Source organism: Plantactinospora sonchi (assembly GCF_036422035.1).
GTDB classification, from domain to species: Bacteria; Actinomycetota; Actinomycetes; order Mycobacteriales; family Micromonosporaceae; genus Plantactinospora; species Plantactinospora sonchi.
In genome coordinates this window covers 1-57,671 of sequence record NZ_JAZGQK010000005.1, presented here as the reverse complement: position 1 = coordinate 57,671, position 57,671 = coordinate 1, and the positions used below count along the sequence as shown (strand labels likewise).

At 71.9% G+C, this 57,671-nt stretch carries 49 protein-coding genes and 1 pseudogene; 31 read left to right on the top strand and 19 right to left on the bottom strand.

The genetic code is table 11. The annotated features are described in order from the left end of the window. Window positions 1-184 precede the first annotated feature (184 nt). The 4 genes from V1633_RS06285 to V1633_RS06270 all read left to right on the top strand — a co-directional run bounded on the left by V1633_RS06285 (window position 185) and on the right by V1633_RS06270 (window position 3,318). On the top strand, window positions 185-901 hold the full coding sequence (locus V1633_RS06285) for an SDR family oxidoreductase (protein WP_331213229.1): 717 nt from the start codon (window positions 185-187) through the stop codon (window positions 899-901). Window positions 902-920: 19 nt separating this feature from the next. Further along, on the top strand, window positions 921-1,100 hold the full coding sequence (locus tag V1633_RS06280) for a response regulator transcription factor (RefSeq protein ID WP_331213228.1): 180 nt from the start codon (window positions 921-923) through the stop codon (window positions 1,098-1,100). 407 nt (window positions 1,101-1,507) lie between these two features. After that, window positions 1,508-2,779 carry a chymotrypsin family serine protease gene (locus V1633_RS06275; RefSeq protein ID WP_331213227.1) on the top strand — a complete coding sequence of 424 codons (1,272 nt, stop codon included), beginning with the start codon at window positions 1,508-1,510 and terminating at the stop codon, window positions 2,777-2,779. An 86-nt stretch (window positions 2,780-2,865) separates the two neighbouring features. Further along, the gene (locus V1633_RS06270) at window positions 2,866-3,318 is read left to right on the top strand and encodes a hypothetical protein (RefSeq protein ID WP_331213226.1); all 453 of its coding nucleotides are present in this window, start codon (window positions 2,866-2,868) and stop codon (window positions 3,316-3,318) included. 88 nt (window positions 3,319-3,406) lie between these two features. Here V1633_RS06270 and V1633_RS06265 read toward each other — a convergent pair whose 3' ends face one another. Both V1633_RS06265 and V1633_RS06260 read right to left on the bottom strand, forming a co-directional pair. Next, the gene (locus V1633_RS06265; protein ID WP_331213225.1) at window positions 3,407-4,300 is read right to left on the bottom strand and encodes a hypothetical protein; all 894 of its coding nucleotides are present in this window, start codon (window positions 4,298-4,300) and stop codon (window positions 3,407-3,409) included. Beyond that, window positions 4,300-4,851 (bottom strand): SigE family RNA polymerase sigma factor, encoded by a 552-nt coding sequence (locus V1633_RS06260; protein WP_331213224.1) that lies wholly within the window; start codon window positions 4,849-4,851, stop codon window positions 4,300-4,302. The genes V1633_RS06265 and V1633_RS06260 overlap by 1 nt, the downstream gene beginning before the upstream one ends. A gap of 166 nt (window positions 4,852-5,017) precedes the next feature. On the opposite strand from V1633_RS06260, the gene V1633_RS06255 reads away from it, so the two are divergent. Further along, a complete protein-coding gene (locus V1633_RS06255; RefSeq protein ID WP_331213223.1) occupies window positions 5,018-5,263 on the top strand; it encodes a hypothetical protein in 246 nt (81 codons plus the stop codon). 122 nt (window positions 5,264-5,385) lie between these two features. Beyond that, complete coding sequence (locus V1633_RS06250) at window positions 5,386-6,114, top strand: hypothetical protein (protein ID WP_331213222.1); 729 nt, start codon at window positions 5,386-5,388, stop codon at window positions 6,112-6,114. Window positions 6,115-6,246: 132 nt separating this feature from the next. On the opposite strand, the gene V1633_RS06245 is transcribed toward V1633_RS06250, so the two are convergent. Further along, a complete protein-coding gene (locus V1633_RS06245; RefSeq protein ID WP_331213221.1) occupies window positions 6,247-6,705 on the bottom strand; it encodes a cellulose binding domain-containing protein in 459 nt (152 codons plus the stop codon). A 203-nt stretch (window positions 6,706-6,908) separates the two neighbouring features. On the opposite strand from V1633_RS06245, the gene V1633_RS06240 reads away from it, so the two are divergent. Further along, the gene (locus V1633_RS06240) at window positions 6,909-8,099 is read left to right on the top strand and encodes a DUF4241 domain-containing protein (RefSeq protein WP_331213220.1); all 1,191 of its coding nucleotides are present in this window, start codon (window positions 6,909-6,911) and stop codon (window positions 8,097-8,099) included. Window positions 8,100-8,142: 43 nt separating this feature from the next. Here V1633_RS06240 and V1633_RS06235 read toward each other — a convergent pair whose 3' ends face one another. After that, window positions 8,143-8,688, bottom strand: a complete 546-nt coding sequence (locus V1633_RS06235; RefSeq protein WP_331213219.1) for a PadR family transcriptional regulator — start codon at window positions 8,686-8,688, stop codon at window positions 8,143-8,145. Window positions 8,689-8,750: 62 nt separating this feature from the next. Here V1633_RS06235 and V1633_RS06230 point away from each other — a divergent pair, with 62 nt between their 5' ends. Together V1633_RS06230 and cpt are read left to right on the top strand one after the other, a co-directional pair. Beyond that, window positions 8,751-9,893: a serine hydrolase domain-containing protein gene (locus V1633_RS06230; protein WP_331213218.1), complete on the top strand. Its 1,143-nt coding sequence runs from the start codon at window positions 8,751-8,753 to the stop codon at window positions 9,891-9,893. A gap of 318 nt (window positions 9,894-10,211) precedes the next feature. After that, window positions 10,212-10,745, top strand: a complete 534-nt coding sequence (gene cpt, locus V1633_RS06225; protein WP_331213217.1) for a chloramphenicol phosphotransferase CPT — start codon at window positions 10,212-10,214, stop codon at window positions 10,743-10,745. Window positions 10,746-10,784: 39 nt separating this feature from the next. Here the strand turns inward: cpt and V1633_RS06220 are convergent, their stop codons facing one another. The 3 genes from V1633_RS06220 to V1633_RS06210 form a co-directional block, all read right to left on the bottom strand. Continuing rightward, entirely contained in the window at window positions 10,785-11,489 is a 705-nt protein-coding gene (locus V1633_RS06220; protein ID WP_331213216.1) for a hypothetical protein, read from the bottom strand. 157 nt (window positions 11,490-11,646) lie between these two features. Continuing rightward, window positions 11,647-12,963, bottom strand: coding sequence for a PH domain-containing protein (locus tag V1633_RS06215; protein WP_331213215.1), 1,317 nt, complete (start codon window positions 12,961-12,963; stop codon window positions 11,647-11,649). Beyond that, complete coding sequence (locus V1633_RS06210) at window positions 12,963-13,307, bottom strand: PadR family transcriptional regulator (protein WP_331213214.1); 345 nt, start codon at window positions 13,305-13,307, stop codon at window positions 12,963-12,965. Before V1633_RS06210 ends, V1633_RS06215 begins: the two co-directional genes overlap by 1 nt. Before the next feature lie 298 nt (window positions 13,308-13,605). On the opposite strand from V1633_RS06210, the gene V1633_RS06205 reads away from it, so the two are divergent. The 8 genes from V1633_RS06205 (at window position 13,606) to V1633_RS06170 (ending at window position 22,435) form a co-directional block, all read left to right on the top strand. Beyond that, window positions 13,606-14,649, top strand: a complete 1,044-nt coding sequence (locus tag V1633_RS06205; protein ID WP_331213213.1) for an endonuclease/exonuclease/phosphatase family protein — start codon at window positions 13,606-13,608, stop codon at window positions 14,647-14,649. A gap of 178 nt (window positions 14,650-14,827) precedes the next feature. Beyond that, window positions 14,828-15,151, top strand: a complete 324-nt coding sequence (locus tag V1633_RS06200; RefSeq protein ID WP_331213212.1) for a DMT family transporter — start codon at window positions 14,828-14,830, stop codon at window positions 15,149-15,151. Then, on the top strand, window positions 15,148-15,744 hold the full coding sequence (locus V1633_RS06195; RefSeq protein WP_331213211.1) for a TetR/AcrR family transcriptional regulator: 597 nt from the start codon (window positions 15,148-15,150) through the stop codon (window positions 15,742-15,744). Before V1633_RS06200 ends, V1633_RS06195 begins: the two co-directional genes overlap by 4 nt. Window positions 15,745-15,915: 171 nt before the next feature. After that, window positions 15,916-16,380 carry a WXG100 family type VII secretion target gene (locus V1633_RS06190; RefSeq protein WP_331213210.1) on the top strand — a complete coding sequence of 155 codons (465 nt, stop codon included), beginning with the start codon at window positions 15,916-15,918 and terminating at the stop codon, window positions 16,378-16,380. Then, window positions 16,381-17,493: a hypothetical protein gene (locus V1633_RS06185; RefSeq protein ID WP_331213209.1), complete on the top strand. Its 1,113-nt coding sequence runs from the start codon at window positions 16,381-16,383 to the stop codon at window positions 17,491-17,493. Further along, window positions 17,480-18,862, top strand: coding sequence for a lipase family protein (locus V1633_RS06180; RefSeq protein ID WP_331213208.1), 1,383 nt, complete (start codon window positions 17,480-17,482; stop codon window positions 18,860-18,862). Before V1633_RS06185 ends, V1633_RS06180 begins: the two co-directional genes overlap by 14 nt. Before the next feature lie 8 nt (window positions 18,863-18,870). Further along, entirely contained in the window at window positions 18,871-19,332 is a 462-nt protein-coding gene (locus V1633_RS06175; protein ID WP_331213207.1) for a hypothetical protein, read from the top strand. A 226-nt stretch (window positions 19,333-19,558) separates the two neighbouring features. After that, window positions 19,559-22,435 carry an ATP-binding protein gene (locus tag V1633_RS06170; RefSeq protein WP_331213206.1) on the top strand — a complete coding sequence of 959 codons (2,877 nt, stop codon included), beginning with the start codon at window positions 19,559-19,561 and terminating at the stop codon, window positions 22,433-22,435. Window positions 22,436-22,465: 30 nt separating this feature from the next. On the opposite strand, the gene V1633_RS06165 is transcribed toward V1633_RS06170, so the two are convergent. Next, complete coding sequence (locus V1633_RS06165) at window positions 22,466-26,029, bottom strand: phosphatidylinositol-specific phospholipase C domain-containing protein (RefSeq protein ID WP_331213205.1); 3,564 nt, start codon at window positions 26,027-26,029, stop codon at window positions 22,466-22,468. Window positions 26,030-26,358: 329 nt separating this feature from the next. On the opposite strand from V1633_RS06165, the gene V1633_RS06160 reads away from it, so the two are divergent. Further along, a complete protein-coding gene (locus V1633_RS06160; protein ID WP_331213204.1) occupies window positions 26,359-27,078 on the top strand; it encodes a hypothetical protein in 720 nt (239 codons plus the stop codon). Window positions 27,079-27,152: 74 nt separating this feature from the next. Here V1633_RS06160 and V1633_RS06155 read toward each other — a convergent pair whose 3' ends face one another. Then, window positions 27,153-28,676, bottom strand: a complete 1,524-nt coding sequence (locus V1633_RS06155; protein WP_331213203.1) for a putative bifunctional diguanylate cyclase/phosphodiesterase — start codon at window positions 28,674-28,676, stop codon at window positions 27,153-27,155. Between the two features lie 241 nt (window positions 28,677-28,917). Here V1633_RS06155 and V1633_RS06150 point away from each other — a divergent pair, with 241 nt between their 5' ends. Next, window positions 28,918-29,352, top strand: a complete 435-nt coding sequence (locus tag V1633_RS06150; protein ID WP_331213202.1) for a hypothetical protein — start codon at window positions 28,918-28,920, stop codon at window positions 29,350-29,352. 117 nt (window positions 29,353-29,469) lie between these two features. Here V1633_RS06150 and V1633_RS06145 read toward each other — a convergent pair. Both V1633_RS06145 and V1633_RS06140 read right to left on the bottom strand, forming a co-directional pair. Further along, window positions 29,470-30,141: pseudogene (locus V1633_RS06145) on the bottom strand (substrate-binding domain-containing protein); the annotation flags it as partial. 420 nt (window positions 30,142-30,561) lie between these two features. Beyond that, window positions 30,562-30,843, bottom strand: coding sequence for a hypothetical protein (locus V1633_RS06140; protein ID WP_331213201.1), 282 nt, complete (start codon window positions 30,841-30,843; stop codon window positions 30,562-30,564). A 256-nt stretch (window positions 30,844-31,099) separates the two neighbouring features. On the opposite strand from V1633_RS06140, the gene V1633_RS06135 reads away from it, so the two are divergent. From V1633_RS06135 to V1633_RS06110, 6 genes are all read left to right on the top strand, one after another. Then, a complete protein-coding gene (locus tag V1633_RS06135) occupies window positions 31,100-32,077 on the top strand; it encodes a hypothetical protein (RefSeq protein ID WP_331213200.1) in 978 nt (325 codons plus the stop codon). After that, on the top strand, window positions 32,074-32,637 hold the full coding sequence (locus V1633_RS06130; protein WP_331213199.1) for an ABA4-like family protein: 564 nt from the start codon (window positions 32,074-32,076) through the stop codon (window positions 32,635-32,637). Before V1633_RS06135 ends, V1633_RS06130 begins: the two co-directional genes overlap by 4 nt. Window positions 32,638-32,642: 5 nt before the next feature. After that, entirely contained in the window at window positions 32,643-33,824 is a 1,182-nt protein-coding gene (locus V1633_RS06125) for a sensor histidine kinase (RefSeq protein WP_331213198.1), read from the top strand. Next, window positions 33,821-34,474: a response regulator transcription factor gene (locus V1633_RS06120; protein WP_331213197.1), complete on the top strand. Its 654-nt coding sequence runs from the start codon at window positions 33,821-33,823 to the stop codon at window positions 34,472-34,474. The genes V1633_RS06125 and V1633_RS06120 overlap by 4 nt, the downstream gene beginning before the upstream one ends. A 141-nt stretch (window positions 34,475-34,615) precedes the next feature. After that, window positions 34,616-35,443 carry an SDR family oxidoreductase gene (locus tag V1633_RS06115; RefSeq protein WP_331213254.1) on the top strand — a complete coding sequence of 276 codons (828 nt, stop codon included), beginning with the start codon at window positions 34,616-34,618 and terminating at the stop codon, window positions 35,441-35,443. 99 nt (window positions 35,444-35,542) lie between these two features. Then, window positions 35,543-36,595 carry an SEC-C metal-binding domain-containing protein gene (locus V1633_RS06110; RefSeq protein WP_331213196.1) on the top strand — a complete coding sequence of 351 codons (1,053 nt, stop codon included), beginning with the start codon at window positions 35,543-35,545 and terminating at the stop codon, window positions 36,593-36,595. A 27-nt stretch (window positions 36,596-36,622) separates the two neighbouring features. Here V1633_RS06110 and V1633_RS06105 read toward each other — a convergent pair whose 3' ends face one another. The 6 genes from V1633_RS06105 to V1633_RS06080 all read right to left on the bottom strand — a co-directional run bounded on the left by V1633_RS06105 (window position 36,623) and on the right by V1633_RS06080 (window position 45,909). Further along, the gene (locus tag V1633_RS06105) at window positions 36,623-37,807 is read right to left on the bottom strand and encodes a hypothetical protein (RefSeq protein WP_331213195.1); all 1,185 of its coding nucleotides are present in this window, start codon (window positions 37,805-37,807) and stop codon (window positions 36,623-36,625) included. Then, window positions 37,804-40,812: an AAA domain-containing protein gene (locus tag V1633_RS06100; protein WP_331213194.1), complete on the bottom strand. Its 3,009-nt coding sequence runs from the start codon at window positions 40,810-40,812 to the stop codon at window positions 37,804-37,806. The genes V1633_RS06105 and V1633_RS06100 overlap by 4 nt, the downstream gene beginning before the upstream one ends. Next, the gene (locus tag V1633_RS06095) at window positions 40,809-42,296 is read right to left on the bottom strand and encodes a protein kinase family protein (protein ID WP_331213193.1); all 1,488 of its coding nucleotides are present in this window, start codon (window positions 42,294-42,296) and stop codon (window positions 40,809-40,811) included. The genes V1633_RS06100 and V1633_RS06095 overlap by 4 nt, the downstream gene beginning before the upstream one ends. Window positions 42,297-42,435: 139 nt before the next feature. After that, entirely contained in the window at window positions 42,436-42,981 is a 546-nt protein-coding gene (locus tag V1633_RS06090; RefSeq protein WP_331213192.1) for a hypothetical protein, read from the bottom strand. Between the two features lie 139 nt (window positions 42,982-43,120). After that, window positions 43,121-44,455 (bottom strand): GNAT family N-acetyltransferase, encoded by a 1,335-nt coding sequence (locus V1633_RS06085; RefSeq protein WP_331213191.1) that lies wholly within the window; start codon window positions 44,453-44,455, stop codon window positions 43,121-43,123. 80 nt (window positions 44,456-44,535) lie between these two features. After that, the gene (locus tag V1633_RS06080) at window positions 44,536-45,909 is read right to left on the bottom strand and encodes an MFS transporter (RefSeq protein ID WP_331213190.1); all 1,374 of its coding nucleotides are present in this window, start codon (window positions 45,907-45,909) and stop codon (window positions 44,536-44,538) included. Between the two features lie 214 nt (window positions 45,910-46,123). Here V1633_RS06080 and V1633_RS06075 point away from each other — a divergent pair, with 214 nt between their 5' ends. After that, window positions 46,124-46,630, top strand: coding sequence for a TetR/AcrR family transcriptional regulator (locus V1633_RS06075; RefSeq protein ID WP_331213189.1), 507 nt, complete (start codon window positions 46,124-46,126; stop codon window positions 46,628-46,630). Here V1633_RS06075 and V1633_RS06070 read toward each other — a convergent pair whose 3' ends face one another. Both V1633_RS06070 and eno read right to left on the bottom strand, forming a co-directional pair. Further along, window positions 46,631-47,749, bottom strand: a complete 1,119-nt coding sequence (locus tag V1633_RS06070) for a nucleotide disphospho-sugar-binding domain-containing protein (protein WP_331213188.1) — start codon at window positions 47,747-47,749, stop codon at window positions 46,631-46,633. A gap of 221 nt (window positions 47,750-47,970) precedes the next feature. After that, entirely contained in the window at window positions 47,971-49,278 is a 1,308-nt protein-coding gene (eno, locus tag V1633_RS06065) for a phosphopyruvate hydratase (protein WP_331213187.1), read from the bottom strand. Window positions 49,279-49,428: 150 nt separating this feature from the next. Here eno and V1633_RS06060 point away from each other — a divergent pair, with 150 nt between their 5' ends. From V1633_RS06060 to V1633_RS06040, 5 genes are all read left to right on the top strand, one after another. After that, window positions 49,429-49,851 (top strand): MarR family winged helix-turn-helix transcriptional regulator, encoded by a 423-nt coding sequence (locus V1633_RS06060; RefSeq protein ID WP_331213186.1) that lies wholly within the window; start codon window positions 49,429-49,431, stop codon window positions 49,849-49,851. Window positions 49,852-50,080: 229 nt separating this feature from the next. Further along, the gene (locus V1633_RS06055) at window positions 50,081-53,176 is read left to right on the top strand and encodes a discoidin domain-containing protein (RefSeq protein WP_331213185.1); all 3,096 of its coding nucleotides are present in this window, start codon (window positions 50,081-50,083) and stop codon (window positions 53,174-53,176) included. Window positions 53,177-53,474: 298 nt separating this feature from the next. Next, complete coding sequence (locus V1633_RS06050) at window positions 53,475-54,842, top strand: hypothetical protein (RefSeq protein ID WP_331213184.1); 1,368 nt, start codon at window positions 53,475-53,477, stop codon at window positions 54,840-54,842. A gap of 130 nt (window positions 54,843-54,972) precedes the next feature. Next, entirely contained in the window at window positions 54,973-56,223 is a 1,251-nt protein-coding gene (locus V1633_RS06045; protein WP_331213183.1) for an AAA family ATPase, read from the top strand. A gap of 83 nt (window positions 56,224-56,306) precedes the next feature. Then, the gene (locus V1633_RS06040) at window positions 56,307-57,566 is read left to right on the top strand and encodes a vWA domain-containing protein (protein ID WP_331213182.1); all 1,260 of its coding nucleotides are present in this window, start codon (window positions 56,307-56,309) and stop codon (window positions 57,564-57,566) included. The last annotated feature ends 105 nt before the right edge of the window (window positions 57,567-57,671 follow it).

Here is a 57,671-nt window from a genome sequence, read left to right as displayed (position 1 = left end):
GCCGGCGACGCCCTCGGTCGCCCGGCCGGTGGTACGCCCACCCCGACGCCATCCCCGACTGGTTCACGCCACATGTGCGCCAGCTTCGATCTACTCCGGCAGCGCATCCTGCACGCCCAAGCGGTGCCAACGCTGGTAGAGCCGCGCTTGACCTCAACCCAGGTTCAACTGCTCTGATCCCCTGGTGAACTTCGACGGACTACGTGTTGCTGTCACCGGCGCCGGGCGTGACTCCGGGCGCCTGTTGGCCATGGCCTTCGCCGAACGCGGCGCGCACGTGTTCGTCTCGGCCCGGGACGGGGCGGCGGCCGAACGCACCGTGGAACGGATCAGGCAGAGCGGGCGAGGCAGCGCCGAAGCGCTCGTCTGCGACCTGGCAAGTCCTGACTCGGTACGCGGATTCGCGGCGGCGCTGGCCGACCGGACGGACCACCTCGACGTCCTGGTCAACAACGGCGCCGGCTATCTTCCCGGTGAAGACCTCGGCGATGTCGAGGACGACGACATCATCGCCACGATCGGCGGCGCCGCGACCGGCACGGTACTGCTGACCAAACACGTGCTACCGCTGCTGCGGGCCTCGGCACGACCCGACGTCGTCAACATGATCTCCGCCTGCGGTGAGGTCGGCCACCACCGCTCGAACGCCCACCCTGCGTTCTACGCCGCCAAGCACGCGCAGGCCGGGTTCGCCGAGATCATGTCCCACCGTCTGCGGGCCGAAGGAATCCGGGTGATCTCCCTCTTCCCGCCGGACTTCGTGCAACACGGCCCACGGGAGGCAAACGGCGATCTCACCGCGCAGTCCGTCGTCGACTGCGTGCTGTTCGCGGTCGGTCAGCCACGGGACTGCTTCATCCGCGAGTTCCGCTTCGAGCAGGTCGTGGCACCCGGTCTCTGAACCCCGCGTCGGCGGGGGCATGTCCAACCACGAGATCGCCCGGTCGTTGTCCCTCGCCGAAGGCGCCGTAAAGGCGTACGTCAGCGCCATCCTGCTGAAGCTGGGCCTGAACAACCGCGTCCAGGCGGCGATCCTGGCCTATGAGGCCGGGCTGGTCGACGACGGCTGTGGTGGGGCCAGTCCCGGCCGTCTCCGCTGAAGCGCGGTTCATCCGTCACAGCCAGAGAAGGCGCCGCCGCCGTCCGCCGGCGTGAGCGGGCAGGCCCGCCGCGGCGGGCAGTCTCGACCCATGCGGATTCCCGCAAAGACACAATGGCGTCCCAAGAGCGACACATAAAAGTACCTGGTTCCAGGGGTCACCTGTAAGGTCCGAACAAGGAAATGATCAATACACTCAAGAGTTTGGATGCCATTTACGCTGGCCACGGCACCAGAGCGCCACCCAAGTGAAGTAGATCACATTTCTCGGCAATATACCAACCAAGTAGCATCCCTAACAGAAAACCCGGCCACCTGATTGACCGGCAGGGATGTCATGGACTCGAAGCGAATCATCTGGTCGACCGCAGATAGGGCTGGGTTTCCGCCGCACCAATCGAGCAATCCATGACTGATCTGCCATCACTTCTCTGGGGGAGGTTGGCGGTGTTACCAACGATGGGCAGGCGCACAGTTGCCGCACTCGGGGCATCGATCGTGGTCGGCGCCGTACTCGTCGCGCCGCAGCCGGCTTCGGCAGATCCCGAAGGTCGGCGAGTCTCGGAAAGGGGCCTCGACTTCGCGAAGACGACAGCAACACACGCCGTCGCCGACGCGGTCGCCACACTGGGCCGCACAAGCTACCGTGACGTCTTCAGCGGGGTCCGGGTCGACGAGGCGACCGGCAAGGTCACGCTCTATGCCACCGATGCGAAGCGGGCCAGCACCATGGTCGCGAGCGGGCTCGCCAAGGTGTCGGCCGCCGACCGGGCGGCCACCGACATTCAGGTGGTGAGCAGCCGATACTCGCGGGTCGAGATGGAGGAGGCCGCCAAACGGATCTGGGCGGCGGAGAAACACCAGGCGGCCACCGGAATCGAGGTCCACTCGATCGTCCTACCGGGGGACGGGCGTGGTCTGGAGGTACGGACAAACGCACCGGAGAAAGCCGGAGTCCTTTCCAGGACGTTGGCGGATGGAAGCGCTCTGGCCGCTGCCGACATCACCTACGTGGCTGGTAGCCCGGTCCGGCGCGTCAGCCGGGAAAACCCGGCCCCGCCCTACCCGGGTGGCATCCCGATCAGGTACGACTGGGGCCTGTCGGGATGGGACTGCAGCGCGGCCTTTGGCGTGCGCAACTCGTCCGGCACCGAGTATCTGATGACCGCCGAGCACTGCTACGACGTCGGTGACGGCATCGAAGATATGGATGGTGGCGGCGTTGGCACCGTACGAACCGAGAACAACCAGTACGACGCGGCGCTGATCCAGACGGACAGCCAGTCCGGTGTCTGGGTCAACGACGACTACATGTTCAACGTCCGGTCGCAACAGTTCTCCTACAATGGCGAGTACGTCTGCCAGAGTGGTTACACCAGTTACCCCAACCGATGCCAGATCCAGGTGACCAACGACTACATCCAATATGACTTCGATGACGGCAAGGGAACCCGCGTCGGTGTCGAAGGACGGCAGTGTGCCGGTTGCCCCTCAGTAGCCCACGGTGACAGCGGCGGACCGGTCTGGTCGATCAGGTCGTCCGACGGATACGTGGCCGCCCGAGGAATCGTCAGCGGCGGACACACTCCGGTCGAGCAGGACGTCTCCTACGAGTACATCCTCTTCACCGAGGTGCCGTTCGCAGTCTCGGCGCTTGGTGTGTCCATCCAGACCTCGTAGCCTCGTTGCGGGGGCGGCGTGGTGGACGTCTGGCCACCACGCCGCCGATCCGCGAAAGACCGACCGCCGGAAAGGGAGTGCCGAGCGTGAACGTCAAGATGATCACCCTCGCGACGGTGTGCCTGGCAGCCGCGCTGGCCGCCCTGTCGGTGCTGCTCTTTCCCTGGGCGGAGTACGGCAACATCGACGTACCTCTGCGCCGGCTACCGAACTGGGGCGTACATCTGGGCGGCGCCCTGATCTTCTACGCGGCTCTGACGTGGCTGCTGGTCACGCCGTCGAACCGGCGCGGGCCGCAACTCGTCGTGACCGCGGGTGCCGCCGTGGTCGCGTGGGCGACCACGGCGATCGTGGCACTCGGCTACGACAACGCGTCGGCGATCTTTCCTGGCGCGGTCCCGATGGTCGTTCCCCACCTGGGTCTCGGTCCTTTCGTCGCGGCGCTGGCGGTGCTGGTCGGCCTCGTCTCGGCCGGCACATCCGCGATTCGACGCCGCCAGATGGTCGGGGCCGCCGGGAGTTCTCCCCCGGCCCGATAGAGGCGAGGTGCCGCTCCGGGCGGGCACCGTCCTCTTTCGGCAGGCGACCACGACGATCCAGCCGACCACCGCAACCCTGGTGACGCTGCTACCTCGGGGCGTCCGGGGACGGGCAGGTCGGTATCGGGGCGGTGGATGGGCTGGCCTGATCGTCCGGCGGGCCGGAACCGTCTCTCGTATGCACGCTGCCGCCGACGCCCAGGCCACCGGTAATGCTGTGCTGTGGCTGCCCGACAGCGTCGTACGCGGTGAGTGTCACCTGTTCCGGGCCCTCGTAGAACTCCGGAACCGTGTGCCGCTCCGGCGGCAGCGGGGTGGCCCGGCGCTGGACCCAGAAGAGAGTCCAGCCGGTGGCGGCGTTCCGGGAGGTCTCGGCCGCCGTCGCGGCCCCCTCGGAGGCGACCGTGATGCGGTGCGCCGTCCTGGTGTAGAACCCGACGTCGAGGACGGTGTTCGGCCCGAGTTCAAGTTGACTGCTGAAGAACTGACGGGGCGGATCGTCGGCCCGCTTCCCTGCCAGGTCCCCGCTAGGGTCGCGCACCTCCAGCGTCGTGTCCCACACCTCGACCGTGCCGGCCTGCTGATCGCGGAAAGCCACGACGAAGCCGGGCTCGTCGACGGTCCCGGTGAAGCCAATGAGGACGTCGTATCGGATGTTCCCGTTCGGTGCGTCGAAAACGGCACCGGTTTCGACCAGTGGCCCGAGGGCGTCCGCCTCGCCGATCGGATCATTCGGCGGGCTCGGACAGGGTGACGTCCAGGACGGCGGCCCGGCGACCTCAGAAGCCGGGCCCGCTCCGCTGACCGCCGTGACGGTGGAGACGGCACCGGCCACGACGGCGACAACGGCCGCGGCGACCACCGTCCGCCGTCGCGTCCGTATCCGGTGGGCGCGGCGACGGATCAGGTCCGGCGGAATGTGTACGGCGAGGTCCGTGGTTTCGGCGTCGAGCGCGTGGCGCAGGTCGTGGATGTCTCGCATCAGGACTCCCGGGGTCGCGTCGGGGCACCCACCCGCAACGGTAGGTCGGATGACCTCGACGATTCGACGAGATCAGGAGAAACCCGCAGCTTGGCGAGCGCGCGGGCGTTGGTGCTCTTCACCGTGCCGAGCGAGACGCCCAGCTCGACGGCGGTGTCCTGCTCGGTGAGGTCGAGGAAGTAGCGCAACACCACCACGGCCCGTTCCCGGCGGGTGAGTTGCCGCAGCGCACGCAACACACTGTCCTGCTGCGCGAGCCGGCCACCGTGGTCCATGGCGTCGGAAACGTCCGGCACCTGGCCGGTGAGCGTTTCGCGTCGGCGCCGCAGCCGACGCCACCAGTCGGTGTGCAGATTGATCATGGTGCGGCGGGCGTACCCGAAGCCGTCTCCGGGCCGTATTCGGTGCCAGGACAGGTAGACCCGGGCGAGCACCTCGGCGACCAGATCCTCCGCACGGGTGCGGTCCCCGCCGGTGAGCAGGCACCCTACCCGGTAGAGCCGGTGGGAGCAGGCGCGGACGAAGTCGTCAAAACTTTCCGGTTCCGGCATTGGCCAACCCTTCGTTGGTGTCTCTCCACGTACGAACCGGAGATCTGGAAAGGTTGCGTCGACGGCTCGGCGCCTCGGGTCGGCGGCGGTCTGTCCCAGCGGCCGGTACCCGTACGCGTTCGGGTCGTCCTCCACCGGACCGGTGTGCCGGGCGTAACCTCGGCTCATGGATGCCCTCCTGCCGGTCCTGGTGCTCGCCGCCACGCTGGTCGCGATCCTGGCCGGGCTCACCTGGCTGGGAATCCGGGTACGACGCCGGGGCGCGGGCGGCGACGTCATGGGGCCGTTCGAGGAGATCTGGCATCCGGCGGCCCACCGGTACCGTGCGGAGATCCGGGTGCACGAGGAACGGATGGTGCCGACGCCGTCGCCCGGTGACCTGGACAGTCGGCAGCGTGGCATCCGCCGCTGACAAAAGTCGCCGCCGGGTTCGAGACCTGTCGGATAGCATCCGCGTGATTTCCGGCGGAGAGGAAGCCCGTGCAGACAGGTGCTCTGAGGTCAACGGCGTCGGGCCTCGTCCTCGTCACCGCGATGAGCCTCTCGGTCGCGGGCTGCGGCATCGGCGGGATACCTCTCGCCAGGTCGACGCAGCCCGAGGCGACCTCCACGCCGATGGCGAGCCAGTTCAGCCCGGTGGAGAAGTTGGCGGACGCGGCGGCGAAGACGAACCAGGGCCCCGTCACCGTCGTCATGCGGGCCCCTGGGATCAGGACCGAAGCCAGGATGGATCCCGACGGTAGGAAAGCCAGGACGACCATCGCCATGGAGGACGCGACGGGCGGCCCCCTCAGGGTCGAGGTGATCCAGATCGACTCCGACCTGTATCTGCGGCTGCCCGACGTACCCGGTCCGTCGATCTGGATGCACAGCGACGTCGCGAACCTTCCACCGGGCAGCACGCTTCGCATGCTGGGCGGGAGCGACCACAGCCGCGCCGCCGACCTCGCCAACTGCGTTGTCAGTGCGGAACGGAAGGGCGGGCACGATTTCACGGGCCTGCTGGACCTCACCCGTTCACGCAACATCACTCGTGAGCTGCTCACCGAGCTCGGCCCGAAGGCCAGGGCCATTCCGTTCAGCGCCCGCACGAGTACCGACGGCAGCCTGTACGAATTCACCATCGACATAGCGAGCGTGCTGCCGGCCTACGACGAGATCAGGTACGCCTACAGCAGGATGGACGGAGTGGACGTCGAGCGTCCGGACGCCTCCCAGGTTACCGAGCTACCCGGATCCATGACCGACCGCTTCGACGTGTGACCAGCCCGGCCTCCCACCGTCGCCGTGCGCCACGCTGCCGTACGGCTTATCCCGCGGCCGTGGCGTCGACTGGGTATCGACCGTTCGAAGACGTTTCCAGCCCGACGTAGGTTGCCACGACGGACGTCGAATTCAGACCAGCTGGCAGGAGTACGCGTTCGGCGTCGCCGTCGTGACGCCGGCCGGGTTCGCCGGCCGACCGATCACCTGGAAGGTTACCGACTGACCAGGGTTGATCACCGCGATCGAGGTCGCCGGGGTGAAGGCGTACGCGCTGTTCGGGGTGATGTGTGCGTTCACCGCCTGGTCGACCACCGATCCGCTCGGCCACGACGCCGGTACCCACCACATGCCGTTGAGCGTGACGGTGCCGGTGTTGGTCACCCGGAACTCGCCGGTGAAGCGGGCGGGCTGACTGCCGGACGCCGGCTGGACCTGGAGCACCTGGTAGGAGGCGGAGCAGCTTTCGGCGGCCGCCCGCGCCGGCAGGGCCGGAGCCAACGCGGCCAGGCTTCCGGTCAGGGCGGCGGCAACCGTCGCGACACGACGCGAGCGGACAGATCGGACGGTACGGACCGACGAGACAGGCATGGTTCCTCCTTCAGGTCGCTCATCCCCAATGAGCGGACGGTCGGGAACGGACATCGGGCGTCGAAACGTTTCCCGCCGTCGGCAGAAACGACGCCCACGTCAGACAGTCAACCATGGATGTCGATGTCTTGGAGTCCTCCTCAGCCCGCCCGGACGAGGAGTCGTACCACCGACGTCGGCGGGGGCGCCTATGATCGCCGGCCATGACCCTGATGCTCGCGGCGGTGTACGCCGACGGCTGGGACGATGCGGTCGTCAACCCCCTGACCCGTACGGCGGCCGAGGCGCGGGACGCCGCAGGTGAGCCGTACAGCGTCGTGCTGCTCCGCGACGGTCGACGGCACGCCGTCATCGACATCTCCTGGGTGGACGGGTACTGCCACGTCTCCCGTTACGACGAGGCCGACCGGCAGATCTCCCGCCATGAACTGCGCCGCACCCCGGACGGGGACCTGTTCCTCCGCCGGGCGCGGACCTGGGTCGGCCCGCCGGACGTCGGCGTACACGAGTTTCCGCACGTCGCGGCCCGGCACAGCACCACCTACCGGCTCGCCGGCGGACGCACCGACATCGACGAGCCGCAGGGCGACCGTGGCTCCCGGAGCGACACCAGCTCCGCCGAGTTCCCGCCCCGGCTGCCGGTTCCGGCCTTCGGCCGGTGGCGGGACCTGCTCGCCCTCGTCGGCGACGGCGACTGCGAGATCGTCGAAGCGGACGGACACTCTCTGCCGGTACGCAGCGCCACCGTCCCGCCGTGGCAGCCGCCCCGACCGCTGACGCCGGACGATGTCGAGGAGTTGTTCCGCGCCGGCACCGAGCGGCCGATCGACGACCGGCGGATGCGGCTCTCCACCCACTCCGCCGGGACCCTGCGCCTGCCGTCCGGCCGGCTGGTCGCGACCGATCCGGGCTGGCTCAAGTACGACAACGTGCCGTTCACCGTCACCGTGCCGCCCGGCGACTATCCGGTGACGATCAGCCTCGCCACCTTCGTCGACGAACCCGACCACCGTCGGGTCGCCGCCGCCCGGCTCGACATCACCGACCGTCCGGTGGTCGGCTGGGAGCTGGCGCTGCGCGACGGCCAGGAACCGCTCGACCTGGGAGCCGGAGAGTTCTTCGGCTTCGGGGTGGACGCCGGCTTGGCCTGCTTCGCCGATGCCGGGACGTACGACCGGATCCCGGACCTGAAGTCCCACCTCGACGCCATGATCGAGCCCCGGTACCGGGTCATCGGCGACGGCGAACTGGTGGCCTGGTCCAGTGGCTGGGGTGACGGGGCCTACCCGACCTGGATCGGCCGGGACGCGGACGGCGACGTCGTCTGCTTCGTCGCCGACATGCTGCTGTTCTACGAAGGCGAGGACGAAGAGGGCGAGGACGAAGAGGACTAGGACGGCTAGGACGACCGGGTCGACGGGTGGGAAGCCGCGTGGGTCAGTGTGAGTCGCTCGGCGGCGCGTGCCGGTCGATGTGGTCGCGGAACCAGTCGAGCGTGAAGCGGTGTGCCGCGATGCCGTAGTCGAGCGTCGCGTGCTGGTGGGTGGCGAGGTCCCGGTGCTTCTTGGGGATGTCCAGGGTCTTGAGGTGCTTGTCGAGGGCCGAGAGCCGGGCGAGGTCGGCCTCGATGCGCGCCGTGATGCGGCGCAGCACCGGTACGCGGTCGACCGGCTCCAGCAGACCGAGGAAGTAGAGCCTGGACAGCGCGGCGGTCTCCAGATCGGGTCCGGTCAGCTCCGCTGTCATCCACGCGTGGAACTCCTGCCGACCAGCGTCGGTGACCCGGTACACCGTCCGCCCCCGGCCGCCGGCTTCGACGCTGGCGACCTCGATGAACCCCCGTGCGAGCAGGGTGTTCAGCGCCCGCTTGATGCTGCCGGAGCTGGCGCTGTAGAAGAGCGCGACGCCGGCCTCGAAGCCCTTGATGAGGTCGTAGAAGCTCTGCGGGGCGATCAGAAGCAGACCGAGGATGACATGGGCCACCGGCCGAGTCTAGACTTCATGTCTCGTAGACATGTCTCATAGACAGGTTGGGGTTATCTCACGTGAGGCCACCGCTCGCCACGACCCCCGCGCACGACAACGACGTCCCCGCCGCGGTCGACGCGCGGCTGACGGGCCTGCTGGAGAAGCTCGTCGCAGGACGCGGCGTGCACCACGTCAACCTCGCCGTCACGAGCGGCACCGGCCAACAGCGCTGGTCCGCCGCCTCCGGCCGGGCCGGTGCCGACGACCACCCGGTACGTCCCGACACCCCGTTCTTCATCGCGAGCGTCACCAAACGTTTCATCATCACGCTGGTGCTACAGGCGCACGAGCGTGGCGAACTCGAACTGGCCGCACCGATCAGCAGCTATCTGCCGGCGGAAACGATCACCGGACTCCACGTCCTCAGGGGAATCGACCGGACCTCCGCGATCACGGTGCGCCACCTCGCGAGTCACACCTCCGGGCTGCCCGACCAGTTCGAGAAGCGCCACGCGGGCCCCAGCCTGTACGAGCGCCTCGCCGCCGGTCAGGATCTGGCCTGGACCTTCGAGGACACCATCCGGACCACGCGCGAGCAGCAGCGCCCGCACTTCGCGCCACAGGACCTCGCCGCCGCCCGGCAGAAGGCCCGCTACTCCGACACCGGCTTCCAGCTGCTCATCCGCGTCCTGGAGACGGTGACCGGGCGCTCGTTCGCCGAGCTGCTGACCGAACGGATCCTCGGTCCACTCGGCCTGACCCACACCTGGCTCCCCGGACATCGCCCGCCGGATCCGGCTACCCCGACGCCCTCGCCGCTCTACGCGAAACAGCGTCGCGTGGAGCTGACCTCGATGGTCGAGTCCTGCAACGACCTGTTCAGCACCACCGGCGATCTCCTCACCTTTCAGCGAGCGCTGCTCGGCGGCGAACTCGTCGACGACGCCCGCTCGCTGGAGCTGCTCACCGAGCGACGCAACCGGCTACGCAACATCCCCATCCTGCGGTACGGACTGGGCACCATGTTCTTCACAGTCGGTCGGCTGATGTCATCGGGGCGCACCCCGGTCACGCTCGTCGGCCACTCGGGTGCCACCGGGACCTGGCTCTTCCACTGTCCCGAACTCGACCTGCACCTGGCTGGCACCGTCGACCAGACCAGGGGGCAGGCGATCCCCTTCCGGCTCATGGCGAGATTACTGAGCATCTGGCGAACGTGACGGCGAAGAACGCTCCCGGGTCGACAACGGGGCGACCTGCTGTGGACCGAACTGTTCCCGGCCAGGAGCTCCGGCACGTGGTCCTCGCTGAACCGGCCGGGTACCAGAGGGTGGTCCGGTGGGGCGTCGGCACCAGCGGAGCCACGACTCCCGAGGGGCGCTCGCCGCGCTCGGCATCCCCACCGCCGGACGCGACCTCCGGCTCCGGATCAACTACCGGAGTACGTCAGCGCGGTCCGGCAGCGGGTCGTGTTCGCGTCGAGGGGACGTCCGCCGGCAATGCGTCTTCGCAGGTCCCTGGGGCTTTACAGTGACCTGGTGGCAGTTCAGGTGATCATGCTGAATGGCGGCTCAAGCTCGGGCAAGTCGGGGATCGCCCGCTGCCTGCAGGCGATCCTGCCGGACCCGTGGCTCGTGCTCGGGATCGACACCCTGATCAGGGTCATCCCTCCGGCCATGCGGACGACACGCGAGGGAGTGGTGGTCGACCCGGATGGTGTGGTCCAGGTCGGCCCGCAGTTCGAGGCGGCCGAGGCGGCCTGGAGGGCGGGCATCGCGGCGATGGCCCGGGCCGGTGCCCGGGTCATCAGCGACGACGTCTTCCTGACCGGGGCGGTGTACCAGCAGCGGTGGCGGCAGGCTCTCGCCGGACTCGACGTTCTCTGGGTCGGCGTCAGGTGTGCGAGCGAGGTCGCCGTGGGCCGCGAGATCGCCCGGGGAGATCGACCCCGCGGGATGGCCACGTCCGAGGCGGAGACGGTCCACCGGGGCGTCGTCTACGACCTGGAACTGGACACCACACACTCCGAGTCCCTGGACTGTGCACGGGTGGTCGCCGCACGCCTCGGGTGATGCGGGCGGTCCGACCAGCCTGCCCGGCGGGTCGACGGATCAGACGTCCCGGGCCGGCTGACCGAGCCGGCAGGCGGCCAGTGCCACCCGTACGGGCTGGCGGCCGTTGAAATGGAAGCGGACGAGTTCGGCGGCCGTCACCTCGACGGTTCCCAGGGACAGCTGCCGCCGCGCCGCCACCCACTCGACCAGGGCGGTCGGGTCAGCTACCGGCCCGGCGAAGTGCACCAGCGTCGCGTACCAGATGTTCCGATTGAAGTCAGCCTCGAACCAGTCGTCGTCACCCAACTCGTCGCCGAGCCGCGACGCGAACTCGTCGGCCGTGGGGTCGACCGGATACGCGCAGGTCATCACCCCGGAAGGGGTGAGCGTCAGGCCGCGCAGCGCGAACCCGATCGGCGGAAGGTCCCGGGCTGCGCGCGCCAGGGCGGCTCCGGACCGGGCGACCAGGGGATCACCCGCCGGCAGCGGCGACCGGTGTGCCTCGATCGCCCGCACGGTGAGGTGCACCGCCTCCGGGGCTCCGGTCGGCCAGTGGGCGGGGCCGGCGACCCGGAGGGCCTCGTCGGCGATCGCGGCCATCCGGGCCTCGCTCGCGCCGTCCGGGCGCAGCACCACGGAGAGTCCCCAGCGCCCACCGTTGACCGGCGGCGAGTCCCGGTGGTGGCTGCCGGCCAACACGGCCGCGCGCCCGCGCTCGAACAGACTGTCGAAGGTCGCCGTCCACCGCGATTCGTCGGTCACGGCCGCTGAGACGGCTCTCCTGGTTGATCTCACCAAACGCACGGTACCGGCCGGCCGCCGCGCGGCCCACCAGCAGGAACCGCTCGACAGGTGACAAGACCCCGAGCGGCTCGCCGCCGACGAGACCGCGGAGCGATTCACTGCCCCCGGGGACAGGTCAGCTCGTCGGCGGGACCGGGCCGTCGGGGGGATGGGCGCGCGGTGGCCGCCGGTCGAGCCACGGCCGCCGGACGGTACGCCGCCCCCTCGCGGCCTCCTGGGCTGCCGCGCCTGATCGACGCCGCACCGGTACCGGGCGGCGGGACGGGCGCGAACCGGCACCGGCGTCGTCCGTGACCGGCGGCCCGGGCTGCTGTGGCAGCGCCGTGGCGAGCGTCCGTACGGCGGTGACCAGGAGTTGCACGTTCTCGGTGAGTGTGTCGAGGTGCCGGGCGAGGCGGTCCTCGGTGGCACCGTCGCTCCGCACCGGCTGACGCGGCGCCGGAATCCGTACCTCGGCACCGGTGGGCGCCGGCCGCTCGGCGGCGCCGGCCACCCAGTCCAGTTCGGCGAGCAGTCCCTCGTCGATCAACGGCCCCTCGGTGACCGGGAGGCCGTCCGGGCGCGGCGAATCCGCCCAGTCCTCGTAGGCGTCCCTCCCGAGCCGGGCCTCGACCGCCTGCGGCTCGTACATCTCCTCGACGATCCGCAGGTAGAGCTCGTTCGGGTGGGGCAGGTCGCGGATCCGTCGCAGCGGCTTGCGCCAGCCGTCCGTCTGGTTCTCGAAGGTGCCGTAGTTCAGCAGTCGGCCGAGCGGCGACTGGACGTACCGCAGGTCGGTGACGCGCAGCAGCGGCAGCATCTCGACCTTGCGGCGGAGCACGCCGCGCATCGACATCAGCCGCTTGTTGGTCAACGTCAGCCGGTCGAAGTACCAGCGTGGGAACTGCCACAGGAGCAGCAGCACGGTGATCACGACGACCCAGACGGTCAGGTCGTCGACGTACTGGGGTTTGATCCGCACCCGGACGGCCCAGACGCCGAGCACCCCGTACGTGAGCACGATGCCGGCGGACTTGACGAGACTGATCCAGTGTCGCCGCCACTCGCCCCGGTAGCGTTCCGTGGGGAAGAGGTACTGCGCCACCATCGCCGTCGGCTCGTCCTCCAACGGCAGGACCCGACGCGGGCCGATGGGCAGCTCGGACACCGGGTCCCCGGCGGCCGTCGTCTCCGGCCGGATCAGGCGCCGGAGCCGGAACAGCAGCGCCGAGGAGACGAAGCCGAGCCCGGTGACGAGCTTGGAGAGCTTTCCCGGACGTACGTTGATCAGCGCCTTGAGTTCCTCCGCGCGGATCTCCGCCTGTGCCGTCCCGTTGTACTGGAGCCGGGCGGACCAGCCCACGAAGAGTCGAGCCAGCCAGGGTGAGAGTTCGGTGGTTTCGTTGACGACAAGACCGAGAACAACGCCGAGGAAGATCTCGATCCCGGTCATCAGCGCTCCGCCAGGCGCCGGGTCATCAGGCCGAACCGGGGCCGCAGCCGCGACGCCGTCGGACGGGACTGGGCACGTACCCGGGAACGCGCAGCCTCCACCCGGTCGGCGACGATCCGGTAGTAGCGTTTCCGGGGCCGGTCCTCGCCGGGTGCCAGGGTTTCCCACCTGGACTCGACCCAGCCCCACTCCTCGAGCCGGTCGAGCGAGCGGTAGACGGCGGGGCCGGAACGCCCCACCGCCTTCATGATCAGCCAGCCGTGTACGTCGATGTTCCGTTCGAAGCCGTCCAGCAGAACGTCCAGCACGCTCAGTGTCGTGCGGTCGATCTGCGGCCCGTCCACTCCGCCATCGTACGGCCGGCCGTCCAGTCTGGAACAGGGTGCGTACCTGCCCGAATAGACAGACCGACATGCCGTCGGGGGGGCCGGCGGGGTACGAACGACACGGCCCGCCGACCGATCCGGATAGTGCGCCGGCTCGTCTCCCCCGGGTGTCATTTTCCTGGCTAAACAACCGCCGATTCCAGGCTACGGTCATCGTTGCTCAGCGGGTCGGCGCGGTGTTCGCGCAGGTCGAGGAGCACCGCCGGAGCCAACGTGTGCCACCGGCTCCGGCCTGGAACCGCCGCGAGGAGAAGCCATGACCCGACGTTTCCGCACCCTGCTCGCCGCCGTGGCGGTGGTCGCCACCGCACTCGGTCCGGCGACGCCGGTACAGGCGGACAATCCACGGCGTCTGACGGTCGCGACGTACAACGTCTACCAGGGCGCGGACCTGACCGTCCTGTTCACCGCCCCGACCCTGCCGGAACTCGTCGAACGGGCCGGGCTCGCCTACCAGCAGGTGGTCGCCACCGACTTCCCGGCCCGGGCCCGGGCCATCGCGCGGCTGCTCGCGAAGACCCGTCCGGACGTGCTCGGCCTGCAGGAGGTGGCACTGTGGAAGAAGGGCCCACTCGACGGCCCGCTCCAGGTCAGCTACGACTTCCTGGACATCCTGCTCCGGGAGCTACGGGCGGTCGGACTCCGCTACCGCACCGCCGCGACCGTCACCATGTTCACCGGAACCCTGCCGATCAGTGCCACCGAGCAGGCGAGCTTCTCCGACCGGAACGCGCTCCTGGTACGGGACGGACTCCAGGTGAGCAGCCCGCAGTCACACCTGTACGACGCGAAGGTCGTGGTCGACACCCCGGCCGGCATCACCTTCAACATTCCGAGCGGCTGGATCGCCGTGGACGTCGGCGTCGACCGACGCGACCGGGTACGGCTGGTCACCACGCACCTGGACCCGTCGGCGGCGGCCGTCCGCGACGCCCAGGGCCGGGAGCTGTACGCCGCGCTGGCCGGTTCGCCGTACCCGGTCGTCGTCGCCGGTGACGTCAACTCGCCGCCCACCAACACGACCGGCCCGTACGGAAAATTCGTCACCGGTGGCTACCGCGACGCCTGGCGGGCGGTGCACGGCGCGCGGGACGGGTTCACCGCCACCCAGGATCCCGATCTCAGGAACCTGCCGTCCCTGTTGGACCAACGTGTCGACCACGTTTTTCACCGGCCGGGGCGGCTGGTGGCGGTCTCCGCCCAACTGGTCGGGGAAGCGGTGCGGGACCGTACCCCGACCGGCCTGTGGCCGTCCGACCACGCCGGTCTGGTGGTGACGCTCCGGAGGGTCGGCTGGTGACGGGTGGGACGGCGGCGAGGGCGGCGTCGGCGACCGCCGCGACGTCGTCGGAGGCCATCGGCCGCATCGGGGCCGAGCTGAGCCGGATCGTGTCGCCGTCAGCGCTGCCCAGGGCGCTCTCCAGGCATCCTCCGGTACCTTGGTACTTGTACATCTGTACAAGATGAGGAGGACGGCGATGGCGTACCTGTTCCTGGCGGTGGCCATCGGTGCCGAGGTCTTCGCCACCAGCATGATCAAGAGCACCGACGGCTTCAGCCGGCTCTGGCCGACCGTCGTCTGCCTCACCGGGTACGCGGTGTCCTTCGCCGCATTGTCCCAGGCGGTCAAGGCTGTTCCGGTGGGCGTCGCCTACGCCATCTGGTCCGGCCTCGGCACCGCCGCGATCGTCGCCATCGGCGCCGCCTTCCTCAACGAGCCGATCACCCCGATCAAGATCGTCGGAATCAGCCTCATCGTCGTCGGAGTGGTGACCCTCAACCTCGGTGGAGCGACCCATTGACCGGCGACCCCACCCCGGCCGCACGCCGCCGGTCCGGTGGTGGCCGGACCCAACGCACCCGTGACCCGCGGGCCCGCCGCGAAGCACTGGCCCGCGCGGTACTGGAGGTCGTCGCCGAGGTCGGCATCGGCCGGACCACCCACCGCGCCGTCGCCGCCCGGGCGGACCTGCCGCTCGGCGCGACCACCTACTACTTCCCCACCCTCGACGACTTGATCGCCGCCGGGCTGCGCCTCGCCACCGACCTGCTCGACGCCGAGCTGCGGTCCTGGTCCGACCGACTCGCCGCCGCACCGGACCCGGCCGCCGCGCTGGTCCAGCTCGTCGGGTCCTACCTGGCCGACCGACGACGGGCCCGGATCGAGTACGAGCTCTACCTCGCCGCCGCCCGCGACGTCGCCCTCCGACCGCTCGCCGAGACGTGGCTGCACGGATTCCGCGAGCTGTCCGAGAGGTACGTCGACGGCGCGGACCCCCGGGCGGTCGGCGCGCTGCTCGACGGCGCGATGCTGCAGGCGCTGGTGACCGGCACTGACCTCGACACTCCCGGCCTGACCGCCGCCATCCGCCGCCTCACCACCCCTCCCGGCTGAGTCGCGCGACGCGAACCGCCCACCGACCTGCTCCAACAACCAGGGTTGCGGCTGGCGGAGCGGGTGGGGCACGCTGTGCCGGGCCACGTCGACAGAAGTCGATCATCTGTCCGTGGTGGCGTACCGGAGACCGGGCCGGCCCGGTCGATGCGCTGAGGGACAGGATGTCGGGTGTACGGGGATCCGGACGAGTTGGACCGGCTGGCCGGCCGGCTGAGGCGGCAGGCCGCGCAGGTACGGCAGATGGCCGCCGACCACGAACGCGAGGGCCGCAACGCCCGCTGGGTGTCGCTGGCCGCGCAGAGCTACCGCGACCGGCTCGGCCAGGACCGGGCCCGGGCCGACCTGGCGGCCGACGAATTGGACGGTGTCGCTGACGCGCTGGTGGCACACGCCCGGGAGGTACGGGACCGGATCGCGCTGATCGCCCGAATCGAGGACCAGGTCACCGGCTGGTTCAGTACCACGGTGCAGCGCCTGCGGGAGGTGGCTCCCCTGGCGGGTGGTCCGTTGTTGACGGTCGCGACCGAACTGCCCTGGGCCGGTTGGCCGTTCCAGCCGGGTCGACTGCCCGCCTCCGGTGACCGGCAGTGGCTGGAGGTCGGCGAGTTCATGCGCGGCAAGGGGATCCTCTGAATGGCCGCCGACGACGACGCCGACCGGGTCGGCCCGGCTGCCGACGACGACACCGGGGCAGGTGACGCCGGGACCGGAACGGGATCGGGTGCCAGGGCTGGCGCGGGGGCGGCTTCGCGTCGCCTGGTGCTCTCCGCCGCCGAGTGGGCGGTGCTGGTCGATCGCACCGGGCTGCGCCCACCACCCGGGTTCGGTACCGGTGACCCGCCGCCCGTCCGGTTACGGGCGGCGGCGTACGCGCTGGCCGGCTGTGGTGTGGTGACGGTGGCCGGCGACGACCCGTTGACCTGCGAGCCGGTCGATCCGGTCGCGGTCAACCTGGCGACCTTCGCCGGTGCCCGGGCGCTGGTCCGGGTTGAGGTGTCGGTCGACGGCCGCTCCTCCCGGGCCGTGTACGCGGTCGCCGGGCCGGTCGGCGCCAGCCTGTTCGCCCTCGCCGACGGCGGTGTCGAGCTGTCGATGTTCGGGGCGGTGGCCCTCGGCGCGGAACTGGTCCGCGCGGTCCCGACCGTCGGGGACCTCCTACCGCAGGCGTCGGCGCTGCTCGGCCCGGCCCTCGGCGGCACCCGTCAACCGCTGACCGGCCGACTGCCGCTCGCCGCACTGGCCGAGTACGCCCCCGCCGCCGAGCTCGCCGGAACGATCGGGCAGCAGGAGGTGATGGTGGCGCTGCGGCTCAGCCCGGCACAGGCGTGGCTCGCCGAGCAGGTGAACGCCCGGACGAGCGGGGTGCTCCGGGCCCTGGTGACCGGCCCGGTCGCCACCGTCCCGGCGAACGGAGAGCCGAACGCCGGTCCGGGAGGCGGCAGGCCGCACGTCGGTCGGGAAGGCGCAGGGCCGGACACCCGGCCGGGGAACGGACAGCCGAACATCGGTCCGGGAGGCGGCAGGCCGGACGCGGGGTCCGGGAACGGGCCGGCGGGTGCCGGCGGGCTCGGGGTCGGACAGGTGGTGTGGCTGGCCACCGACGACGGCTGGCTCGGGATACGACCGGCCCCGGACGGGTCCGGGCGGCGGCTCGTCGAGCTGGGTCCGGTGCACCGGGCGGAGATCGGTGCGTGGCTGGCGCCGTACCTGGCGGCGATCCTGGAGAGCGGCGATGGTGGATCCTGAGTTCCAGATCAGCGGCGGCGCCGGCGGCGTCGGTGCCCGGTACGACGACATCGGCCGGCTGGCCCGGCAGAGCGAGGATCTCTCCGGAGAGTTGGCGGAGATCAGCGCCCGGGGGCACGGTGTCCTGGTCGACCCGGACCTGCTCGCCTCGGCGCTGCTCAACCCCGACGGGTTCGCCATGGTCGAGGCGAGGCTGCTCCGGGCGCTGGACGGGCCGGACGGGCTGACCGCGTTGTCGCTCGGGTTCGGCCAGCGGGCGGTGGCGCTCCGCGCCGTGGTCGCTGCCTACCAGGCGGTGGACGAGGAACGGGCGCGGACCGTCGACACCCTGCGGTGGATGGCCGGCTACCTGGTCGGCGAGACGATTCCGTTGACCCTCGGGGTGGGTGCCGTGCTCGTCGCACCCACCGCCCTCGGCCTGACCCTGTTCGGCGACGACGTCGACTGGGAACGGCTGCTGACCGACCATCCGGGGGTCGTCGACAACCTGGTCGGGATCGGGCCGGGGCTGCTCAGCAGCCTGCCGGGCGCGCCGCTGGTCAGTGACGTACCGGGGGCGGCGGGCCTGATCGCCGAGTTCTACGACGACGGCGGCTTCCGGGTCGAGGCGGTCGGCGGCGAGGAGGGCAACGTCGACACCACGCACGAGTCGATGACCACGCCACCACGCGGCTTCGCGGACCTGATCAACGGCTTGGACTACCGCAACGACAAGGCCGGCATCGGCCAGCCGGACCAGATCGACGTACGGGTGGTCACGAACCCGGACGGCGGCACGGCGTACATCGTGGACATTCCCGGGACCAAGGCGCTGAACCCGCCGTGGAGTCCGGACAGTCCGTACCTCAACGACATGGGCACCAACGTGACGGTGCTCGGGGGAGACACCACTTCACGGCAGCGGGCGATCGCGGAGGCGTTGCGGATGGCCGGTGCCGGTGCCGACGATCCGGTGATGCTGGTCGGGCACAGCCAGGGTGGCATGGTCGCCGCCCAGGCGGCCCACGACAGCGGCACGGCGGGTTTCCCGTTCAACGTCACCCACGTGGTCACCGCCGGCTCGCCGATCGGGCACAGCGAGGTGCCGCCGTGTGTGCAGGTACTGGCGTTGGAGAATCGGCACGACATCGTGCCCCGGCTCGACGCCACCGACAATCCGGACGAGGCACACCGGACCACCGTCGTCTTCGAGTCCCAGCAGGGGTCGATCGCCGAGAACCACGGCACCCGGTCGGCGTACCTGCCGGCGGCGTCGGGGCTGGACCGCAGCACCGACCCGTCGGTCCGGGCGTACCGTGACAGTGCCGGGATGTTCCTGAACGGGGAGAGCGTGCAGGCGAGGGTCTACAACCTGCACCGGACGTTCTGAGGGATCCGATGCTGACGAGGGCACGGGCGTGCGGGCCGGCGGGACGACCGGTCCGGCGGGTGGTCGCCGTGCTGACCGCGGTGACCGTGCTGACCGCGACCGCCGGCTGTTTCCGGTTCGGCGACTCGGCGGAGGAACGCGCCCGGTCCGAGACGATCACGACGGAGATCCAGCGGGAGCTGGCCGGGCGGCCCGAGGTGGCCGAGGTGGAGATCGGCTACCAGAACAACCTCAACGTTCCCGGGCAGGCGCGGGTGACACTCACCGTCACCCGGGGCAGCGACCCGGAACCGGTCGTCGAGGAGGCGGTACGCCTGCTCTGGTCGAGCGGGCTGCACCCGCTGAACGTCATCGCCATCGGCGCCCGGGAGGCCGACAGCGACCGGCCCGGCATCGACCGGACGATCCGCCCGGACGACGAGGACCGGGCCGCCCTCGAAGCGAGGTACGGCCCCCGGCCACCGGCCTGAGCAGCCGGCACCGGTCCGAGGTCCGTCGGGTCCGACGGCTGATCCGGGCCGTGTCGGCGCTGGTGGGCGGGCTGTCCGAACCTCGGATGGGGTAGCCGGCCCCATCGGTCGGTGCGACCGCCGTACCTCGCCTCGGTGCGAGAGCCGGGCGGGCCTGGGAATCCTCCTTCCCGCTCCACGATCGCAAGATGGACGCATTTCACTGCTATACCTGAGGATCGTGTCGATGCCCATCGAACCCTCGACCTTCCCGGTCGGCCGCGAGGACGAGATCGCGCTGCTGCGGGACGCGACGATCCGGCTGCGCGCCGGCGCCGGCCGGGTGGTCTGGGTGGAGGGCGAACCGGGCATCGGCAAGTCCACCCTGGTCACCGCCGGCGCCGACATCGGCCGTGCGCTGGGCTGTCAGGTGTCGCACGGCACGGCGGACCAGCTCGCCCACCCGCTGCCGCTCGGGGTGCTCTTCGACTGTCTGGCGATCCGGCGGCATTCCGCCGACCCCCGCCGCGCCGAGATCACCACGTTCGTCAACGCCCGCCGTCCCGCGCTCGACCTGGACGACGATGCCACCTACGGCGCCGCCACCGAGATGGCGGTCGCCCTGGTCGACGAACTCTGCACGACCTCGCCGACGATGCTGGTCATCGACGACGTGCAGTGGGCCGACGAGGCCACCCTCGACGCCTGCCGGCGGCTCGCCTCGGCCGCGGTCCACCTGCCGCTGCTGCTGGTGATGTCGTGCCGTCCCGGGACCCGGCGCCCGGCCGTGGCGCGGTTGCGGACCACCGCACGTGGCCGGGACGCGACCCGGATCACCCTCGGCCCACTGGACCAGGCGGCGGTCCGGAAGCTGCTCACCGAGCTGGTCGGCGCGCCGCCCGGCGAGTGCCTGCGGGAACTGGCCGACCAGACCATGGGCAACCCGCTCTACCTGCGGGAACTGGTCGAGGCGCTGCTCCGCGAGGACCTGGTCGAGGTGGGCGAGGAGGCCGAGGTACGCCAACCGGGGTCGGGCAGCGTACCGAGATCGCTGACCGCGGCGCTGGACAGTCGGTTGAGTTTCGTGCCGACCGGAACCATCAACGTGCTGCGGGCGGCGGCCCTGCTCGGCGGCGAGTTCGCGGTCACCGAACTCGCGGTGCTGCTGGGCCGTCCGGCGATCGACTTCTCCGCCGACCTGCAGGAGGCGGTGGCCGCCGGGATCCTCGTCGACACCGGACAGCGGATGCGGTTCCGGCACCCGCTGATCCGGCAGGCGCTGCACGACGGTATGCCGACGGCGCTGCGTACCGCCCTGCATCTCGACGTGGCACGGGCGTTGGAGGCGGCCAGCGTCGAGCCGCAGCGGGTGGCGCAACACCTGCTGGCCGCCGGTGTGGTCGGCGACCGGTGGGCGCGACGCTGGCTCACCGAGGTCGCCCCGGTGCTGGCGGTCCGGGCTCCCGGCCTCGCCGCCGAACTGCTCCGCCGCGAACTCGACCACGACCTGCCCGACGACCGGGACCGCGCGGCGCTCGGCCTGACCCTGGCCCGGGTGCTGCCCGCCACGGGCGAACCCGGAGACGCGGTGGTCCGGGCCCGGCAGGCCCTCGCCGTCTGCGTCGACCCGGCCGACCGGGGACACCTGCACTGGGTGCTGGCCCGTGCGTTGTTCAGCAACGGGCAGAACAACGCGGCCGCCGACACGCTGCACCGGGCACTCGGCGCCCCAGACCTGCCGGACGCCTGGCGGGCCCGGCTGCTCGCCTCGCTGGCGATGTACCAGCGGGCCGGCGACGGCGACCTGGACGCGGCGGACGCCACCGCCCGCCGGGCATTGGAGATCAGCGAGGCGGCGGGCGACGTTCTCGCCGGGGCGTACGCGTTGACCGACCTCTGGCTCCACCACTCCGTACGTCGACAGCACCGGCGCGCCCTGGACTGCGCCGACCGGGCGCTGGAGACCCTCGGCACCGCCCCCGACCACCTTGATCTTCGGGCGTACGCGCTGCACGGCCGGATCTTCTCGTTGCAGAACCTGAGCCGCTGGGCGGATGCGGAATCCGCACTGCACGAGGTGCGGGAGTTCCTCCGCCGGGCCGGCCGCGCCGACGACACCACCTCCGGGGTGACCGCCGCGGTGCTGATGTTCTGGCTGGGCCGGTGGGACGACGCGCTGGCCGAACTCAACGCGGTCGACCAGAACACCTCCGCGTCGACGTACCGGGGGTTGCGGGAGGACGGCCCGGGATGGCTGTGGCACGGGGTGGCCGCCCTGATCAACGCCCGCCGGGACGAACGGGTCCGGGCCGGCGCCCACCTGCGGGCCGGCGCCGACCGGCCGGTGGTCACCGTCGCCGACCGGGAGAACACCGACTTCCTGCAGGTGGCCCGGGCACTCGCCGCGGAGCAGGACGGCGACCGACGGCGGGCGCTCGACCACCTCGGCGGCTTCCTCGAACGCCGGCCCGGCGAGATGACGTTGACCCACCAGTGGCTGCCCGGGCTGGTCCGGCTCGCCCTCGCGCTCGACGACCGGGCGGCGGGCCGGGCCGCCGTACACGCGTGTCTGGCCGAGGCGACGGCCGAGCAGGAGCCGGCGCGGGCCGGCGCGGCCGCCGACTGGTGCCGGGGCCTGTACGACGGCGACCCGACGCCGCTGCGTGCCGCGGTGGCGCACTACCGCGACACCGGCGTACCGGTGGAACTCGCCGGTGCGCTGGAGGACCTCGCGGTGGTCCTCGCCGAGCACGACGATCCGGCCGGTGCCCGCGCGACCGGGACCGAGGCGATCGAGCTGTACCGGAGTTTCGGCGCGGCCTGGGACGTCCGCCGGGCCGGGGCGCGGCTGCGCCAGCTCGGCATCCGACACGGTGTCCGGGGTGCGCGGGCCAAACGGACCGCGCACGGCTGGGACGCCCTGACCCCGACCGAACACCGGATCGCGTTGCTGGTCGCGGCCGGCCGGTCGACCCCGGACATCGCGCAGAGCATGTTCCTGACCAGGCGTACCGCCCAGACCCACATCTCCCGGATCCTGGCGAAGCTGGGCCTGCGCAGCCGGGTGGAGATCGCCCACGCGGCGTTCAGCCAGCATCCGACGGAGATCCCCGCCGACCGGTGAGACCGGCCGGCGGGGTGGGGTCCGCCGGGCTCAGCTGGCCGGGCCGACGAGCTTCCAGGGTTCCTCGTCGGGGGTGGCCCCGGTACCGGGCACGTTGCCCTGGGTCCACCACTTCGCCCGCCAGACCTTGCCGTCGTACTTCACGGTGACGTTCTCGACCGACTGTTCGGCGGGGTTGTAGACCCTGCCCCGGTCCCAGGCCGGTGCCGAACAGCCGCCGGCCGCCGGGGTCACCTTCGCGGCCCCCCGGTTCTGTTCCGCCACCGAGGCGTACGTGGTGGCGCTGAGCTTCACGTTGGTGTTGACCGGCCCGGTCGCCGGGATGTAGTAGATGATTGGCACGTCCAGGCTCCTGCCGGCCGGGATGATCTGGCAGTAATCCAGGGCCAGGCTGACCCGGTGGAACGTACCGTCGAGGCCGTCGCCGGCGTTCGGGCCGCTGTGCCCGGGCTGCACCTTCCACCGGCCGCCCTGCTCCCCGGTCTGCCAGTCGCCGTCCTTGATCAGGGCCGACGTCGAGGTCGGCAGGTCGAACGAGATGACGTTGTCCTTTCCGCCACCGATCGTGACGCCGGTGTTGTTGGTGATCCGCACGGTCGGGGTGAGCGGCCACAGGTTCGCCGTCTCGGTCGGGTACTGCACCAGGTCGACGGTGACGTCGACCGATGCCGCCGGCCGCGACACCGAGCTGCCCGAGGCGCGACTGTTGTCGTACCCAGTGCCGCCCTGGAGCCGTTCGTGCAGCTCGTTGGTCAGGGTGTGGCCCATGACGCACGGGTTGCCGGCGGTGGCGTTCTCCGGGCAGGCGTAGTCGCCGGAGAGTTCCCACATCATCACCCCGCCCGCGCCCTTCTCGTCGACGTAGTCGACCACCGCCTCCAGGCCGCTCAGGTCGAAGGTGGAGAGGAAGGTGCGCTTCTCGGCGTTCCACAGCCAGGAGGTCCGGGTCACCGGGTCCCAGTGCCGGTCGTACCGCCCGGTGCGGCGGTCGGCCGGGTCGCTCTCCGGGTCCAGGCCCACCGCGCCCGCGTACCGGGGGGTGATGTCGCGCTCCAGGTTCTCGGCGTGCCACAGCGGGCTCACCCCGGCGCCGACCTCGCTGCCGTCGGCGGCCAGGTCGTGCCAGATGTTGTCGATCCCGACCGCGCCGTCACCGCACGGCCGGACCAGGCCGGTACCGGGCTGGCAGTCCTCGCCGACCGAGGAACCCCACAGCCCCGCCTGGCCGCCGGTGACGTTGCGCCAGCCCCGGGTGTAGTACGGGATGCCGATGTTGATCCGCCCCGCCTGGAGCGCACCGCGCAGGTAGTGGAAGGCCCAGTCGGTGTTGAAGTAGCCGACCTTCTGGTACTCGGGGGTGTTGTAGAGCTCGGCCAGCTCCGGGTCCTTGCCGTCGTCGTACAGGGCGGCGTTCGGGCCGACCACGTCGTTCCAGGAGCCGTGGTAGTCGTACGCCATCAGGTTGGTGTAGTCCTGGTAGCGCAGCGCCTTGTGGTTCTCCATGCCCCGGACGAGATAGCCGGAGGCGGACGAGGCGGAGGTGAGCAGGTAGTACTGTCCGTCGGCCGCCGCCGCCCGGTCGAGCCGCTCCCGCAGCGTCCTCATCAGCGCGGTGTACGCGGTCGGCAGGCCCTTGCGCCGGGGACGGGCGTCGTTCCAGTCGTTCGGGTTGCCGGTGTCGTCGAGCACGGTCGGGTACTCGAAGTCGATGTCGACGCCGTCGAAGCCGTACTGGCGCAGGAAGGCGACGACCGAGTCGGCGAAGGTGTTGATCCCGGCCTGGTTGGTGGTGCCGTCCGCGTTCGTGGTCATGCCGTAGAAGCCGCGCGACTCGGCCCAGCCGCCGACCGAGATCAGCGTCTTCACCCGGGGATGCAGCTTCTTGTATTTCGTGAGCAGGTTGAAGTGCCCCCGGTACGGCAGGCTCTCGTCCACCTCCAGGCCGGGGCCGTCCCAGGTCATCCCGGTGGCCGGGTTGTCCGGGCCGTTGGCACCGACGGTGATCCGGTTGTTCTCGATCCAGGCGAAGGCGTAGTTGATGTGCGTCAGCTTCGACCACGGGATGTTCTTGACCAGGTACGCCGGTTTGTCGTCGGCGCCGGTGCGGGCACCGTTGAAGTAGCCGATCACCCGCCGCTGGCGGTCCTGGCCGAGCCACTCCCGGCCGTCACCCTGGTAGACCTCGCAGTACGGGGTGGTGGTGCCGGCGGTCGGGATCATCCCGTCCGGGCGGCACTGGGCGTGGTCGCCGGGGACCGCCGGCCGGGTGCCGCCGTTGTCGCCGCCGGGGTGCGACTCCTTCGGATCGCCGGCACCGCCGTTGACGGGCAGCGCCCGGCCGGTCGGGTTCCGTTCCACGATCTCGTCGATCAGCCCGCCGCCGGGAAAGTCCATCATCACCACGCCGGTGCGGTCCATGGTGGTACGGCCGCCGAAGTTGTCGCCCCGGTCGGGATAGAACTCCGGACAGCGGTCGCCGCTGTTGCGCAGGCACTGGATGAAAAAATTGTTCACCCCGGTCGCGCCCGAGGTGCCCGCGGCAACCGAGTACGGGTACAGCAACTGGCCGTCGCCGGCACCGCTGGTGAAGTTCACGTAGATGTGGTCCGGTTTGTGCTGGTGGTGGCCCTGCTCGCCTCGGTTGGCGTCCCACACCCCGTTGGTCCGCCGCAGGTGCTGCCGAACCCGCTCCCACTTGTCGTTGATGTTGCTGATCGTGTTCACCTGCCACCAGTTCTGCACGTACTCGTCGCGCAGTTCAGTGGAGCCGTAGGTGGGGTTGATGCCGTAGTTGGTGAAGACGCCGTCCCCGGCGCCGATGAAACCGACCAGGACGATCTTGCCGCGTACCTCGCCCAGCGTCGGCGCGAACGCGTGGCCCGTACCCGAGACCGCGTCCGGCCAGAACAGGTCGTCCCAGGCCGGGGCGGGGATGTAGTCCTGACCCTGGTCGTCAAAGGTGTAGGTGCGGCCCTCCAGGTACGACCGGAAGACCTTCATCCGCCACCCGTTGACGTTGTCGGCGTAGCTGGCCGGGACCGGGGAGTCGTCACAACTGGTGCTGCTGCCGTTGCACTCGAACTTCAGGTTCAGCAGGATTGTCTCGTCCGGGTTCTCCCGCAGGAAGTCCCGGGTCCGGCTCAGCACGTCGGTGAAGTTCGCGTGCTGGTAGTAGACGCCGTGGTGGATGGTGAAGGCGTACCCGTCGTCGGCGGCCTCCAGCCGCAGCCGGATGTCCAGCGCCCGGATCCCGGCGTTGAGCTGGGTGGTCAGGGTCGCCCCACTGAAACCGTGGTTCTCCTGGGTCTGGGTGATGTCGGTGCTGGCCGCATCGCAGGACGTCCCGTTCCAAAAGCCGCAGATCGACAGGGTGTCGTGCGTGCCCGGGACGGAGAGGTCGGCCAGTGAGGCGTCGTCCGGGACCCGGGACATCCAGTTCCGGTTCGCCGGCGACGCGGTGGTGATGCTGTTGTAGTAGTCGCTCGCGGACGCCGGGCCGGCCGGAGTCAACACGACAACAGCGGTCGCGAGCAGGGTCAGGATCAGGAACGGCAGCGAGATCCGGTGAGCTGTCCCCCGCCTCTCCCCCGCCACGGGCGGACCGGTTCCCTGGTGTGCTGTCATGCGGACCTCCGGCGTACCGGGTCGTGCCGCACGGTGCGCACGGCGAGTGGACGACCCGTGCCCGAAGTCTCGACGAGGGGCAACGGAAAGACATCTGCCAATTGACGACGGTGTCCGGCACCACATCCGTCGTGTCGGCCGGACGATCCGGCGGGAGACCTCCGTCACCTGCGCCGGGGGTCTCATGAAACGTTCAGCCGACACCCCGGGATCTCCCAACCGCGCGGCGCATCGTGGCATCGGCACCCGGCCCGTCCGGGTGTGTCCGTCACCACCCGCCGCCGAGGAGAGCAGCCAGCATGCCGAGTCAGCACCAGAGCCGGAAGGTCCGCGCCGAGGCGGCCAGGGCGGCGATGCAACGCGCCCGGCGTCGGGAGCGGCGGCAGCACCAGCTCTTCTGGGGCATCGGCGGTGGCCTGGTCGCCGCGCTGCTGATCGCGGTCGCGCTGGTCGTGGTGCTCAACCGGCCGGGCGCTGGTGCCGGGACGGCCGCCGCCCCGGCGATTCCGGCCACCCCGCCCGCCACCGCCGAAGGGCGTACGGACCAGCCGCCGTGGCCGGTACCGGCGGACCCGACCGCCCGGGTGCGGGCCGCCGGACTGCCGATGCTCGGCGCGGAGGGGACGGTCGAGCACATCCACGCCCACCTCGACGTGATCGTCGACGGCAAGCCGGTGCCGGTACCGGCCGAGGTCGGTATCGACGAGGCCGGGGGCGGGATCAGCCCGCTGCACACCCACGACACCACCGGCGTGCTGCACATCGAGTCGCCGGTGAAGGCCGACTTCAGCCTCGGGCAGTTCTTCACCGAGTGGCAGGTGGCGCTCTCGCAGAACCAGCTCGGCGGGCTCACCGCCGGGGACGGCAAGGTCCTGCGGGCGTACGTCAACGGCACGCCGTACTCCGGCGACCCGGCCGGGATCGTGCTGCACGCCCACGACGAGGTCGCCCTGGTCTACGGCACGCCGGACCAGCAGGCGAACCCACCGTCGAGCTACACCTTCCCCGACGGGCTGTGACCGGCGGTCCGGCGACCCGACCGCGCCGGCAGGGTGCCCGGCGGCCTCCGGTGGCGCGCCGCCGACACGGCGGATCAGCCGGCGGCGGGTACCGCCAGGCGCGGGGCGTCGACCGGCGTGCCGGCCCGCAGGATCGCCTCGGCCTCCGCGCCGACGAGCGGGCCGGCGAAGAGGTAGCCCTGGCCGTGGTGGCAGCCGTAGAACCGCAACTGGTCCCGCTGTGCCGGGGTTTCGATGCCCTCGGCCACCAACTCCAGGCCGAGGTTGAGCCCCATCGACACGATCGAGCGGACCAGCTCGCGGCTCCGGGCGTCGGTGGCGAGCGGCGCCACGAACGACCGGTCGATCTTGAAGGCGTCGATGGTCAGGTGGTGCAGGGCCTGCAGCGAGGAGTAACCGGTGCCGAAATCGTCGATGTGCAGCTGGACGCCCATCTCGTGCAGCGCCGCGAGCTTCGTCCGGGCCGCCTGCACGTCGTGCACGATGACACCCTCGGTGATCTCGATGATCAACGCCGACGGGTCCAGGCTCGCCGCCCGCAGGCTCTCCTCGACGTCCTCCAGCAGCCGGGTGTGCCAGAACTGCCGGTTGGAGACGTTGACGCTCATCCGCAGCCCGTCCGGGGCGAGACCACCGGCCCGCCAGGCACTGATCTGCCGACACGCCTCGGCCAGCGACCAGCGTCCGAGCGCCGGCATGAGGCCGCTCTCCTCGGCGATCGGCAGGAAGTCGTTCGGCGCGACGAGGCCCCGTACGGGGTGCCGCCAGCGCACCAGCGCCTCGAAGGCACAGGTGGAACCGTCGTCCAGCCGTACGATCGGCTGGTAGTGCAGCTCGAAGGCCCCGGTCTCCAGGGCCCGGTGCAGTTCCGCCTCGGTACGCAGCCGGCCGACGACCCGCTCGTGCATGGCGACGTCGAACACCGCGTGTGAGCCCTTGCGCTGCGCCTTCGCCGAGTACATCGCGGTGTCGGCGTCCCGGATCACGTCCTCGGCGTGCCGGTAGCCGCCGGTGCTGCGGGAGATGCCGATGCTCGCCGAGACGACGAACTCCTCCTCGCCGAGCCGGAACGGTACGTCCAGCGCGGCCCGGATCCGTTCCGCCATCGCGGCCGGGCCGGCGCCGCCGGGCGAGTCGTCGAGCAGGATGGCGAACTCGTCCCCGCCGAACCGCGCCGCGACGTCGGCGTCCCCGGTGCTCGTCCGGATCCGTTCGGCGACCTGGACGAGCAGCCGGTCGCCGGCCAGGTGGCCGAGACTGTCGTTGACCCACTTGAAGCCGTCGAGGTCCAGCAGCAGCACCGAGTAGTGCCGGTCCGGCTGCCGCTGGTGCGCGGCGATGGCCTGGTCGAGCCGGTCGAGAAAGAGGGTCCGGTTGGCCAGGCCGGTGAGCGGGTCGTAGAGCGCCGCGCGGCGCATCAACTCCTCCTGCGTACGCAGGGACTTCAGCACCGCCGCGTGGTCGAGGGCGATGGCCAGCAACGCCGCCCACTGGTTCATCATCTCCCGGCCGGTCTCCCGGTCGGCCTCGATGGGCCCGACGATCGCGAGCATTCCCCAGTCCCGGGTGCCGATGTTCAACGGCGCCACGTACACCATCTGGTCGGCGTCCAGGTCCGCCAGTTCGACCAGTTCCGCCGGGGGGGAAGGCGCGCGGCGACACCGGGCCCGCCGGTGTCGGCACCGGCCCACGGTCGCGCTCGAACATCGCGACGACGTCCATGGGCCGCTCGAAACCCTGGTCGGCGCCAGCGTCGTCGTCCCGATCGGACCAGAGGCCGAGGCAGCCGGCCCGGGCGTCGGTGTCCTGGATCCAGGCCAGCCCCCGGGGATCCCGCTCGTGGCTGAGCAGCAGGTTCTTGCTGACCGTGTAGAGCATCTTGAGCGTGGTCAGGAACTCGTTCTCTTCGATCCGACGCGCCCGGGGCCGGCTCTGCGCCAGCATCAGCAGCAGGTTCTCGGTACCGGCCCGGACCCGTTCGGCGGCGTCCCGATCGTCGCGCCCGACCCGGTCGGCCAGTTCCCCGCCGAACCGCCGGATCTGCCGCATCAGCTGGACCACGTCCTCCGGGTGGCGCCGGTACCGGGTCTGCAGGTCGACCAGCGCCTGTCGGAGTTCGACCGGGTCCGGACCGGGCGTGCCGTCCGCCGCCGCCGTCAGCGCGGCGGCGATCAGGGCACCGGCCCGGGCGATCGTGGCCCGGCTGGCCCGGTCCGCCGGGTCCTGGCTGGGGGGCACGGCGAGGGCCAGTTCCGCGGCGGAGGGGCCGGCTGAGCCCTCGGCGGTGACATGCGCCGGGAGGGTGGCCGGCGTCAACGTGTCCGGGCAGCCGCAGGACTCACGCGGCTGGAAGGACGTGGGGACCCGGTAGGTGACCGGATCGATCTCCTCACCGGCCAGCGCGCGCAGCGCCAGCTCCGCCGCGACCCGCCCCAGCGAGTCGAAACTCTGCCGGACGGTGGAGAGGCTCGGCGTGAGGTACACGACCCCGTCCATGTCGTCGAAGCCGACCACCGCCTGCTCGCGCGGCACGTCGACCCCGGCCTCCCGCAGGGTACGGAGCAGACCGATGGCGTTGAGGTCGTTTCCGGTCACCACCGCCGTCGCCGGAAGGCCGGCCGCGAGCATCGCCCGGGCGGCCTGTTCCCCACCGCTCTCCCGGTTGTCCCCGGTGTCGAAGTGGAGGTCGGCTCGGGGCGTGATGCCGCATTCGACGAGCGCGTCCCGGTAGGCGGCGTACCGCTCCCGCATGTCGGGCGGTTCGAGGAAGCCGGCGAACGCGATGTCCCGGTGGCCGTGCCCGACAAGATGGTGGACGGCCTCCCGGACGCCCGTACGGTTGTCGGGAAGGACCACCGGACACGGAAGACCCGGCGTCTCCTGACTGATCATGACGACCGGTCTGCCGGTGCGCCGGATCGCCTCCAGGTATGACAGCGACGCGGAGTTGAGGATGACGACAAACGCGGAGACGTGCTCCCAGGCCAGTGGATAACCGAAATCCGGCGGCTCCGGCGGGTCGAAGTCGAAGGTGCCCGCACCGAGCGTCTGAATCGCGATCATCCGACCGCCCGCCGCCGCCGTCGTACGCGCGATCCCGCCGAGGATGCTGCCGAAGTAGTCACAGCCGACGGACATGGTGAGCACGCCGATGGTGGGACCCTCGACCACGGGCACATCACCTCCTGCACCGGGGACGCGGTGCACCGAAGAGTGGGCCGGACCCGGAAACGCGACGCCCGCCGCGCGCCTTCCGGAATTGTTCCGGATAACGCGCCGAGCCTATCTGATCAAGTTTCCTCCGTCGATACGCTACGGCTGCGGCGGAGCAGGACGGAGCAGCTCCGGGCACCCGCAGAGGGGTGGAAATTCCACGACATCGACGGCCAGATCGGCGACCTGACACACAGCGAAACGGGAATGCGTGGCCGTTCACCTGATGTCGGAGAAAGCCGCCTTTTCAGTTCATCCGATCCCGACTGATCAACTGAGCAGGATCTGGGCGGACGCCTCCTTGAGCTTCGCGTTCGCCCACCGTGCCTGGCGCAACGTCTCCGGATGGCACCGTTTCGCGAGTCCGAGCAACTCCCGGTCCCTGGTGGCCTGGGCGGCCTGGGCGGGCATCTCCCAGTCCAGCGAGACCCCGGACGCGTCCCGGTAGAGGTGGCGCAGGTCGGCGAGGAGCAGCAGCCCGGGTTCCGGCCGCCGGCCGAACAGCTCGGACGCCTTCGCCTCGACGGTCGCCAGCAGCCCCGGCTCGTCCATGTCGCACCCCCTGTGCGTCCGACACTCCGCCGGCCGACCGCCGACCGCCGTCCGACGTGCCCCGGCCCTGGCACCGACCCCGGCCGGCCGCACGTCGAACCGCTGACTACCTGACCCGCCGCCCGACATCCCGAGCTGGCCGCCGATCGCCGGGGCCGGGTCCTCCTACCGGGGGAGGAGGCGGACTCGTTCCGGCGGCCGGCGGCCGGGACCCCGGGCGGGTGTGCCGGGGCGGCGCCTCCGCGACCGTGGGGACATGACTTTTGCTGGAGTCTCGTTGCGACAGGTCGTCCGCTGGCATCCGCCACTCGTGTACGTCGCCGCCTCGATGGTGGCACTCGGGGCCGTCGCCCTGGTCGGGCTGGTCGTCGACGACCGGATCCTGGTCGGCGCGCCGATCTGGCTCAAGCCGTTCAAGTTCGCCGTCTCGTTTGTCATCTACACCGTGACGCTGGCCTGGATGATCTCGCTGATGCGGCGCGGTCGGCGGGTCGGGTGGTGGGCCGGCACGGTGATTGCCGTGCTCGGTCTGGTGGAAACCCTGCTGATCTTCCTACAGGCCGCCCGGGGCCGGCAGAGCCACTTCAACGCCGCCACCACGCTGGACGTCACGATCTTCGCGATGATGGCCTTGATGATCGCCGTGGTCTACACGGCCACGCTGGTGCTCGCCGTACTGCTCACGATCCAACGGCTGCCCGACCGGACGATCGCCTGGACACTGCGGCTGGGCCTGCTCATCGGACTGGTCGGCATGGCGCTCGGCTACCTGATGGTGCTGCCGACCCCCGAGCAGGAGGCCGCCGACCCGGTGACCCTGGTGGGGGCGCACAGCGTCGGGGTGGCCGACGGCGGGCCCGGCATGTTCCTGACCGGCTGGAGCACCACCGGCGGCGACCTGCGGATTCCGCACTTCGTCGGGATGCACGCCCTGCAACTGCTGCCGCTGCTGGCGATCGCGCTCGGGATGCTCGGCCGACGTGTCCGCCGGCTGCGCGACGACCGGGTACGGCTGCGGCTGGTGCTGGTCGCCGCGACCGCGTACGCCGGGCTGGTCGCGCTGGTGACCTGGCAGGCGCTGCGCGGCCAGCCGCTGATCCACCCGGACGGTGCCACGCTCGTCGCGGCCGGCCTGCTCGCCGCGTTCACCGCCGTCGGCGTCCTGCTCGCCCTGCGTCGACCCGCCACACCCGCGCCGGCCGCCCAGGACGACCAGACCAGGGTGTACGCATGACCGACTTCCTGTTCAACGTGGTGTTCCCGTTGGCCGCCCCGTTCTGGGCGTTGATGATCCTGGCGCCGGGCTGGTCCTGGACCCGCCGGATCGTCGGCTCGCCGTGGATCGTCGCACCGCCGCTGGTGGTGTACGCGCTGCTCGCCGTACCCCACCTGGACCTGCTCTGGTCGGCTGTGTCCCAGCCCACCCTGGACGGGCTGGCCGGCGTGCTGGCCGTACCGGCGGTGGCGGCGGCCGGCTGGGCGCACTTCATCGCCTTCGACCTCTTCGTCGGACGGTGGATGTACCTCGACAGCCGGGAGCGCGGGTTCCCGGCGCTGGTGATGGCACCGCTGCTGGTGCTGACCATCCTGCTGGCCCCGCTGGGTGCGCTCGGCTACCTGCTGGTCCGGCACCTCCGGCCCGGCCGGGTCGACGGTGGCCCGGCCGACGGGCCAGAAGGCGGGGCAGTCGGCGCGACGGACGGTGGGGCAGCCGACGGGCCGGCCGGTGGTGGCAGCGCGTCCCGACGACCCGGTCCGCGGGCTCCCCGTGACGAACCGTCCGGCCTAGGCTGAGGGCCGTGGTCACCCGCACCGTGTCGCGGCTCTTCGACGAGCGTTACACGTGGCTGCGGCTCACGCTGCTGGCCCTGAGCGGCGTCGGGTACCTGCTGCTGCGTCCCCACCCCAGCGACCCGTACACCCCGCTCGACTGGGCGTTCGCCGCCGCCGCTCTCGTGTGCAGCCCGGTCGGCGTACGGTGGCCGCTGGTCAGCGCGCTCTGCGCGGCGCTGGTGTTCGGTCTCGCCGGCTGGTTCGGGCAGGCGGACCCGGTCGTCCCCCAGGTCGGTGCCAGCTGGGCGGTCCTGGAACTGTCGCTGCGGGTGCCGGGCCGACAACTGGCCGTCGGAACGGCGGCGGTGCTCACCGGATATCTGGCCGACTCGCTCGACAACCTGCCGGCCGAGTTGCCGACCTGGCTCTACGGCATCGCGCTCACGGTGGGGGTGCCGTTGTTGATCGGCATGAACATCCGGGCGAGCCGGCAACTCGCCCGGCAGGCCGAGGAACGGGTGGACGTCGAGTCGCGGGCGGCCCGGACCAGCGAACGCGCCGCCATCGCCCGGGAACTGCACGACCTGGTCGCCCACCACGTCGCGTCGATGGTGCTGCGGGTCGGTGTGGCCCGACACGTGCTGCGCGACACCGACCCCCGGGTCACCGAGGTCTTCGACGACCTGCACGACAGCGGCAGCAGCGCACTCGCCGACCTGCGCCGACTGGTGGCGGTGCTGCGTAGTCCGGTGACGGTGCCCGGCGGCCCCGGATATGTGCCGATCGAGCCCGGCGCGCTGCCGCAGGCGCTGGCCGAGACAGTGGACCGGGCGGTGAAGACCGGGCTCACCGTGGACGCCACGATCGACCCGGCCGTGTCCACACTGGACACCGTACGCGGGCTGGCCGTACTCCGGCTGACCCAGGAGGGACTGGCCAACGTGGCGAAGCACGCCGGACCGACGGCCCGGGCCCGGGTCAGCGTACGGATGCTCGACGACGAGGTGCACTGGGAGGTCACCGACGACGGCGCCGACTCGGTACGGGGGCCGCGCCGGGCCGAACCCGGGTCGTCGGCCACCGAGCCCGGCCACGGGCTGACCGGCATGCGCGAACGTGTCGAACTGCTGGGCGGCGTACTCACCGCCGGCCCGACCGGTGACGGGTGGCGGTTGCGAACCGTACTGCCGGCAGGGACCCAGCGGTGATCCGGGTCCTGCTCGTCGACGACCAGCGGCTGGTGCGCGCCGGGCTGCGGATGCTCTGCGACTCGGCACCGGACATGACCGTGGTCGGCGAGGCGGAGAACGGCCAGCAGGCGATCCGGCTGGCCGAGCAGGTGGCGCCGGACGTGGTCCTGATGGATCTGCGGATGCCGGTGGTGGACGGCACGGCGGCGACCGCCCGGATCCACGCCAGCCGGCCGGCCGTCCGGGTGGTGGTACTGACCACCTTCGACGACGACGACCACCTCTTCCCCGCGCTGGCCGCCGGGGCGTGCGGCTTCCTGGTCAAGGACGCCACCCCGGAGGAACTGCTGACCGCGGTCCGTACGGCGGCGGCCGGCGAGACACCGTACAGCCCGACCGTGCTGCGTCGCCTGGTCGACCAGGCGGTACGGGCCCGGCTCGGCGAGACACCGGCCGCGTCGCTGCCGGACACCCTGACCGGTCGGGAGCGTGAGGTACTGGTCCTGGTCGGGGCGGGACTGTCCAACCGGGAGATCGCCGACCGGCTGCACCTCGGGGTGACCACGGTCAAGACCCACGTGACGAGCCTGCTGTCGAAGACGGGTGCCGGCAACCGCATCCGGCTGGCGCTGCTCGCCGCCCAGTCCGGCCCGGTCGCCGACGGCTGATCCGACGTTCCGCCGGGCAACCGCGTCGCGGCGGATACCCGACTTATCCAATTGACGACAGCGCATTTCCCTTTCACCGCCCCACCCCGTCCTGACAGGCTGCCACGGGAATCTCACCGTACGGATGGAGCGGTCAGGGTGATGACACAGCGTTGGTTGGTCACGGGTTGTTCGAGCGGACTCGGTCGGGCCCTGGTGGAGCGGCTCGCCGCCGAGGGCGAGCAGGTGGTGGCCACGGCCCGCCGGCCGGAGGCCCTGGTCGATCTGGTCGAGCGACACCCGGACACCGTCCGGGCGGCCGAACTGGACGTACGCGACCCGGCGCAGTGCCGGGCCGCCGTCGAGCTGGCCGTGGGCGCCTTCGGCGGGATCGACCTCCTGGTCAACAACGCCGCCTACGGCCAGTTCGGCACCGTCGAGGAGGTCTCCGACACGGAACTCGCCGACCAGTTCGACACCAACGTCTTCGGGCCCTGGCGGCTCACCCGGGCGGTGCTGCCGCTGTGGCGGGCCCAGCGGTCCGGGCACGCCCTCTTTGTCAGCTCGGTGGCCGGCATGGTGCCGTTCCCGGGGCTCGCCGCCTACAACGCGAGCAAGTACGCGCTGGAGGGGGCCGCGGAGTCACTGGCCGCCGAGGCCGCCCACCTCGGGGTGAAGGTGACCATCCTGCAGCCGGGCGGCTTCGCCACCTCGTACAGCAGCAAGCTGAGGCTGCCGGAGGTCCGGATCGACGACTACACTCCGGTCAGCGGCGGCATGCTCGGTGCGCTGCGCGGCATGAACGCCAACCCCGAGATCAACTCCCCGGAGCTCTTCGCCGAGGTGGTGTGGCGGCTGAGCCGGCTCGAGTCGCCGCCGCTGCGGCTGCCGGTGGGCGCCGACTCGGAGCCGTACCTGGAGGCCGCCTACGACGCCCGGCGCAGCGAGTACGACGACGTGATCAAGGCCGGCCACCACACCGTCGCCTGAACCACCGTTCCGCACCCGGCCAGAGCCGCGAACCTCCTGAGATGGGCGTAACAGGAGATCAGCCGGTGTTCCGACCGCTCTGCGACGTACCGTGGGACGGTGCCGACTTCAGACGTCATCACCAGCGCTGACCTGGACGAACTCCGCCGCTCGGCGCTCGGCGCGGCGAACCCGCTCGGGATCGCCGCCGACCTGGCCGAGGCGGTGGAGCAGGGCCGGCTGGCCGACCCGGACGAGGCCGGGGACGCGTTGACCCTGGCCGCCGAGATCGCCGAGGTCCGGGCGAAGCTGGACGCCGCACTCCGGTACGCGGAGCGGGCCGTGGCGGCGTACCCGGACCCGAACGACGCCCGGGCCGGCTTCGCCCGGGCACTGCGGGCCCGGCTCCTGTTCCGGACCGGCGACCGGGCGGACGAGGCGATGGCGGAACTCACCGCGCTGCGTCCGCTGCTCACCGAGCAGCCCGAGGCCGCCGCCTACCTCAGCGCGTCGTTGGACGCGGGTGGTCGTACCGCGATCGCCGAGGAGTGGCTGAGCGGGGCGGTCGACTCGCTGCTCGGCGAACGTGCCTCGGCCACCGGCGACCCGGCGACCGGCACCACCACCGCCGCCGAGCCGACGGTGGAGGCCGGCACGCCGGAGGCCCCCGGCCTCCTCTTCTTCCTGCTGCAGCAGCGACACCGGGTACGCCGGAACCTGAACCTGCCGCACGACCGGAACGACGACCTGGCCGACCGGCTCGAGACGCAGCTCGTCCGGCGGGCCGAGGAGCGGCAGGCCGACGAGTCCGCGCTGCTCTTCTGGCCCCGGGCCGAGTTCGACCGGCTGGTCTCCGACCTCCCCGCCCTGACCGAGACGTACGGGGCGGACTGGGACGCCCACCGGGCCCGGGTGGAACGGGAACTGGTCCGGCTGGCGGACACCGGGCGGAGCGGGCTGACCGTACCCGCCGGTTCGGTCGACGGGCTGACCGGGTACGCCGGCCGGCGTGGCGGTGATCCGACGGATCCGGAGATCCGGGCCGGCTACGCCCGGGAGGTGGCGACCCGGCCGGACGCGTCGATCTCCTGGCCGCCGGAGCGCAACGACGCGTGCTGGTGCGGCTCGGGCACCAAGTACAAGAAGTGCTGCCTGCCGCGCTCGCGGAGCTGAGGTCGGGTCGCCGGGTCGACCCGGCCGTCAGACGAGTGCGTCGAGGCGGGCCAGGTGCGCGTGCAGGTTGTGCTCCCGGCCGTACCGCCGTAGCTGGGTGAGGGTCGGTACGGAGACGCCGAGCTGCCGGGCGAGGGCGTCGATCCGTCGACCCAGCTCCTCCCCGGTCTCGATGTCGGCGGCCCGGGTCATGTTCAGGGCCCGTTCCAGCACCGCCCGGCGGCGCAGCCCGGCGTCGTCGCACCAGATCTGCAGGAAGTGCCGTCTCCGCAGCTCGAAGGAGCCGAGTCGGCTCAACGGCAGCCGGGCGTCCGGGCCGAAGGCGTCGGCGCGCAGGGTGGCCCGCCAGACCCCGTTGGTGAGCTGGCGCAACGTACCCCGGCCGGCCCTGCCCTCGGCGAGCCAGGCGGTCCAGATCTCCCGGGGGTCGGCGCTCTCCTCCGCGCTGATCATGTTCTGGATCGCCGGCACCTGCCGGCACACGTCCTCGAACAGGCTGTCCCGCTCGGCCGCGACCGCCGTGTAGACGAGCAGCCCCCGGTCCGCGGTCTCGATCACGTACGCCGGCAGGAAGGCGTCGTGCTGCCGCAGCACGCTCAGCTCACGCAGCAGCCGGGGCAGGTTGAACTCCGCCCGGTCCGGGCGGCGGGCGAGTTCCTCGACGATCGACGGCTGGAACGCGGTCGGGGCGAACAACGGCTGGAAACGGCTCCGGTCGCCGAGCCGGTCCTCCGGCACCTCCGGAGTCGGGAAGACCGGCACCGAGCCCTGGTAGTAGCGGCGCGGCAGCGGCTGGCCGGTGTACTGCTCGACGTACAGGTCCTGCCGGCTCTCCTTCGGCACGTAGCGGATGCCGTCGGCGGCGGCGCGGTGGCCGAGTTCGGTCAGCCGGACGGTGTCCGCCTCGACCCGCAGGTGCCCGATCACCTGCAGGAACGCCAGGCAGCGCCGGACCAGCGACACCGGCGTGCCGAAGAACCGGGCGAGTTCGTCGACCTGGTGGATGCCCGCCTCCAGGACCGCCCGGACGAGGAACCGGTCGATCACCTCGTACGCCTGCTCGTCGTAGACGTTCGCGGTCGTCTCGACCTGCCACAGTGGCCACAGCACCGGAAAGAGCCGCAACGGTCGTACGCCGTCGAGGGCGACGGCGTGCTCGACCGCGCGCCGCGCCGGATAGACCCGCCGGCCCCGGGCGGCTGCCGGGCTCATCCGCGCTCCCGGGCCAGCTTGGCCAGCAGGTCGCTGACGTCCCGGGAACGCCGCAGGTCGCCGGAGTGCCCCAGGTGTTCGACCATCGCCCGGAACAGCTCGGCGAACGGTTCGTCCCGGGCGGCCCGGAGCGTGCTGGCGTCGCCGACCACGACAAGCTGCCGGCGGGCCCGGGTGAGCGCGACGTTGATCCGGCGCAGCTCCCGGAGGAAGCCCACCTCTCCCCTGCTGTTGCTGCGGGTGAAGCCGTACACGACGAGATCCCGTTCGCCGCCCTGGAAGGAGTCGACGGTGCCGACCCGGTCCGCGACCCCGGCGGCGTCGCCCAGGGACTTGGCGAGCAGCTCGACCAGCTGGTCGACCTGGGCCCGGTACGGCACGATCACCGCCCAGTCCGGGTAGTGGTGGACGTACGCGGTGACCAGGTCGGTGACGATCCTGGCCTCCAGGTCGTTGACGTACCCCCGCCGGCCCCACTCCTCGCCGTTGCGGCCGGCCCGCTCGGCGCGTACGGCGGCGGCCTGGTCACTCGTGTCGACCATCGCGAACGGCTGGGCGAAGATCGGGTCGTGGTGGCCGCCGGGGTGCTCGGTCTCCAGCACGTCGGAGTAGAACGCCCGGGACACGAACCGGGCCAGGGTCTCCGGCATCCGCCGCTGCACCGTGAGCATCACCCGGTGCCCGTCACCGGCGTCCTGGTACAGCCGCTCGAAGGCGCTGCGTCGCAACAGGTCGCCGATCTCCTCCGCCTTTCCCGCCGGTACGTCCGCCGACCGGGCGAGACTCTCCGTCCAGCCCTTCACCTCGTCGTCGAGGAACGGCGGAAGTTGGTGGTGGTCGCCGACGAGCACGCTGCGCCGGGCCCGGACCAGCGGCACGAGTAGGTTCGGGGTGGAGATCTGCCCGGCCTCGTCCACGATCGCCAGGTCGAAGTCGAGACCGGCGAGCAGCGGGGTGGTGGCGGTGCCGATGCAGGTCGCGGCGACCACGTCGGCGTACCGGACCGTCTCGCGGTGCAGATCCTCCCCGGGTTGGCGTACCCGGGCCCGCCACTCGTCGAGCAGGGCCGCCCGGCGCCGGGCCAGCCCCACGGCGTGGCCGAGCGCCTCCGCGTACCCGGACCAGCCGGCCGGGTCGACCGGCGTCCCGTCGGCGGGGCCGGCCGGCGGCCCGGCGGGCAGCGGCACGACCGGCCGCAGGGCGTCCCGCAGCATCGCGGCGGCCCGGGCCGCCTCGCCGACCGCCTGCCGAGCCGCCTCGACGGCGGTGTCGCGGGCGGCCACCAGGCGGGCGGCCTCGGGATCCCGCGAGACCGCCGCGTCGACCTGGGCCCGCAGCGCCGTCCGGGTCGACTCCGCCTCCGCGAGCGCCGACCGCAGTCGCGGCAACCGCTCCTCCAGTTCCCGCACCTGCCGCCACCGCCGCCCGGCCAGCCAGCCGAAGAAGAAGGCGGACCAGCCGGTACGGGACCGGGCGTCGGCCGCCGCGTGCCGCTGACGGGCGGTCTCCAGTGCCCCGGTGACCTGGCGCGTCTCGTCCCGGGCCCGGGTGACCGTGGCGACGGCCGCCGCCATCGCCGCCGCGAGTGGCGCGTTGATCCGCTGGACCAGGGTGTCGAGTGCCGCCGTGTGGGCACGTACCTCGGCGTCCTTGGCGGTCGCCACCGCGACCTGCGAGACCAGGAAGTCCTGCCAACGGGCCAGCGGCGCGTCGGTGCCGCCGAAGGCGGCCAGCCGGGACGCCGGGCCCTCGGTCGCCGCGAGGATCTCCTCGCGCAGCGCGTCGACCTGGTTCTCCACCATGAAGCCCCGGGCCTCGCTGGTCATCGCGTCCTCATTGCCGAGCCGCACCGCCCGCACCTCGGCCGGCAGCCGTTCCAGCACGTTGTCGACCGCCCGGTTGGTGTGCGAGGTGACCAGCACCCGCTGACCCCGGGCGACGCAGGCGGCGGCGATCTCGGTGATGGTCCGGGTCTTTCCGGTGCCCGGCGGGCCGAGCACCAGCAACTGGTCCGGCACCGTCAGGGCCCGCCGGAAGGCGGCCAGCTGCCCCGGGTCGAGGGATTCCCGGGGCGTCGCCGCGTGGTCGGGCTGGTACGGCTGGAGCCACCGGTCCACCAGGCCGGCCAGCAGGTACGGGTTCACCACCTCGCGCCGGCGCAGCGCGTCGACCGCGTCGAGTTGTGCGCGGTACACCCGGTCGCTGGGCTGGACCTGGAGCGCGCCCTGCGGCGGGATGCGCCGGTAGTCGACGGCGCTGTCGAACCGCACGACAACCTGCCGGTCCCGGAGGTCCTTCACCCGGCCGCGCAGCTCCGGTTCGTCGACCAGGTACACGGCGGCGCCGACCGCCAGCTCCGACGCGGGACGCAGCAGGTGGAAGGCGTAGACGCCGCGCGCCGTGTGCCGCTCCTCCTGCGCGCTCGTGACGCGTCGGTAGGGTACCGGCCGCCCGGTGCGCTGCCGCTCGATCTCGATGTCGCGGGTCGCCTCGACCACCTCGGTCAGCAGGTCGAGCCAGGCCAGGTGATGCGGGGGCAGGGTCGACGGCGCGGACGTCACGGCGGCGGCCTGCCAGGCCCGGGCGATCGACGCCCAGTGCCCGGACCACCCCGGCGGCACGTCCCGCACCTGGTGGTACGCCCACCAGCCGGCCGGGCAGTGCACCAGCACCGCAGCCCGCAGCAGCCGTTCCTGGTCCCGAAAGTTCAGCGGGGCCAGGTGGCCGAGCGAGTACGCGTCCCCCCGGCGGGTCAGGTACAACGACACCATGTGCCGGGAGGTGTAGACGACCAGTCGCTGCGGGTCGTCGCCCTCGACCCTGGCCGGCAGGCTCCCGGCCCGGGACAGCCGGTCGATCTCGGCCACCACGTCGGCGAGTCCGGTGACGTCGCCGTGGCCGCCCGCGACACCGGCCCGGCGCTGTTGTGCGGCCAGCTTCTGCGCGGCCTTCGCCGACGGGATCACCGCCACCGGACCGGGCAGCACCACGGCTCGGGCGGTCATCCGGCCCGCCCACCGGGAAGGTCCGACCGCGGCTGGTCCGAGCGCGGCTGGCTCGACCGCGGCTGGTCCGAGCGCGGCTGGCTCGACCGCGGCTGGCCCGAGCGCGGCTGCTCCGAGCGGGGCTGGGACAGGTCGCGGCGGCCGGCCCGCAGCGCGTCCGCGAGGTCCCGGACGGTGGCCGGACGCCGGTCAGGGTCGTCGTCGAGTGCGCGGCGCAGGGTCTCGTCGAGCGGTTCCGGAAAGTCGGCCAGGGTGGCGCGTACCGGTGGGGTCAGGCTGCCGGCCGGCGGGTGGCCGGTGACGGTGTGGTGCACGACGGCGGCGAGCTGGTACACGTCGGTACGCCCGTCGACGGCGTACGGTCGCCGGTGCTGTTCCGGTGCGCGGTACCGGATGTCGCCCTCGCCCGGTCCGGCCGGTACGCCGGCCAACCCGACGTCCCGGAGGAAGCAGCGTCGGCGGTCGACCACGATGGCCTCCGGGCTCAACGACCGGTGGCTGTGCCCGTGTTCGTGCAGTACGCGCAGCCCGGCGCAGAGGTCGACGGCGGCGGCGAGGATGTCGGCCGTGCTGAGCCGGTCGGCCGGTGCCGGACCCGGTCCGAAGACCTCGGTCCAGGGCCGGCCGGGTGGCAGGGTGGTGACGAGGGTGATCACGTCCCCCCACTCGGTGACGTCGAGCAGGCGCGGCAGGCCGTGCCGTCCGCCGAGCCGACGCAGCAGCTCGGCCTGGGCGCGCAGCGCGGCGAGCTGCTGCCGGGCGGCGGGCACCGGCCGGTGGGCGTGGAGTTGACGTAGCCGGACCCGGCCGTCGTCCGGTTCGACCCGGTCCGCGGTCGCCTCCCGCCAGGTCCAGGACCGGTCCGGGGCGTGCTGTTCGGTCGCGCCCTCGTGCAGCAGGTGGACGGCGCCGCCCAGCCGGTGTTCCGCCCCGGGCCGCCAGGCGGCCGGCTCCTCCGGCGGCGGCAGTGGTCGTACCCGGGGCGAACTCTCCTCCGGCGGCGAGTCCTGCCGGTACGGGTTGTAGTAGTGCCGTCGGACGTGGGCGGCCGAGGGCTGGAGCAACAGTCGGCGCAGTTCGGTCTCGTCCCACAGTTCGATGCGCGGCACGTCCCGCTGGCGCTCGGTCCGCCACCCGTGCCACCAGCGGGTGGTCGGGGCGTCCATGCTGGACGGAATGCAGAGCACCCAGCGGGCGACCGTGTGCCCGTTGGCCGCCGCGGCTTTCAGCGCCGACCTGAGTGAGTGTTCGATCTGTCGCCGCTGGCTCTCGCCGACGCCCCGGATGAAGTACTTCGCCTGCCAGATCGACACCTGCCCGTGCAGGTCGCCGACCAGGACGTCGATCCCCCAGTCGCCCGGATTGGCGAAGACCAGGGCCGCCTCGCCGAGCGTCGCCTGGACCAGCAGGGCGAGCATCTGCTCGAAGTCCTCGGGTGCGCCGGCGGCACCTGCCCGGGCCTGGTGAACCGAAAAGTTGATCATCGGCTCCGCCGGAACCACCACCCGTCGCCCCTACTCGTCCGGAGGTTTCTCACTCGTCCGCGACGCGCGCGGAACCGCTGAGGTCCTGCAGCAGCATTCCAAAGCTGACGATCGGCGGCAACCCGTCGACAGACTGCGACTACGGCCGGTGAACGGAGAGGGCCTCGTCGATCGCGGCCTCCGCCTGGCGACGGTCCAGACCGGCACCGAGCGCGACCTCGGACACCAGGATCGCCCGGGCCCACCCGAACACCTGCGTCATGCCGGCGTCGAGGGGCTCGCGCTGGCTGCGCACGGTCAGGTTCCGGAGCACCTGCGCCACCTGGCGGGCGTCCAGCACCGCCGGGGCGCCGTCGAGGCCCGCGTCCGCGGTGATCCCACCGATCATCGTCAGGTACGTGTCGAAGACCGACCCCCAGGTCGTCGGCTCCTCGTCGGGCACCGGGGCGGCCAGGACCGCCAGGACCGCCGGCACGCCACCGGGCCCGAGCACCTCGGACAGCGGTGCCAGGCTGTCGTTGTCGATCAGGGGTTGTGTGATCGTCTCCGGCTCGGCCGCGTCGAACGGGTAGCCGAGGACGATGTTCGTCCACGTCTTCCCGGCCACCTCCTTGGTGGTGATCGCCCGGACGGTGGTCGCGCCCTCCAACCCGCAGACAACTGCCTGACCGACCTCGTATCTCATCACCACTCCTCGGCGTCGACGTACCGTCACGGTATCCAGGTCCGCCGATGGCCGGCTACCGGCCGATACTCCGGTCCGCGCCGCATCTGGTGCACCGGTCCGTCCCCCGATCGACCGACCCGGGGCCCCGGCCGCCGGGTCAGTTGCGAGGCCAGACCCGGACCGGCACGTGGGGAAACGCCGCGGTGAGGAAGTGTTCGGTGAAGCGGTCGGCCAGGAGGCAGTCCGGCCAGGTGTCCAGTACTTCGGGCAGGGTGCGGTGGCCGAGGGCCAGTTGGAGCAGAGCGCCGGGCGGGATGGCGGCGTGGGTGTGTGGGTCGGTGGACGGACTGACGGCACCGGGTACGGACGTCACCGCGGTCAGTTCACCGTGGGTGAACTCCAGCCGGGCGGCGCGCCCGTACATGTCGATGTTCAGCGCCGGCTCGTGCCATCGCAGCTCGGCGGTGTGCCAGCGGGCCCGCAGCAGCGGTTGTAGCCGGGCAAGCAGGCCGACCGGGTCACCGGTACGCACGTACCAGCCTCTGGGCCGCCTCGGTACGCCGAGCGGGCCGAATCGGGACAGTGGGTGATCCGGGTCGAGGAGGAGGCGCACCGCGGCGAACGGTCGCCCCGCCGATGCCTCGTACCGCCGGCCGACGTGGCCCAGGTGTGCGTGCACCGCGGCGGCGGCCTGCGGCCAGTCGGCCGGTCGCTTGCAGGCCGCCGCAACCACGGTCAGCTCGCCGGCGGTGGAGAGCTGGGCTCCGTGCACCAGGTACCCCCGTACGTCGGTGCCGTGCACCAGGACGGCGACCACCCGTCGGGCGATATCCGGCGGACGGCGCCCGGCGATCTCGTACCGCCACACCTCGGCGTCCCTCGGGCAGACCAGGGCATTCCCGTCGACGAGCCGCCGGTCGATGTCGGCGAGGTCGTCCGCGTCGGCGACGGTGGCCGGGCGGAGCGTCAGACCGCCGGAGGAGCCGTCCGGCTGGTCCTGCCCGGTGGCCGGCAGCGCGGCGGCGGGCACCGGTGCGGCCCCGTCGTTGGCCAGGGCGTAGTCGTAGCCGAGTCGCCGATAAAAGTAGGGAATCCCCTCGATGACCTGGATCGGCACGCCGACGGCCGCGTAGCGCTGGTGCAGAGCGGCGAACAACCGTTCGGTGAGTCGGTTCCCGCGGTGCTCCGGCGCCGTGCCGACCAGTTCGACCTGGGCGACCGGCAGCCGCACCCCGGTCAATCCCCAGTCCTGCCGCAGCCCGACGAGGCTGGCTACCGGGCGGCCGGTGGACTGGTCCTCGGCGACGAGAAAGTCGTCGGCCGCGACCGAGGGATGGCCGTCCAGCAGGTCTTCGACCCAGGCGGCGATGCCGGGGTGCGGTTGCCCACCGGTCACCGCCTGAAGCTGCACCGACGCGTGCAGGCGAGCGAGTTCGACGACGTCGGAGGCTCGGCCAGGCCGGATTCTGTAGCGGTCGTTTTCCCTTGTCATACCTTGTCTCCTGGGAGCATGGCGGCTGCGGTCCTCGACCTGGACGTCGAGCTGTCGTCGGCGGTCTGCCGGTCGGCTGCTTACCTGGAACGGGAACCCGGGGTGATGGCGAACGCGGCGACTGCCGCAACCACGGCGACGATCGCGCCGGTGGTGAAGCCGCGGGTGAACCCGCCGGTACCGACGCCGACGATGCTGACAGCGGCGACGCTGGATGCGACGGCTGCGCCGAGTGATGCACCGAATTCGTGGAAGGTACTGACGATGCCGGAGGCGAGGCCAGCTTCGTGTGCGGCCACCTGTCCCAGTGCGGTGGCGGAGGCGACGACGAACAGGGACCCGGTGCCGGCAGCCGCGACCGTCATGCCCGCCACCATGTGGGCGGCCCCGTCCCAGATGGCGGGGATGGCCAGGCCGGCGGCGGCAACGAGCAGCCCGGTCACCGCCAGGGTGCGGGGTCCGGTGCGGCCGATGACGCGTCCCGCCGCGTTGGCGCCGAGCATCGTGGACAGCGCGATCGGCAGGAAGAGCAGGCCGGTGGTGAGTGCGCCGTAGCCGTGGTGCTCCTGTAGGGCGAATGTGCCGAGGAAGAACATCATGATCATGAGCGCGGTGGCGACGAGGATCAGCAGGGTGCCGGTCGCCACGGGCCTGCGGGTCAGCAGCCGGAGGTTCATCAGCGGGCTTGCGGCCACGCGCTGACGCGCCACGAACGCGGCGTACAGGACTGCCGATGTCGCCAGCAGCGCGGCGGTGGTCCAGGTGACCCAGCCGTGATCCCCGGCCCTGGTGAGCGCGTAGATCAGGGTCGCTGTCGCAGCGGTTACCAGGGCCGCGCCGGGAACATCGAGGGCGGCCCTGGTCGCGGGCGCCGGCTGCGCCGGCAGGTACGAGCGGAGGGTGAACAGCAGCACGAGTCCGACCGGCACGTTGATGTAGAAGATCCATGTCCAGCCGGGTCCGGCGGTGAGGACCCCGCCGAGCAGGACGCCGAGCGCGGCGCCGCTACCGCCCAGTGCGGACCAGATACCGAGCGCTCGGTTCCGTTCGTCGCCGTCGAAGACCGTGACGATCAGCGACAGTGCCGCCGGGGACAGCATGGCGGCGGCCATCCCCTGCGCGACCCGGCCGGACAGGAGCATCGGTCCGGAGGTGGCCAGGCCCGCGGTCAGCGACGCCGCCGCGAACAGCAGCAGACCGGCCAGGACGAGCCGGCGGGCTCCGAACAGGTCGGCGGCGCGGCCCCCGAGCAGCAGCAGTCCGCCGAACGCGAGGGTGTAGCCGCTGACCACCCAGGTGAGGGTTTCCCGCCGCAGGTCGAGGTCCGCGCCCATGTGTGGCAGGGCGATGGCCACGACGGTCACATCGAGGATGAGCATGAGTTGCGCGACGCCGACCAGCCCCAGGATCCGCCAGCGTCGCGGATCAGGGCTGGTCGAAGTGGTTGCGGTCACGGACTCGGACACGCTGTTCGCCTCCGAACTAAGTCGTACAGGTGGTGTTCAACTTGGGTCCGGGTACTGTAACTCGTACATCCACTGTTTGACTTAAGGAAGTTGCATGGCTCACTCCGCTGCCAGGTCTGGACGCCGAGCGGACGCGCGGCAGAACGCCGAAAGGATCGTGCGAGCGGCTGTCACCTGCCTCGGGCGCAGCGCCGAGGCGAGCATGAACGACATCGCGCAGGAGGCGGGGGTCGGCAGGGTGACCCTGTACGGGCACTTCCCGTCCCGGGAGGCCTTGGTCGAAGCCGCGTTGATCCGGCTGTTGGCCCAGGGGGACGAGGTACTGAAGACCGTCGACCTCACCGGTGATCCTCGCGACGCACTGCGGACACTCATGGAATCCGGCTGGCTGCTGATCGCCCAGGCGGCCTCGGTCCTGCAGGCCGCGCAGGCGGCCCTGCCACCGGGGCGGATACAGGAGCTGCACGCCAAACCGGAGCAGCGGGTGCATGACCTGATCCGTCGCGGCCAGACCGAAGGCGTCTTCCGGGCCGATTTTCCTGCCGACCTGCTGGCCAGCGCCCTGCATCACATCATGCACGGCGCGGCAGTCGACGTCGCCGCCGGCCGGCTCGGCCCAACCGACGCGCCACGGTTCGTTGCCGAGATGGCCTTGGCCGTCTGCCTGGTCCCGACAGCGGCCGCCAGACCCCGCCCAGCACCCGAATGATCAGCCGGTCAGTGCTTCGAGGCGGGGCACCAGGTCGGCAGGGGCCGGCATCGCGGCCATCTCCCGGCGTACCTCGTGGGCGGCGGTCGCCAGGGCCTGGTCGGTGACCAGTCGGTCCAGCGCCGCCGGGGTGATGGCACGCTCGGGCAGGGCAAGGCCGGCGCCCCGGGCCGCGACCAGGTCGGCGTTGTGTCGGCGGTCGCCCGGCCCCGGCACCACGAGCTGCGGTACGCCGGCGGCCAGCGCCCCGAGCACCGAACCCGCCCCGCCGTGGTGCACCACCCCGGCGCAGTACGGCAGCGCCGCGTTGATCGGGATCCAGTCGACGGTGCGTACGTTCTCCGGCAGCCGGCCCCGCCGCAGCACCCGGCGGTCGGGACGGACCAGTACGACCTCGGCGTCCAGAGTGGAGGCTGCCCGGACCACGGCGGTCATCAGCTGACCGGCGCCCGGACCGGCCACGGTGCTGCGGCTGACCAGGATCCGGGGTCGGTCGCCCGGCGCGGCCAGCCAGTCCGGCAGCTCGCCGAAACCCCGGGCCGGCACGCCCCGCAGCGGTACGCCGTCCCGGGCACCGACCACGCTCGGCGGCGCGATGGTCAGGGTGAGGGCGCTCGGCGGCAGGTCGCCGATCCCGGCCCGGCGCCGGGCCCGGTCCAGCCGCGCCATCGTCGCCCGGACCAGTGTCGGGCCGTCGTAGAGCGAGTTCTCGTGCAGCACCGTCGGCACGCCCCGGCGTACGGCGGCGAACGCCCCGGCCACCGCCAGCGGCTCGTGGACGACGAGGTCCGGCTGCCAGCGGTCGGCGAGCGCGACCAGGCCGTCGGTCAGCTGGTCGTTGACCGCACCGAACAGCAGCCCGACGACCCGGGTACCGGCCCGACCGGTCAGCTCGGCCGCGGCGAGTCCCGGGTGGCGCAGGATGGTCCGCTGGGCGATCCGCTCGAACCGGAATCCGGGAGCGACGTCCTCGACCGGCAGCCCGGTCCGGCGTACGCCGAGCGCGTCGGCACCGGCGGCGATCAGCACCTCGTGCCCGGCGGCCCGGAACGCCTCGGCGAGCGGCACCATCGGCAGTGCGTGTCCGAGCAACGGCGCCGACACGAAGAGCACCCGCATCCGGGCAGCCTAGTCGCCCACGCCACGGAATTGACGGGCGGGGATGATCGACGAGCGGTGGTGGACATCGCCGGATCCTGTCGAGACCGGTCGCCGCCACGCCCCGGGGTCGACTCCCGGCGCCGCGTCCCGGCTGTCTCCCCGGCACAGGAGCGGGCCCCCGATCGTGATCGGGGGCCCGCTCGTGTGCCTCTGCCCGCTCGTGTACCTCTGCCCGCTGGTCAGGCCCGACGCAGTGCGGAGCGGCCCGCGAAGCGCGCCGAGTCGCCCAGCTCCTCCTCGATCCGGATCAGTTGGTTGTACTTCGCCGTGCGGTCGGAGCGGGAGAGCGAGCCGGTCTTGATCTGACCGCAGCCGGTCGCCACCGCCAGGTCCGCGATGGTGGTGTCCTCCGTCTCGCCCGAGCGGTGCGACATGACCGCCGTCCAGCCCGCCTGGTGGGCCGTGGCCACCGCGGACAGCGCCTCGGTCAGGGTCCCGATCTGGTTGACCTTGACCAGGACCGAGTTGCCGACGCCGGTGCGGATGCCCTCGCGCAGCAGCGTCTCGTTGGTGCAGAACACGTCGTCGCCGGTGAGCTGGCAGCGGTCGCCGACGCGGCCGGTCAGCTCGCGCCAGCCGTCCAGGTCGTTCTCGGCCATCGGGTCCTCGATGGAGACGACCGGGTAGGCCTCGATGAGCTTGGTCAGGTATTCGACCTGTTCGGAGGGGGTGCGGCGCACTCCCTCGCCGGTGTAGTCGTACACCCCGTCGCGGAAGAACTCCGACGACGCCGGGTCCATGACCAGGCCGATGTCGGTGCCGGGGCGGTAGCCGGTGCGCTCGATGGCGGTCATCACGAAGTCGAGCGCCTCCTCGGCGGTACGCAACGCGGGCGCGAAGCCACCCTCGTCGCCGACGCCCGTGGAGTGTCCGGCGGCCAGTAGATCGCGGCGCAGGGTGTGGAAGACCTCGCTGCCCATCCGGACGGCTTCGGCGAAGGTGTCCGCACCCACGGGCGCGATCATGAACTCCTGGAAGTCGAGCGGATTGTCGGCGTGGGCACCGCCGTTGACGATGTTCATCATCGGCAACGGCAGCAGGTGGGCGTCGGTGCCGCCGAGGTAGCGGTAGAGGGGCTGGCGGTGGGCCGCCGCGGCGGCCTTGGCGGTGGCGAGGGAGACGCCGAGGATCGCGTTGGCGCCGAGCCGGGACTTCGTGGCGGTGCCGTCGAGGGCGACCAGCGCGGCGTCGAGACCTGCCTGGTCCACCGCGTCCCGGCCGCGCACGGACGCCGCGATCTCCCCGTTGACGTGGGCCACCGCGCGGTCGACGCCCTTGCCGTGCCAGCGCGCGGAGTCCCCGTCGCGCAGTTCCACGGCTTCCCGGGCACCGGTGGAGGCCCCGGAGGGGACGGCCGCGCGCCCCAGGGACCCGTCCGTCAGGACGACGTCGACCTCGACCGTGGGGTTGCCCCGGCTGTCGATGATCCGGCGGGCGAGGACGGTTTTGATGGCGGCGTCGACGGTGCGGACTGCCTCTGCGGACATGGGAGTTCCTCCCCGTTGTCGTGTGCCGTGGCCCCGGCGGCGACAACGCTGGCGCTGAGCCCGACAGCGGCAAACCATACAGCAATGCTGTTCAGTATTGCTGCGCAGGTCAGGTGCACAGTTTGGCTGGCCAACGGTGTAGGGTGCCCTATGCCCACCCCGGAAGCCGCCGCCATCGCCGCCGAACTGCGCACCGCGATGGGCAAGCTCACCCGACGCGTCAAACACGAGGACCGCATCCCGCTGGGCCAGGTCGCCGTGCTCGGTGCACTCGACCGCGACGGCGCGATGACCACCAGCGACCTCGCCGCCGATCAACGCGTACGCCCCCAGTCGATGGCCCGTACGGTCGGGCTGCTCATCGAGCAGGACCTGATCACGCGCCGGGACCACCCCACGGACCGCCGCAAGTCGCTGGTCGAGCTGTCGGACGCGGGCCGGGCCGCGCTCGAAGCGGAGCGCGGCCGCAGGGCCGGCTGGCTCGCGCAGGCCATCGAGGCCGAGCTCACCGACGAGGAGCGGGCGTTGCTGGCCCGGAGCACCGCCCTGCTGGACCGGCTCGCCACCCGCTAGCACCCCGACAGTCGAGGACCGGACCAGAGAGCGCTCTCGCGCAGGTGGTCGGGCTTACCTGCACGTCCGGGTGGTGAGGCGAACCAGTCGTCCCGATCCGCTCTGACCACATCCCAACATGGTCCTTGACCAATCGACGGCACACGATGACTCTGGGAGAGAGCGCTCTCTGCCCCCGTCCGTACCGCAGCGGCGCTCTCCCCCGCCACCGCGCACCCGGGAGCCGTCCATGCCGACATCAGCACCGACACCCCCACCCCGGTCCCCCGTCCGTCGCCGCCACCTCGGATACGCCGTCACGGCGCTGGTCGCCCTGCTCGCCGGCTACCTGGCCGGCCCCGCTCCGGAAGCGGCCGCCGCCGGACCGCTGCTCTCACAGGGCCGGCCGACCACCGCCTCCTCCGTCGAGTCCGACGGCACCCCGGCGGCCGCCGCCACCGACGGCAACCCCGGCACCCGGTGGTCGAGCCAGTTCAGCGATCCACAGTGGCTCCGGGTCGACCTCGGCAGCACCGCGACCGTGGACCAGGTAGAGCTCGTCTGGGAGGGCGCGTACGCGCGGTCCTTCCAGATCCAGGTCGCCGCCGCGCCGGACGGCCCCTGGCAGACGGTCTACAGCACCACCACCGGGACCGGCGGCACGCAGACGCTCACCGTCAGCGGCACCGGCCGCTACGTACGGATGAACGGCACCGCCCGGGCCAGCGGCTACGGGTACTCGCTGTGGGAGTTCAAGGTGTACGGCACCAGCGGCGGCAACCCGAACCCGCCCACCGGCCAACCGATCTCCGAGTTCAAGAAGGTCTCCGCCTCCTCCTGGGAGGGCGGCAACGCACCCGCCGCCGCGCTCGACGGCCGGACGACCACCCGCTGGTCGAGCCAGTTCAGTGACCCGCAGTGGCTCAGCGTCGACTTCGGCGGCGTGGCCACGGTCAACCGGGTGGTGCTCAACTGGGAGGGTGCCTACGCCACCGGTTACCGGCTGGAGACGTCCAACGACGGGACCGTCTGGACGACCATCTACTCGACCACCTCCGGACGGGGTGGCGTCGAGCAGCTCACGGTCAGCGGAACCGGCCGCTACCTGCGGTTCCACGGAACCGCCCGGGCCACCGGCTACGGGTACTCGCTCTGGGAGTTCCAGGTCCACGGCACCGTCGACACCGCGGCGACGAACCCGCCGATGCTCTCCGGTCCCACCCGGCCGCCCGGCACGCTCAACCAGTTCGCGCTGAGCGCCCCGGCCGACACCGCCATGATCACCACCACCCGCCGACCCACCCTCTCCTGGGCAGCCGTCCCCGGTGCCACCCGCTACCAGGTGTGGATCAACATCAGCCGCACCGACTACGACTTCACCGCCAGCGGCAACCTGATCGACCTCTACACCCGGGTCGCCGAGCCGACCGGTACGTCGTACACGCCGAGCTGGGACCTGCCGGACCGGTGGACGTACAAGTGGTATGTCACCTCGGTCGGCGGAACCCCGCTCACCTCGAACATCCGCCGGTTCAGCGTCTACCTCCCCACCGTGGAGACGGTCGCCGACGGCGTCAACCTCGTCGACGGCAACCGGGACCTCAACAAGAACGGCACGACCGAGCCGTACGAGAACTGGCGGCTGCCGGTCGAAACCCGGGTCACCGACCTGCTGGGCCGGATGACGGCCGAGGAGAAGGCGTACCAGATGTTCTACAACGCCCAGGCGTTCCCGCGCTCGGGCTGGCACTTCGGCCCGGCCCAGGCACAGGACCTGCACAACATCCTGCTCGCCTCCGCCGGCACCCGGCTCGGCATCCCGTTCGTCTCGGCCGGTGACACCATCCACGGCTACCAGACCAGCTATCCGATGCAGAGCGCGCTGGCCGCCGCGAAGAACTACCCGCTGGACTACCGGCTCGGCGACCTGCAACGCCGGGAGCAGTTGGAGGTCGGCACCCGGGGCGTGCTCGGGCCGCTCGCCGAGGTCGGCACCAAGGTGCTCTACCCGCGCATCCAGGAGGGCAACGGCGAGGACGCGCAGGTCGCCGCCGCGCAGGTACGGGCACTGGTCGCCGGTCTGCAGGGCGGTCCGGAGCTGAACCCGCAGTCGGTGCTCGCCACCGTCAAGCACTGGCCCGGCGAGGGAGCCGGCGGCGAGGCGCTGATCGTCTTCGACGGGGTCACCATCAAGTACCACATGATCCCGTTCCGCGCGGCGATGGAGGCGGGCGCGGTCAACATCATGCCCGGGTACGCCGGCAGCTCGTTGCTCGATCCGGGTGGTCCGGGCGCCGGCGACAGCGCGCCGATCCTCGCGTACCTGCGGCAGAACCTCGGCTTCCAGGGCCTGATCACCACCGACTGGCTGCCGTCCGGTTCCTGGGTCGGCGCGGCGAACGCCGGCTCCGACGTGATGGGCGGCGCCGACCCGGGCGCGGCCGGCTTCTCCATCGGCACGTTCACCGCGAACGTACCGGCGGCCCGGATCGACGACGCGGTTCGGCGGGTACTGCGGATCAAGTTCCAGCTCGGCATCTTCGAAGCCCCGTACGGCGACCCGGTCAACGGGCCGTACCGGTTCCACACCCCGGCCTACACCGCCCTGGCCAACCAGGCGTCGCGGGAGGCGATGACCCTGTTGAAGAACACCGGCGGGGTGCTGCCGATCCGGTTGAACCCGGGCGACAACATCGTGGTCGCCGGGCCGCGCGCCGACGACACCGCCGCCTGCTGTGTCTGGACGAGCTTCTTCCACGCCGAGTACGGCTCGAAGACCATCCTCCAGGCGATCCAGGCCCGGGCCGCCCAGTCCGGCGTCAACGTCCACTCCGGCGACGGGCCGTCGCCGAAACTGGCCGTGGTGGCGGTCGGCGAGACCAGCTACACGCACGCCACCAGTTGGGTGAAGGAGCAGCCGTACCTGCCACCGGACCAGTTGGCCCTGATCCAGAACTTCCGGGCCCGGGGCATCCCGGTGGTGGTGGCGCTGGTCCTGCCCCGACCGTACGTGATCACGGAGTGGCACGACCTGGCCAGCGCCATCGTGGTCACCTACCGGGGCGGCGAGGAGATGGGGCCGGCCCTGGCCAGCCTGCTCTTCGGCGACTACAGCCCGCGCGGCAAACTGCCCTGGCAGCTGCCACGCAGCCTGGAGCAGGTGCTCCGGCCCGGTGGCGCGGACGTGCTGGCGGACGCGAACGAGGCCTGGGACCTGCCGTACGACCTGGGCGCCACCGCGGCGCAACGGGACCAGATCCGGGCCAGCATCAACGCCGGACAGCCACCGGCGACGAACCACGGCAACCCGCTCTACCCGTATGGCGCCGGCCTGACCGGCTTCTGAACTGGTCGACCGGCTGCTGACCGGATGACCGGCGTCTGAGCTGGTCTACCGGCTTCTGAACCGACCGTGGGATGCCGCCGGCCCGCCTGTGCGGGCCGGCGGCGGTCGTCGGTCGACGGGCACGGTCCGGACCGCGAGGCCGCCGATGACGTAGCCGCCCGGCACCCGTACTGGTCCACGCGGCCGGACCGGCGCGGACCGGCGGCGCCTGGCTGACCGGTCCGGAAGACGGTATGCTGCCCGCGATGATTACCTCATTCACTGGATTGGGGGTCTCGTTCACCAGAAGTGAGTGCTGATGCGCTCCACTGTGAACGGGCAGTCCCGTCTCTCCCTCTGGCGACATGTACGCGAATTCGCCGTGCCGCCCTCCATGATCACATCAGCGACCGCCCGGCGGGTCGTCGGCGACTGGGCGGGAGCGTGTGCCGCCGCCCGCGTCGACGTCGACCTGGACCTGCGCGCGGTGACCCGTGCCGCCGGCCGGGAACTCGCCGCAAGAATCCGGGCCGACCTCCGACATCTCGCCCCTGACCTGCTCCGTTGGCACATGCCGAGGATCGCACCGGACGGGCTGCTGCGCCCCGGTCTGACCCTCTCGCTGGCCCGGTACGGGCCGGAGGGCGACAAGACCCTGCACCTCGTCGCCCGGACCCCGCCCGGCTGGGCCGACGGCGGCCAGCGGATCAGCCTCGCGCTGTGGGACGAGGCGGGTTCCGGCGACCGGGCCGGCAACCACCCGCACCCCCGCCCGAACCCCCGGTTCCGTCTCGACCTGCACCGCCACCTGTGGGACGCGCGGCGCAGCGTTGAGCTGCGGGCCCGGTCCGGACTGGACCACCCGCCCGACGACAACCGGCACCCACCGGAACACGACAGGCTGCGCGACCTCGGTTGTGCCGTGGACCGGTGGGCGGCCGAGGCGCGGGTACTGCTCCACGCGGAAGACCGGGCCGCTGAAACAGCTGTCGCGGCACGGCTCGGTGGCCGACGGCGGCTGGTGCTGGAACTGACCGGCGGGCCGGACGGGGTACGTGCCGTCCCGGGGGCGGCCGCGCGGCGGCTCGCCGCGCTGCCGGTGCTGCCGGACGCCGCGACCTGGGTGCCACCCGACGTGGCGTTGCTGCGGGCCGGGCTGATCGGGGCCGACCTGCTGCACCCCCTGGTCGCGGCGGCACTGGTACCGGACCGTCCGGTGATCGGGCCGTCGGACCTGTCGACCGGCCCCCGCCTTGTCGAGTGTCGCGGCGCCCAGCACCGGATCGGCCTGGTCGACGGGGTCCTCGTACCGCTGGACCACGACCCGGTCGAGATCCGCCGCGAGGAACTGCTGGCCGCGTTGACCGGCACTCCGCTGGCCTGCCTGCGGGCGATCGACGAGGCACACCGGCGACCGGAACAGCTCGTCGACATCCGGGCCCGGCTGGATCACGGCGACACGGTCGGCGCGCTGGCCGCCGTCGAGAACCTGCTCGGTCCGGAGGCGACGCTGCCCGACGGCGTACTGCGGGACGAGTTGGCCACGGCGGCACTGCGGCAGGTCACGTGCGGCCTGTTCCGGAGCGGACTGGTCGACACCACGCGTTCCATCCACGCCCGGCCCACCCGGCGCCCCCGCGACCACCGGGGACACCCGCGCAACGCACGCCACCCGGTGTCCCGCTGACCCGTAGGGCCGCTGGCCCGCCGAGCCCTGATCCGGCCGCCCACCGTGCTCGGCGGCCGCGTCCACCCTGACCGACACCTCCCCGGCCGGCACGGCTTCCGCCCGGCCCGACCCTGAACGGTGAAAACACATGCCTGGATCTCTCCTCGCCCCGCCCGCCGCCGACCACTCCGCCGACCAGCTCGGGATCGCCGACGACCTGATCACCCTGCTCGGCGACACCACCACCGAGCCGCGCCCGGACACCCAGTTGACCGCGCTGACCCTGGCCGTCGCCGCCGACCTGCCGGTGCTGCTCTGGGGCGAGCCGGGAATCGGCAAGACCGCCGCCCTGAACCAGCTCGCCGCCTCCCTCGACCTGCCGCTCACCACGGTGATCGCCAGCGTGCACGAGCCGTCCGACTTCTCCGGCCTGCCGGTGGTCGGCGACGACCCCGCCGTACAGGGTGTGCCGATGGCGCCGCCGGACTGGGCCGTACGCCTGGTCCGGGCCGGCCGGGGGCTGCTCTTCCTCGACGAACTCTCCACCGCGCCGCCGGCCGTGCAGGCCGCCCTGCTCCGCCTGGTGCTCGAACGACGGGTCGGCGCGCTGCGCCTGCCACCCGGGGTCCGGATCGTCGCCGCCGCCAACCCGCGCTCCTCGGCGGCGGACGGCTGGGAACTGAGCGCCCCGTTGGCGAACCGTTTTGTCCACCTGCACTGGACGTACGACCACGAGGTGGTGGTACGTGGACTCGGCGGCACGTGGCCGGAGGCGTCGCTGCCCCGGCTCGCCCCGGACCGGCTGGCCGGGGCGGTGGACTTCGCCCGGCGGGCGGTCTGCGGTTTCCTCACCGCCCGACCGGGTTTTGTCCACCGGCTGCCCCGCAGCGAGCCGCAGAAGGGCGGCGCCTGGCCGTCGCCCCGCAGTTGGGAGATGACCCTGCGGCTGATCGCCTTCGCCACCGCCGCCGGTACCTCCCGGGAGGTGCTCTCCCTGCTGGTCCGGGGCACCATCGGGGACGGCCCGGGACTGGAACTGCTGGCCAGCCTGGACCGGATGGACCTGCCGGATCCGGAGACGCTGCTGGCCGACCCGACCGGCGTCGAGTTGCCCGAGCGGGGCGACCTGCGGCAGGCCGTACTCGACGGGGTGGTGGAGGCGGTCCGCAAACGCCCGGAGCGGTCCCGCTGGGACGCGGCGTGGACCCTGTTGGGCCGGGTCCTGGAGACCGGCGCCCCGGATCTCGTGGTCGTCCCCGCGACCACGCTCGCCACCCTGCGGCAGGACGACTGGGACGTGCCGTCGTCGATCGACCGACTCGCCGACGTGGTGTCGCTCAGCACCCGGGTGGACAAGGTCGCGAGCCGGGTAGCGGCCGTCGCCGGGAGCGGCCGATGACAGCCGGGACCGCCACGGCGACCGGACCGGTGACGGCTAGCAGGCCGGCAGCGACGACCGGACCGGCAACGGCATCGGCAGCGGTGACGCGGACAGTCGCCGACGCGCGGGCGGTCACCTCGACGTTGGACTTCCAGAAGCTCTTCGCCGCCCGGCTGTACGCCGCCCGGGTCCGGCCGTACCTGGCGGCCGCGCTGTTCGCCCTGAGCCCGGTGGAGTCGCGGCGGGTACCGACGATGGCGGTGGACCGGCACTGGCGGTGCTACGTCTCGCCCACGTTCGTGGCCCGGAGCAGCGTGGAGGACCTGGCCGGGGTCTGGGTGCACGAGGTCTCGCACCTGCTCCGCGACCATCACGGCCGTGGTGACCGGGTCGCCGCCGAACGCGACCTGCACGGCCCCGGCGAACGGCTGCGGATGAACATCGCCGCCGACTTCGAGATCAACGACGACGTGTACGGGGACGGGCTGTGCCTACCCCGCGACGCCGTCGTGCCGGCCCTGCTGCGGCTCCCCGTCGGCCTGCTGATGGAGGAGTACCTGCGCCTGTTCCGGCTCGGTCCGTACACCCAGGACCTGGTCTGGCTGGACTGCGGCAGCGGCGCCGACGGCCTGGACCGGGAGTGGGAACTCGGGCCGGACGGCGCACACGGGCTCAGCCCGCAGGAGCGGGACGCGGTGCGGTTCCGGGTCGCGCAGGGCATCTCCGCCCGTCCCGGTGACGTACCGAAGGGGTGGCAGCGGTGGGCGGAGGAGGCGTTCCACCCACCCCAGCCGTGGCGGGACCTGCTCGGCGCGGCGATCCGCTCGGCGGCCACCGGGCAGGGGGCGGGCGAGGACTACTCGTACGGCCGGCCGGCGCGGCGGTCCACCAGCCTGCCCGGCGTGGTGCTGCCGAGCCTGCGGCGCCGGCCGCCGCAGGTCTCCGTGGTCATCGACACCTCCGGGTCGGTGAGTGACGCCGAACTGGGCAGTGCGCTCCTGGAGGTCGCCGCGATCGTCCGAGCCGTCGGCGGCCGGCGCGACCTGGTCAGTGTGCTGCCGTGCGACGCGACGGCCGGCATCGTGCACCGGCTGTGCCGCGCCGAGGGCATCCCGCTGGTCGGCGGCGGCGGCACCGACCTGCGTACCGGTTTCGTCCGGGCGCTGGGTACCCGACCCCGGCCGGACGTGGTGGTGGTGCTGACCGACGGGCAGACCCCGTGGCCGCCGGAGCGGCCGGCGTGCCGGACCGTGGTGGGGCTGTTCCGGAGGGAGCCGGTGTCGTGGGAGGAGGACGATCCCGACTACGTGCCGGACCCGCCACCGGCGTGGGCGAGGGTGGTCACCATCGGTCCCCACTGAACCGGTGACCGGGGTGAACCGGCGGGGGGGGGGGGGGGGGGGGGCCCCCCCCCCCCCGGGGCCGGGGGGGGGCCGCCCCCCCCCCCCCCCCCCCCCCGGTGCGTC

What these genes read in the sequence shown, in the direction of transcription:
- V1633_RS06280 (WP_331213228.1), top strand. Translation starts at nt 921, where the DNA reads ATGTCCAACCACGAGATCGCCCGGTCGTTGTCCCTCGCCGAAGGCGCC.
- V1633_RS06275 (WP_331213227.1), top strand. Translation starts at nt 1,508, where the DNA reads ATGACTGATCTGCCATCACTTCTCTGGGGGAGGTTGGCGGTGTTACCA.
- V1633_RS06265 (WP_331213225.1), bottom strand. Translation starts at nt 4,300, where the DNA reads ATGCGAGACATCCACGACCTGCGCCACGCGCTCGACGCCGAAACCACG.
- V1633_RS06260 (WP_331213224.1), bottom strand. Translation starts at nt 4,851, where the DNA reads ATGCCGGAACCGGAAAGTTTTGACGACTTCGTCCGCGCCTGCTCCCAC.
- V1633_RS06255 (WP_331213223.1), top strand. Translation starts at nt 5,018, where the DNA reads ATGGATGCCCTCCTGCCGGTCCTGGTGCTCGCCGCCACGCTGGTCGCG.
- V1633_RS06250 (WP_331213222.1), top strand. Translation starts at nt 5,386, where the DNA reads ATGAGCCTCTCGGTCGCGGGCTGCGGCATCGGCGGGATACCTCTCGCC.
- V1633_RS06245 (WP_331213221.1), bottom strand. Translation starts at nt 6,705, where the DNA reads ATGCCTGTCTCGTCGGTCCGTACCGTCCGATCTGTCCGCTCGCGTCGT.
- V1633_RS06240 (WP_331213220.1), top strand. Translation starts at nt 6,909, where the DNA reads ATGACCCTGATGCTCGCGGCGGTGTACGCCGACGGCTGGGACGATGCG.
- V1633_RS06215 (WP_331213215.1), bottom strand. Translation starts at nt 12,963, where the DNA reads ATGACCGGGATCGAGATCTTCCTCGGCGTTGTTCTCGGTCTTGTCGTC.
- V1633_RS06205 (WP_331213213.1), top strand. Translation starts at nt 13,606, where the DNA reads ATGACCCGACGTTTCCGCACCCTGCTCGCCGCCGTGGCGGTGGTCGCC.
- V1633_RS06200 (WP_331213212.1), top strand. Translation starts at nt 14,828, where the DNA reads ATGGCGTACCTGTTCCTGGCGGTGGCCATCGGTGCCGAGGTCTTCGCC.
- V1633_RS06185 (WP_331213209.1), top strand. Translation starts at nt 16,381, where the DNA reads ATGGCCGCCGACGACGACGCCGACCGGGTCGGCCCGGCTGCCGACGAC.
- V1633_RS06180 (WP_331213208.1), top strand. Translation starts at nt 17,480, where the DNA reads ATGGTGGATCCTGAGTTCCAGATCAGCGGCGGCGCCGGCGGCGTCGGT.
- V1633_RS06175 (WP_331213207.1), top strand. Translation starts at nt 18,871, where the DNA reads ATGCTGACGAGGGCACGGGCGTGCGGGCCGGCGGGACGACCGGTCCGG.
- V1633_RS06170 (WP_331213206.1), top strand. Translation starts at nt 19,559, where the DNA reads ATGCCCATCGAACCCTCGACCTTCCCGGTCGGCCGCGAGGACGAGATC.
- V1633_RS06160 (WP_331213204.1), top strand. Translation starts at nt 26,359, where the DNA reads ATGCCGAGTCAGCACCAGAGCCGGAAGGTCCGCGCCGAGGCGGCCAGG.
- V1633_RS06155 (WP_331213203.1), bottom strand. Translation starts at nt 28,676, where the DNA reads ATGGTGTACGTGGCGCCGTTGAACATCGGCACCCGGGACTGGGGAATG.
- V1633_RS06140 (WP_331213201.1), bottom strand. Translation starts at nt 30,843, where the DNA reads ATGGACGAGCCGGGGCTGCTGGCGACCGTCGAGGCGAAGGCGTCCGAG.
- V1633_RS06135 (WP_331213200.1), top strand. Translation starts at nt 31,100, where the DNA reads ATGACTTTTGCTGGAGTCTCGTTGCGACAGGTCGTCCGCTGGCATCCG.
- V1633_RS06130 (WP_331213199.1), top strand. Translation starts at nt 32,074, where the DNA reads ATGACCGACTTCCTGTTCAACGTGGTGTTCCCGTTGGCCGCCCCGTTC.
- V1633_RS06115 (WP_331213254.1), top strand. Translation starts at nt 34,616, where the DNA reads ATGACACAGCGTTGGTTGGTCACGGGTTGTTCGAGCGGACTCGGTCGG.
- V1633_RS06105 (WP_331213195.1), bottom strand. Translation starts at nt 37,807, where the DNA reads ATGAGCCCGGCAGCCGCCCGGGGCCGGCGGGTCTATCCGGCGCGGCGC.
- V1633_RS06100 (WP_331213194.1), bottom strand. Translation starts at nt 40,812, where the DNA reads ATGACCGCCCGAGCCGTGGTGCTGCCCGGTCCGGTGGCGGTGATCCCG.
- V1633_RS06095 (WP_331213193.1), bottom strand. Translation starts at nt 42,296, where the DNA reads ATGATCAACTTTTCGGTTCACCAGGCCCGGGCAGGTGCCGCCGGCGCA.
- V1633_RS06090 (WP_331213192.1), bottom strand. Translation starts at nt 42,981, where the DNA reads ATGAGATACGAGGTCGGTCAGGCAGTTGTCTGCGGGTTGGAGGGCGCG.
- V1633_RS06085 (WP_331213191.1), bottom strand. Translation starts at nt 44,455, where the DNA reads ATGACAAGGGAAAACGACCGCTACAGAATCCGGCCTGGCCGAGCCTCC.
- V1633_RS06075 (WP_331213189.1), top strand. Translation starts at nt 46,124, where the DNA reads ATGAACGACATCGCGCAGGAGGCGGGGGTCGGCAGGGTGACCCTGTAC.
- V1633_RS06070 (WP_331213188.1), bottom strand. Translation starts at nt 47,749, where the DNA reads ATGCGGGTGCTCTTCGTGTCGGCGCCGTTGCTCGGACACGCACTGCCG.
- eno (WP_331213187.1), bottom strand. Translation starts at nt 49,278, where the DNA reads ATGTCCGCAGAGGCAGTCCGCACCGTCGACGCCGCCATCAAAACCGTC.
- V1633_RS06060 (WP_331213186.1), top strand. Translation starts at nt 49,429, where the DNA reads ATGCCCACCCCGGAAGCCGCCGCCATCGCCGCCGAACTGCGCACCGCG.
- V1633_RS06055 (WP_331213185.1), top strand. Translation starts at nt 50,081, where the DNA reads ATGCCGACATCAGCACCGACACCCCCACCCCGGTCCCCCGTCCGTCGC.
- V1633_RS06050 (WP_331213184.1), top strand. Translation starts at nt 53,475, where the DNA reads ATGCGCTCCACTGTGAACGGGCAGTCCCGTCTCTCCCTCTGGCGACAT.
- V1633_RS06045 (WP_331213183.1), top strand. Translation starts at nt 54,973, where the DNA reads ATGCCTGGATCTCTCCTCGCCCCGCCCGCCGCCGACCACTCCGCCGAC.